This window comes from Aeromonas sp. D3 (assembly GCF_027705025.1).
Classification (GTDB): Bacteria; Pseudomonadota; Gammaproteobacteria; order Enterobacterales; family Aeromonadaceae; genus Aeromonas; species Aeromonas salmonicida.
The window spans coordinates 1-56,083 of sequence record NZ_JAPDBE010000004.1 but is presented as its reverse complement, the minus strand read 5'-3'; the positions used below and the strand labels follow the sequence as shown (position 1 = coordinate 56,083).

Annotated in this window: 52 protein-coding genes and 1 pseudogene (1 of these 53 cut by a window edge); 28 read left to right on the top strand and 25 right to left on the bottom strand. The window is 61.3% G+C overall.

The genetic code is table 11. The features are described from left to right. Positions 1-255 carry the 5' portion of a uroporphyrinogen-III synthase gene (locus OKC28_RS04110; protein ID WP_270687625.1) on the bottom strand. Its footprint begins 480 nt before the window's first position, so 255 of the gene's 735 nt are visible here — the first part of the coding sequence; the start codon lies at positions 253-255; its stop codon lies off the left edge, out of view. Beyond that, the gene (gene hemC, locus OKC28_RS04105) at positions 252-1,181 is read right to left on the bottom strand and encodes a hydroxymethylbilane synthase (RefSeq protein ID WP_219599007.1); all 930 of its coding nucleotides are present in this window, start codon (positions 1,179-1,181) and stop codon (positions 252-254) included. Before hemC ends, OKC28_RS04110 begins: the two co-directional genes overlap by 4 nt. Positions 1,182-1,504: 323 nt before the next feature. On the opposite strand from hemC, the gene OKC28_RS04100 reads away from it, so the two are divergent. Continuing rightward, a complete protein-coding gene (locus OKC28_RS04100; RefSeq protein WP_058394812.1) occupies positions 1,505-4,036 on the top strand; it encodes a class I adenylate cyclase in 2,532 nt (843 codons plus the stop codon). A 118-nt stretch (positions 4,037-4,154) separates the two neighbouring features. On the opposite strand, the gene OKC28_RS04095 is transcribed toward OKC28_RS04100, so the two are convergent. Then, positions 4,155-4,808 carry an alpha/beta hydrolase gene (locus OKC28_RS04095; RefSeq protein ID WP_270687622.1) on the bottom strand — a complete coding sequence of 218 codons (654 nt, stop codon included), beginning with the start codon at positions 4,806-4,808 and terminating at the stop codon, positions 4,155-4,157. Next, positions 4,805-5,119 carry an iron donor protein CyaY gene (gene cyaY, locus OKC28_RS04090; RefSeq protein WP_005316166.1) on the bottom strand — a complete coding sequence of 105 codons (315 nt, stop codon included), beginning with the start codon at positions 5,117-5,119 and terminating at the stop codon, positions 4,805-4,807. Before cyaY ends, OKC28_RS04095 begins: the two co-directional genes overlap by 4 nt. Before the next feature lie 73 nt (positions 5,120-5,192). Here cyaY and lptM point away from each other — a divergent pair, with 73 nt between their 5' ends. The 6 genes from lptM to OKC28_RS04060 all read left to right on the top strand — a co-directional run bounded on the left by lptM (position 5,193) and on the right by OKC28_RS04060 (position 10,204). Beyond that, on the top strand, positions 5,193-5,369 hold the full coding sequence (gene lptM / locus OKC28_RS04085; protein WP_073531790.1) for an LPS translocon maturation chaperone LptM: 177 nt from the start codon (positions 5,193-5,195) through the stop codon (positions 5,367-5,369). Positions 5,370-5,389: 20 nt separating this feature from the next. After that, positions 5,390-6,640: a diaminopimelate decarboxylase gene (gene lysA, locus OKC28_RS04080; protein ID WP_005316164.1), complete on the top strand. Its 1,251-nt coding sequence runs from the start codon at positions 5,390-5,392 to the stop codon at positions 6,638-6,640. A gap of 182 nt (positions 6,641-6,822) precedes the next feature. Continuing rightward, on the top strand, positions 6,823-7,653 hold the full coding sequence (dapF, locus tag OKC28_RS04075; RefSeq protein WP_011899114.1) for a diaminopimelate epimerase: 831 nt from the start codon (positions 6,823-6,825) through the stop codon (positions 7,651-7,653). An 82-nt stretch (positions 7,654-7,735) separates the two neighbouring features. Then, positions 7,736-8,416: a DUF484 family protein gene (locus tag OKC28_RS04070; protein ID WP_005316158.1), complete on the top strand. Its 681-nt coding sequence runs from the start codon at positions 7,736-7,738 to the stop codon at positions 8,414-8,416. Beyond that, positions 8,409-9,377: a tyrosine recombinase XerC gene (xerC, locus tag OKC28_RS04065; RefSeq protein WP_265451545.1), complete on the top strand. Its 969-nt coding sequence runs from the start codon at positions 8,409-8,411 to the stop codon at positions 9,375-9,377. The genes OKC28_RS04070 and xerC overlap by 8 nt, the downstream gene beginning before the upstream one ends. A gap of 116 nt (positions 9,378-9,493) precedes the next feature. Further along, entirely contained in the window at positions 9,494-10,204 is a 711-nt protein-coding gene (locus OKC28_RS04060) for an HAD-IA family hydrolase (RefSeq protein WP_270687616.1), read from the top strand. Positions 10,205-10,233: 29 nt separating this feature from the next. Here OKC28_RS04060 and OKC28_RS04055 read toward each other — a convergent pair whose 3' ends face one another. Together OKC28_RS04055 and OKC28_RS04050 are read right to left on the bottom strand one after the other, a co-directional pair. Further along, on the bottom strand, positions 10,234-10,632 hold the full coding sequence (locus tag OKC28_RS04055; protein WP_270687615.1) for an STY0301 family protein: 399 nt from the start codon (positions 10,630-10,632) through the stop codon (positions 10,234-10,236). A 41-nt stretch (positions 10,633-10,673) separates the two neighbouring features. Continuing rightward, a pseudogene (locus OKC28_RS04050) lies at positions 10,674-12,201 on the bottom strand (mechanosensitive ion channel domain-containing protein). A gap of 115 nt (positions 12,202-12,316) precedes the next feature. Between OKC28_RS04050 and OKC28_RS04045 the strand changes: the two are divergent. After that, a complete protein-coding gene (locus tag OKC28_RS04045) occupies positions 12,317-12,730 on the top strand; it encodes a hypothetical protein (protein WP_192873393.1) in 414 nt (137 codons plus the stop codon). On the opposite strand, the gene OKC28_RS04040 is transcribed toward OKC28_RS04045, so the two are convergent. The 3 genes from OKC28_RS04040 to OKC28_RS04030 all read right to left on the bottom strand — a co-directional run bounded on the left by OKC28_RS04040 (position 12,727) and on the right by OKC28_RS04030 (position 16,519). Beyond that, positions 12,727-13,506 (bottom strand): gamma-glutamyl-gamma-aminobutyrate hydrolase family protein, encoded by a 780-nt coding sequence (locus OKC28_RS04040; protein WP_212540526.1) that lies wholly within the window; start codon positions 13,504-13,506, stop codon positions 12,727-12,729. The genes OKC28_RS04045 and OKC28_RS04040 overlap by 4 nt on opposite strands. Before the next feature lie 366 nt (positions 13,507-13,872). Then, positions 13,873-14,682 (bottom strand): sugar-phosphatase, encoded by an 810-nt coding sequence (gene yidA / locus OKC28_RS04035; RefSeq protein ID WP_270687612.1) that lies wholly within the window; start codon positions 14,680-14,682, stop codon positions 13,873-13,875. 169 nt (positions 14,683-14,851) lie between these two features. After that, entirely contained in the window at positions 14,852-16,519 is a 1,668-nt protein-coding gene (locus OKC28_RS04030) for a DUF342 domain-containing protein (protein ID WP_333562726.1), read from the bottom strand. Positions 16,520-16,807: 288 nt separating this feature from the next. Between OKC28_RS04030 and OKC28_RS04025 the strand changes: the two genes are divergently transcribed. The 3 genes from OKC28_RS04025 (at position 16,808) to OKC28_RS04015 (ending at position 19,908) form a co-directional block, all read left to right on the top strand. Beyond that, positions 16,808-17,782 (top strand): HlyD family secretion protein, encoded by a 975-nt coding sequence (locus OKC28_RS04025; RefSeq protein ID WP_270687610.1) that lies wholly within the window; start codon positions 16,808-16,810, stop codon positions 17,780-17,782. Next, entirely contained in the window at positions 17,775-18,704 is a 930-nt protein-coding gene (locus OKC28_RS04020) for an ABC transporter ATP-binding protein (protein ID WP_021138954.1), read from the top strand. Before OKC28_RS04025 ends, OKC28_RS04020 begins: the two co-directional genes overlap by 8 nt. Before the next feature lie 109 nt (positions 18,705-18,813). Then, positions 18,814-19,908 (top strand): ABC transporter permease, encoded by a 1,095-nt coding sequence (locus OKC28_RS04015; RefSeq protein WP_058394822.1) that lies wholly within the window; start codon positions 18,814-18,816, stop codon positions 19,906-19,908. A gap of 44 nt (positions 19,909-19,952) precedes the next feature. Here OKC28_RS04015 and OKC28_RS04010 read toward each other — a convergent pair whose 3' ends face one another. Next, complete coding sequence (locus OKC28_RS04010; RefSeq protein WP_270687607.1) at positions 19,953-21,116, bottom strand: CinA family nicotinamide mononucleotide deamidase-related protein; 1,164 nt, start codon at positions 21,114-21,116, stop codon at positions 19,953-19,955. A 58-nt stretch (positions 21,117-21,174) separates the two neighbouring features. Continuing rightward, positions 21,175-22,413: an HD-GYP domain-containing protein gene (locus OKC28_RS04005; RefSeq protein ID WP_021138957.1), complete on the bottom strand. Its 1,239-nt coding sequence runs from the start codon at positions 22,411-22,413 to the stop codon at positions 21,175-21,177. Positions 22,414-22,558: 145 nt separating this feature from the next. On the opposite strand from OKC28_RS04005, the gene metA reads away from it, so the two are divergent. After that, positions 22,559-23,503: a homoserine O-acetyltransferase MetA gene (gene metA, locus OKC28_RS04000; protein ID WP_270687605.1), complete on the top strand. Its 945-nt coding sequence runs from the start codon at positions 22,559-22,561 to the stop codon at positions 23,501-23,503. A 15-nt stretch (positions 23,504-23,518) separates the two neighbouring features. Here metA and OKC28_RS03995 read toward each other — a convergent pair whose 3' ends face one another. After that, positions 23,519-24,037, bottom strand: a complete 519-nt coding sequence (locus OKC28_RS03995; protein ID WP_212540520.1) for a cyclin-dependent kinase inhibitor 3 family protein — start codon at positions 24,035-24,037, stop codon at positions 23,519-23,521. A 158-nt stretch (positions 24,038-24,195) separates the two neighbouring features. Here OKC28_RS03995 and OKC28_RS03990 point away from each other — a divergent pair, with 158 nt between their 5' ends. Beyond that, positions 24,196-24,666, top strand: a complete 471-nt coding sequence (locus tag OKC28_RS03990; RefSeq protein ID WP_021138960.1) for an Lrp/AsnC family transcriptional regulator — start codon at positions 24,196-24,198, stop codon at positions 24,664-24,666. Between the two features lie 64 nt (positions 24,667-24,730). On the opposite strand, the gene OKC28_RS03985 is transcribed toward OKC28_RS03990, so the two are convergent. Further along, positions 24,731-26,695 (bottom strand): LTA synthase family protein, encoded by a 1,965-nt coding sequence (locus OKC28_RS03985; RefSeq protein WP_270687601.1) that lies wholly within the window; start codon positions 26,693-26,695, stop codon positions 24,731-24,733. Between the two features lie 259 nt (positions 26,696-26,954). Here OKC28_RS03985 and OKC28_RS03980 point away from each other — a divergent pair, with 259 nt between their 5' ends. From OKC28_RS03980 to OKC28_RS03970, 3 genes are all read left to right on the top strand, one after another. Then, positions 26,955-27,212, top strand: coding sequence for a DUF2442 domain-containing protein (locus tag OKC28_RS03980; RefSeq protein WP_021138962.1), 258 nt, complete (start codon positions 26,955-26,957; stop codon positions 27,210-27,212). Between the two features lie 243 nt (positions 27,213-27,455). Next, complete coding sequence (locus OKC28_RS03975) at positions 27,456-29,423, top strand: TonB-dependent copper receptor (RefSeq protein ID WP_270687587.1); 1,968 nt, start codon at positions 27,456-27,458, stop codon at positions 29,421-29,423. 148 nt (positions 29,424-29,571) lie between these two features. Next, on the top strand, positions 29,572-31,188 hold the full coding sequence (locus OKC28_RS03970; RefSeq protein WP_270687585.1) for an alpha-amylase family protein: 1,617 nt from the start codon (positions 29,572-29,574) through the stop codon (positions 31,186-31,188). A gap of 55 nt (positions 31,189-31,243) precedes the next feature. Here the strand turns inward: OKC28_RS03970 and OKC28_RS03965 are convergent, their stop codons facing one another. Further along, the gene (locus OKC28_RS03965; RefSeq protein WP_005316094.1) at positions 31,244-31,780 is read right to left on the bottom strand and encodes an MgtC/SapB family protein; all 537 of its coding nucleotides are present in this window, start codon (positions 31,778-31,780) and stop codon (positions 31,244-31,246) included. Between the two features lie 24 nt (positions 31,781-31,804). Continuing rightward, positions 31,805-33,247 (bottom strand): RimK family protein, encoded by a 1,443-nt coding sequence (locus tag OKC28_RS03960; protein WP_270687582.1) that lies wholly within the window; start codon positions 33,245-33,247, stop codon positions 31,805-31,807. Positions 33,248-33,435: 188 nt separating this feature from the next. Here OKC28_RS03960 and OKC28_RS03955 point away from each other — a divergent pair, with 188 nt between their 5' ends. The 3 genes from OKC28_RS03955 to OKC28_RS03945 are packed head-to-tail and all read left to right on the top strand — an operon-like array spanning position 33,436 to position 35,026. After that, on the top strand, positions 33,436-33,981 hold the full coding sequence (locus tag OKC28_RS03955; RefSeq protein WP_011899119.1) for a GNAT family N-acetyltransferase: 546 nt from the start codon (positions 33,436-33,438) through the stop codon (positions 33,979-33,981). Further along, the gene (locus tag OKC28_RS03950) at positions 33,978-34,223 is read left to right on the top strand and encodes a DUF3624 domain-containing protein (RefSeq protein ID WP_099991521.1); all 246 of its coding nucleotides are present in this window, start codon (positions 33,978-33,980) and stop codon (positions 34,221-34,223) included. Before OKC28_RS03955 ends, OKC28_RS03950 begins: the two co-directional genes overlap by 4 nt. A gap of 56 nt (positions 34,224-34,279) precedes the next feature. Beyond that, a complete protein-coding gene (locus OKC28_RS03945; protein WP_270687579.1) occupies positions 34,280-35,026 on the top strand; it encodes an SDR family oxidoreductase in 747 nt (248 codons plus the stop codon). A 61-nt stretch (positions 35,027-35,087) separates the two neighbouring features. Here the strand turns inward: OKC28_RS03945 and OKC28_RS03940 are convergent, their stop codons facing one another. Next, positions 35,088-36,560: a C69 family dipeptidase gene (locus OKC28_RS03940; RefSeq protein WP_270687577.1), complete on the bottom strand. Its 1,473-nt coding sequence runs from the start codon at positions 36,558-36,560 to the stop codon at positions 35,088-35,090. A gap of 473 nt (positions 36,561-37,033) precedes the next feature. On the opposite strand from OKC28_RS03940, the gene OKC28_RS03935 reads away from it, so the two are divergent. Continuing rightward, entirely contained in the window at positions 37,034-37,486 is a 453-nt protein-coding gene (locus tag OKC28_RS03935; protein WP_270687575.1) for a hypothetical protein, read from the top strand. A 223-nt stretch (positions 37,487-37,709) separates the two neighbouring features. Here OKC28_RS03935 and OKC28_RS03930 read toward each other — a convergent pair whose 3' ends face one another. Continuing rightward, entirely contained in the window at positions 37,710-38,291 is a 582-nt protein-coding gene (locus tag OKC28_RS03930) for a hypothetical protein (protein ID WP_059111607.1), read from the bottom strand. A gap of 196 nt (positions 38,292-38,487) precedes the next feature. Between OKC28_RS03930 and OKC28_RS03925 the strand changes: the two genes are divergently transcribed. Next, a complete protein-coding gene (locus OKC28_RS03925; protein ID WP_270687572.1) occupies positions 38,488-39,663 on the top strand; it encodes an iron-containing alcohol dehydrogenase in 1,176 nt (391 codons plus the stop codon). 83 nt (positions 39,664-39,746) lie between these two features. Here the strand turns inward: OKC28_RS03925 and OKC28_RS03920 are convergent, their stop codons facing one another. The 3 genes from OKC28_RS03920 to OKC28_RS03910 all read right to left on the bottom strand — a co-directional run bounded on the left by OKC28_RS03920 (position 39,747) and on the right by OKC28_RS03910 (position 42,093). After that, positions 39,747-40,373 carry a glutathione S-transferase family protein gene (locus OKC28_RS03920; protein ID WP_270687570.1) on the bottom strand — a complete coding sequence of 209 codons (627 nt, stop codon included), beginning with the start codon at positions 40,371-40,373 and terminating at the stop codon, positions 39,747-39,749. Positions 40,374-40,483: 110 nt separating this feature from the next. Further along, positions 40,484-41,752: an O-acetylhomoserine aminocarboxypropyltransferase/cysteine synthase family protein gene (locus OKC28_RS03915; protein WP_219593069.1), complete on the bottom strand. Its 1,269-nt coding sequence runs from the start codon at positions 41,750-41,752 to the stop codon at positions 40,484-40,486. A gap of 164 nt (positions 41,753-41,916) precedes the next feature. Next, positions 41,917-42,093: a hypothetical protein gene (locus tag OKC28_RS03910; protein ID WP_005316058.1), complete on the bottom strand. Its 177-nt coding sequence runs from the start codon at positions 42,091-42,093 to the stop codon at positions 41,917-41,919. Positions 42,094-42,193: 100 nt separating this feature from the next. Between OKC28_RS03910 and sgrR the strand changes: the two genes are divergently transcribed. The 4 genes from sgrR (at position 42,194) to OKC28_RS03890 (ending at position 47,572) form a co-directional block, all read left to right on the top strand. Beyond that, positions 42,194-43,870 carry an HTH-type transcriptional regulator SgrR gene (gene sgrR, locus OKC28_RS03905; RefSeq protein ID WP_270687566.1) on the top strand — a complete coding sequence of 559 codons (1,677 nt, stop codon included), beginning with the start codon at positions 42,194-42,196 and terminating at the stop codon, positions 43,868-43,870. Between the two features lie 192 nt (positions 43,871-44,062). Continuing rightward, the gene (katG, locus tag OKC28_RS03900; RefSeq protein WP_270687564.1) at positions 44,063-46,240 is read left to right on the top strand and encodes a catalase/peroxidase HPI; all 2,178 of its coding nucleotides are present in this window, start codon (positions 44,063-44,065) and stop codon (positions 46,238-46,240) included. A gap of 188 nt (positions 46,241-46,428) precedes the next feature. Next, entirely contained in the window at positions 46,429-46,824 is a 396-nt protein-coding gene (locus tag OKC28_RS03895) for an acyl-CoA thioesterase (RefSeq protein WP_005316053.1), read from the top strand. Positions 46,825-46,870: 46 nt separating this feature from the next. After that, positions 46,871-47,572: a hypothetical protein gene (locus tag OKC28_RS03890; RefSeq protein ID WP_270687801.1), complete on the top strand. Its 702-nt coding sequence runs from the start codon at positions 46,871-46,873 to the stop codon at positions 47,570-47,572. 263 nt (positions 47,573-47,835) lie between these two features. On the opposite strand, the gene OKC28_RS03885 is transcribed toward OKC28_RS03890, so the two are convergent. Both OKC28_RS03885 and OKC28_RS03880 read right to left on the bottom strand, forming a co-directional pair. Continuing rightward, complete coding sequence (locus OKC28_RS03885; protein WP_270687562.1) at positions 47,836-48,588, bottom strand: lipase secretion chaperone; 753 nt, start codon at positions 48,586-48,588, stop codon at positions 47,836-47,838. After that, positions 48,585-49,496: a lipase family alpha/beta hydrolase gene (locus tag OKC28_RS03880; RefSeq protein WP_270687560.1), complete on the bottom strand. Its 912-nt coding sequence runs from the start codon at positions 49,494-49,496 to the stop codon at positions 48,585-48,587. The genes OKC28_RS03885 and OKC28_RS03880 overlap by 4 nt, the downstream gene beginning before the upstream one ends. Before the next feature lie 299 nt (positions 49,497-49,795). On the opposite strand from OKC28_RS03880, the gene OKC28_RS03875 reads away from it, so the two are divergent. Next, entirely contained in the window at positions 49,796-50,221 is a 426-nt protein-coding gene (locus OKC28_RS03875; RefSeq protein ID WP_270687798.1) for a hypothetical protein, read from the top strand. A 21-nt stretch (positions 50,222-50,242) separates the two neighbouring features. After that, positions 50,243-50,857 (top strand): superoxide dismutase, encoded by a 615-nt coding sequence (locus OKC28_RS03870; RefSeq protein ID WP_270687558.1) that lies wholly within the window; start codon positions 50,243-50,245, stop codon positions 50,855-50,857. A gap of 65 nt (positions 50,858-50,922) precedes the next feature. On the opposite strand, the gene OKC28_RS03865 is transcribed toward OKC28_RS03870, so the two are convergent. The 3 genes from OKC28_RS03865 to OKC28_RS03855 form a co-directional block, all read right to left on the bottom strand. Beyond that, entirely contained in the window at positions 50,923-51,840 is a 918-nt protein-coding gene (locus OKC28_RS03865; protein WP_442865739.1) for a SanA/YdcF family protein, read from the bottom strand. A gap of 216 nt (positions 51,841-52,056) precedes the next feature. After that, entirely contained in the window at positions 52,057-54,804 is a 2,748-nt protein-coding gene (locus OKC28_RS03860) for a collagenase (RefSeq protein WP_270687541.1), read from the bottom strand. 508 nt (positions 54,805-55,312) lie between these two features. Then, on the bottom strand, positions 55,313-55,645 hold the full coding sequence (locus OKC28_RS03855; RefSeq protein WP_005316030.1) for a hypothetical protein: 333 nt from the start codon (positions 55,643-55,645) through the stop codon (positions 55,313-55,315). 178 nt (positions 55,646-55,823) lie between these two features. Here OKC28_RS03855 and OKC28_RS03850 point away from each other — a divergent pair. Further along, positions 55,824-56,083: transposase (locus OKC28_RS03850; RefSeq protein WP_216823201.1), on the top strand; the 260-nt coding region annotated here is incomplete at its 3' end.

Sequence of the window (56,083 nt, the reverse complement as noted above, 5' to 3'; positions counted from 1 at the left end):
CTGGCCGACCGCAAAGTAGTCAATACTTGGCCAGGTCTGACCAGTTTGCAACAGAAAATGATGAGTGAAATGAACTGCATGCACGCTGACTGCGATGACGATGTCGGCCAGGGGAAGCAGTTCGGGCAGGCGGGGGAGTTCGCTGCCCGCTGCCGTTTCAAGCAGTGGACAGCAGAGCGGTGCGTGGCCGTGCTGACGCAGCAGTTGCACCAGCTCGGCGGCCTGAGCGGCCGGGCGCACCACCAGGGGTATCATGCCCGGTAGACCTCGGCCAGGATAACGTCGGCACCGGCCGCCAGCAGACGCTGGGCCAGGGTGTGGCCGAGGGCCTCACCGTCAGCCAGCGGACCGCGGATCTCGTCGTGGATCACCTGACTGCCATCCGGGCTGCCCACCAGACCGCGTAACCAGACCTCATCCCCCTGCACCAGGGCGTAGGCACCGATAGGCACCTGGCAGCCCCCTTGCAGGGCGCGGTTCATGGCTCGCTCGGTCAGCACCCGGATTCGGGTCTCGGCGTGTTCCAGCGGTGCCAGCAGGGCGTGCAGCTCGTGATCGTCGAGGCGGCATTCGATGCCGACCGCACCCTGACCGTTGGCAGGCAGGCTCTGCTCCGGCTCGATGAAGGCGGTGATGCGATGTGCCATCTCCAGACGCTTCAGGCCGGCGGCGGCGAGAATGATGGCGTCATATTCACCGGCATCCAGCTTGGCGAGACGGGTATTGACGTTGCCACGCAGGTCGCGGATCACCAGATCCGGGCGGGCGGCCCGCAGCTGACACTGACGGCGCAGGCTGGAGGTGCCGACCACAGCGCCCTGCGGCAGTGCTTCTATCTGGCTGAAACGGTTGGAAACGAAGGCATCGCGCGGATCTTCGCGCTCACAGATGGTGTGCAGGCCAAGCCCTTCCGGGAACTCCACCGGCACATCCTTCATGGAGTGGACGGCGATGTCGGCTCGGCCCTCCAGCATGGCGGTTTCCAGCTCCTTGACGAACAGCCCCTTGCCACCCACTTTGGCGAGAGGGGTATCCAGGATCTTGTCACCCTGAGTGCTCATGGGCACCAGCTCGACCTGCAACTCGGGGTACAGGGCTTCCAGCCGGTCTTTGACGAAGTTGGCCTGCCACAGGGCCAATGGGCTCTTGCGAGTGGCAATTTTCAGGGTTCGGGCTGCCATATCAATCAGTTGTTTCATCTTTAGAAGGAAAACGATCTTACCACCCTTTGCAGGGGCTTTCATGGCGCAGCCAGCAAAAGCGGGGCCAAGCTCAAAAAGGGCTGCTGAAAATGATTTTCATTAAGGTGAATTAATTTATTAACTACATGAAATTATTAATTTTTATTGCTTTCCATTGATACTGTTTAGTGGCTTGTCAGAAATAATCCGGTGATTCAGTGCGGGCTTGTTTACCACCGCTGTTTGCATTGTTAACATGATCACACTTTTTTGACGTCTCCCCGTTTTGGTGCGTCATTTCTTACCTTGGTATAGGCAGGGCATTGCTGGTAAAACTCGATACGCTGGTGGCGCGCTACGACGAACTCAATCGTCTCAAGACGCAACGGGCGTTAGGTCTCATGAGTCGCTATGGGCAGCAGGTCTTCCAACTGCTGCCTGTCATGCTGCACTTCAATCATCCCCTGTTGCCCGGTTATGTGGCAGGTGATGTGCCCCACGGCATCTGGAGTTTTACCGCCAACGAGGCCCAGCAGGCCTTCATCCAGGATCTGTGCCAGAACGCCAACTGCCAGAACGGCCTCACTACCCATGACAAGTCGATCCAGGGGCTCTATTCCATGGGCAGCACTTCGTCCATCGGTCAGTGCTGCCACTCGGATCTCGACATCTGGGTCTGCCACGTGGCCGGTTTGTCGCAGGCGCGGCTCGAGTTGCTGGATCTCAAGTGTCAGCAACTTTCCAAGTGGGCCGAGCAGCGGGGGGTGGATCTCAACTTCTTCCTGATCCCCGAAGACAAGTTCCGCCAGTGCAACGACGCCCAGATGCAGGGAGAGAGCTGTGGCAGCGCCCAGCACCTGCTGCTGCTCGACGAGTTCTACCGCAGTGCCATGTTGATCGCGGGCAAGCGCCTGCTCTGGTATCTGGTGCCTGCCGAGTATGACGATCACTACGACGAGTATGTGGACAGCCTGTTTGCGGATGGCAAGCTGAGCCAGGATGACTGGCTCGATCTGGGTGGGTTCAACCGGATTCCGGCCGAGGAGTACTTCGGTTCCGCCTTGTGGCAGCTCTATAAGGGCATCGACTCCCCTTACAAAGCCGTGCTCAAGTCGGTGCTGATGGAGGCTTACTCTCACGAGTATCCCAACACCCGTCTGTTGTCGGTCACCAGTCGCGACTGGTTCCAGCACAACGATGGCATGCACTACCGGCTCGACAACTACTGTCTGATGCTGGACAAGGTGACCAACTACCTCAAGTCCATTGGTGACATGCAGCGCCTCGATCTGGTGCGCCGCTGCTTCTATCTGAAAGTGTGTGACGGCCTCAGCCATCCGAAGGAGGAGCACTCCCCGGCCTGGCGCCGCGAGCAGATGACCCAGCTGGTCTCCTACTGGGGCTGGAGCCCGGAGCGGCTCCACCATCTGGATCACCGCCAGGAGTGGAAGGTCGAAGACGTCAAGGTGGCCCACGCCGAGTTGCTGGAAGCCCTGATGCAGAGCTATCGCAACCTGATCCAGTTTGCCCGGCGCAACAACATCAGCGAGTCCATCAACCCGGAAGACATAGGCATACTGTCACGCAAGCTCTACGCCGCGTTCGAGAGCCTGCCGGGCAAGGTGCAGCGCATCAATCTGACCATAGCGCCGGATCTGAGCGAGCCGGATCTCAGCCTGGTGCAGGTGCCCCATGGTCGCCTCAACCGCGCCGGCTGGTATCTCTACAAGCATTCACTGGATCCGGTAGACATCATTGGCCGTGCGCCGCTCGAATATAACGGCTACATCAGCAAGCTGGTCTCCTGGGCATACTTCAACGGCCTGCTGACGCCCCAGTCCCGGGTGCACCTGTTCAATCAGGGGTCGGATCTGCACATCGACAATCTGCACCAGTTCTGCCGCGATCTGTCCGGTACCTTCCCGGTCAAGTATCCCCGCGCCACCAACCTGGCCCTCAGCCGTCCGTGCGAGATCCGTCAGCTCTCCATTTTCCTCAACCTGGAGACGGACCCGACCAGCCACTGGATGGGTCAGGTGATCGAGTTCGACGCCAATGCTGCCGATGTGTTCTCGTTCGGTCGCAATCAGGAGTGTCTGGTGGGCTCGGTGGATCTGGTCTATCGCAACTCCTGGAGCGAGATCCGCACCCTGCACTTCCAGGGCGACGAAGCCGTGGTGGATGCTCTCACCACCATTCTCGGCAAGATGCATCAGGATGCGGCGGCTCCCGAGATGATCGAAGTGTTCTGTTACAGCCAGCACTTCCGCTCTCTTATTCGGACCCGCTTCCAGCAACTGGTGGCCGAGTGCATCGAGTTGCGTCTCGCGCGCGACAAGCTGCAACTGGTCAAGACGCTGGCGCTGGGCCGCGAGAAGTACGGCATCTTCTTCGAACGGCGCGGCGTGTCGGTCAAGAAGCTGGAAAACGCCATCGACTTCTACCGCCATATTTCCCACAACAAGCTGGATCACCTGCCGCTGCGGCTCGACAAGACCCACAGCCAGCATCTGCCCGACATAGTCGATGCCTACGCCAGTGAAGGGCTGGTGCAGTTCTTCTTCGATACCCGGGATGCGGGCACCAACATCTATATTCTGGATGAGGCGAACCGGGTGGAGATCTACCAGCATTTTGCCGGCAACAAGGATGAGCTGGTGCAGGGGGTGAACCGTTTCTATGCCTCCAGTCACGAGCGTTTCAGCGATGCGGGCCAGTTCAGCAACTTCAACTTGCCCCAGTACTACGAGATAGTGCAGATCAACGGCGAGCTGGAGGTGATCCCCTACCGCAGTCAGGGGCAGATGCGTGACAACGCCAGTCCGGCCCGCGAGCTGGGGTCTGCCACTGGCTAGCTCATGGGGCCCGGCGAAGGGTCGCAAGGGAGGCAAGCAGCCTCACGAACATCCTCAACAAATCGAATAGAAAGCGGCCTGCAGAAGCAGGCCGTTGTTTTATCCGTCGTGAACCCGATCAGGCGCTGAGGCGTGCCAGCAGCCAGCTGCGGATGTCGTCAAGCTGGGGGCGGCAGATCTCGTGGCGCATCGGGTATTCGTGCCACTCTAGGGTGAGCCCCGCCGCTTCCAGCCGGTTCTTGGCATCCCAGCCCATGGAGAGATTCACCACGTCGTCATAGATGCCGTGCATGTAGCAGATGGGCAGGCTGCGGGCGGCCTCGTTCATCTCGGCCAGCAGGGCATCTGGCGCCGCCAGATAGGTGGACATGCAGAGCAGGCCAGCCAGCCGAACCGGATGGCGCAGAGCCGTGAAGGAGGCGATCACTCCGCCCTGGGAGAAACCGGCCAGCAGGATGCGCTCTGGGGCAAACCCTTCGGCCACCAGCTGGTCCAGCAGGGCAGCAATACGAGCGGCGGATTCACGCACATGTGACTCAACGGCGCGGTCCGCCGGATCGTCGAAGCTCTTGATGTCGTACCAGCCGCGCATCTTGTAGCCCATGTTGATGGTGATGGGCCGCTCGGGCGCGTCGGGCAGCAGATGACGAACCGGCAGGTTGGCAGGCAAGTCCAGCGCGTCAACCAGCGGGGCCAGCCCGGCCCCGGAATCCCCCAGCCCGTGCAGCCAGATCACGGCGTGGCGGGCGTCCTGTGGATGAATGTCAATCATGGGAATACCACTGACTCACCTGCCTGGGTGGTACAGGCCTTGGTCAGCAGCGCCTTGAGCTCATGGCCGAAGCGGTTGTCGATCCAGGTTTCCCCTTGCAGCTCGAAGTGGAAACCGTTCTCGCGGGTGGCGACCCAGATCTGGTGCAGGGGCTCCTGCTTGTTGATGATGACCTTGGTCTTGTTCTCGAACGACAGGGTCAAGACCCCACCGGCACGTTCACAGTCAATATCCGGATATCCTGCGTCGACAGTGTCTTCCACATATTGGAAAAAGGCGTCGGTCAGGGCGTGATACTCGTGATCCTTCATCGGTTTATCCTGTTGCTTTTAACAATGTGAGTGCGATTATAGAGGGCCAAAAATTTTTTCGCAGCGAACCATTATGATTACCCAGCTTACCAAGTGTCTGCTCGCCACTCTTCTGTCTCTTGGTTTGGCCGCGTGTGGCCTGACGGGACCGCTTTACATGCCGCCTCCCGAGCAGCCCCAGACCGAGAGTACACCGCAAGCACAGACGCCTGCGACCGTCGAAGCTGCCCCAGAGGCCGCGCCGCAATAATTTAGGAAGGAACCGCCCCCTTGGATCACTTTAACTACGATGCCGACGGCCAGCTTCAGGCCGAGCAAACCTCGCTGCAACACCTTGCCGAGCAGTACGGCACCCCGCTGTACGTATACTCCCGTGCGACCCTGGAACGCCACTGGCATGCCTTCGATCAGGCAGCGGGCGATATTCCCCATCTGATCTGCTATGCGGTCAAGGCCAACTCCAATCTGGCGCTGCTCAACCTGCTGGCCCGTCTGGGCTCGGGTTTTGACATCGTCTCCGGCGGCGAGTTGTCGCGGGTGCTGGCGGCGGGCGGTGATCCGGCCAAGGTGGTTTTCTCCGGCGTGGCCAAGAGCGAAGCCGAGATGCGGCTGGCGCTGGATAAAGAGATCCTCTGTTTCAACCTGGAGTCGGAAGCCGAACTGGAGCGTCTGAACCGGGTGGCGGGCAGCATGGGCAAGAAGGCCCGGGTCTCGGTGCGGGTCAATCCGGATATCGATGCCGGCACTCACCCTTATATCTCCACCGGCCTCAAGCAGAACAAATTTGGCATCCCCATCGAGCAGGCGCCTGCCATCTATCGCAAGGCGGCGGCCATGGCCAACATAGAGATCAAGGGGGTGGATTGCCATATCGGTTCCCAGCTGACCGAACTCAACCCCTTCATGGAAGCGGCCGACAAGCTGCTGCGCCTGATCGACACCCTGGCGGCGGAAGGTATTCACATCCATCACCTGGACGTGGGCGGCGGCCTCGGGGTCAACTATGGTGCCGAGCAGCCACCTCATCCCACCGAGTATGCCGAGGCGCTCAAGCAGAAGCTGGCGGGTAGGGATCTGACCCTGCTGTTCGAACCGGGCCGCGCCATCGTCGCCAACGCCGGTGTGCTGCTGACCCGGGTGGAGTACCTGAAGCCGGGTGAAACCCGCAACTTCGCCCTGATCGATGCCGGCATGAACGACCTGCTGCGTCCCTCTCTCTACGGCGCCTGGATGAACATCATAGAGGTGGACAGCCGCACGGCTCATGAGAAGGCGCTGTATGACGTGGTCGGCCCAGTGTGCGAGACGGGTGACTTCCTCGGCAAGGAGCGCACCCTGGCCATCGCCGAGGGCTCCCTGCTGGCGGTACGCTCCGCCGGTGCCTATGGCTTTACCATGTCATCCAACTACAACACCCGTCCGCGTGCGGCCGAGGTGCTGGTGGATGGCACCCAATCCTTCCTCATCAGAGAGCGCGAGCAGTTGGCCGATCTCTGGCGTGGTGAGCATCTATTGCCCTGAACACAGGAAGGCACCACGGCGACTGGATTTTCCAGACGCGTCTCTGTGTGCGTTGAACGCGCGAGCAGTTGACCGATTGCCGGTGTTGCGAGCATTGACGGCCCTGATAGCAGGGGAACGCACGATTGAGCGGATCGCTGGTGCGCCGAGCATTTACTGCCTAAAGGGTACAGGAACGCACTATGTTGATAGATTTTTCCAAGATGCATGGGCTGGGTAACGACTTCATGGTGGTGGATGGTGTCACCCAGAAGGTGTTTTTCAGCAATGACGTCATCAAGAAGCTGGCGGATCGCCACTTCGGGATCGGTTTTGACCAGCTGTTGCTGGTGGAGCCGCCCTATGACCCTGAACTCGACTTCCACTATCGCATCTTCAACGCCGATGGCAGCGAGGTGGAGCAGTGCGGCAATGGTGCCCGCTGTTTCGCCCGTTTCGTGCGCCTCAAGGGGCTGATCAACCGGGATCGCATCGCGGTCAGCACGGCCCGTGGCCGCATTAGCCTGCAGCTGGAAGGGGAGAATCAGGTCACGGTCAACATGGGGGTTCCCCAGTTTGAGCCGGGCAAGATCCCGTTTCGGGCTCAGAAGGCGGAAAAAACCTATCTGTTGCGGGCACAAGAGCATACTGTGATGTGTGGTGTGGTCTCGATGGGCAACCCCCACTGCGTCATTGAAGTTCCGTCGGTGGCCGATGCGCCGGTGGAGACTCTGGGTGCCATCATGGAGCGGCACGAGCGTTTCCCCGAACGGGTCAACGTCGGCTTCATGGAGATGGTCAACGCCACCGAGATCCGTTTGCGGGTATTCGAGCGCGGTGTAGGTGAGACCCTGGCCTGCGGCACCGGAGCCTGTGCGGCGGCGGTGATTGGCATCAGTCAGGGCAAGCTCAAGGAGCGGGTCACCGTCAGTCTGCCGGGTGGCAAGCTGACCATCGCCTGGAAGGGGCCGGGTCAGCCGGTCTATATGACGGGCCCGGCCGAGCATGTATTCGACGGCCAGATAGAGTTATAGGCATGACGAGGGCGCAAGCCCTCTCTGCTGCGCGATAATGTCAGGGCCCAGTGCCCTTTTTCTGTAATGGACCAACCAATTTATGAGCGAACTCAAACGGCAGGAGCCACTGGTGGATGAAGCCACAGTGCTGGAGTACCTGGCCCGTTATCCCGAGTTTTTCCAGCGCCACGCGGCCATGCTGGACCGGATCCGCATTCCCCATGAACGCAAAGGCTCGGTCTCTCTGGTTGAACGCCAGATGGACAGGCAGCGGGAGCGCATCGAGCAGCTGGAGCAGGAGATCACCGAGTTGATGGGGATTGCCAGCGAGAACGAGCGGATCTTCCGGGTCTATGCCGATCTCTACGGCGAGCTCTATGGTTGCCAGTCTCTGTTCGAGGTGAGCGCCGTGATGGGCAAGGCGTTCGTGCAGCGGCTGCGGCTGACCGGCCTGCGGCTCTGGCTCAGTCCGAAGAAATTCCAGTTGAGCGGCCCCGAGCTGCGCTTCATGGCGGATGGCAAGCAACTCGAGCAACTGCTGGGTCAACGGCTACCGGGGCAGGATTACTATTTTGGCCGCCTCAACCAGAGTGAGAAGCAGGCCTTGTTTGGCCACGATGTGCTGGTCAACTCCGTGGCCCTGATGCGGCTCGGCGATCTCGGCGTGCTGGCCTTTGCCAGTTCGGATCCCAGCCACTTCAGCCCCCATAACGACACCCTGCTGCTGGGTCAGCTGGGTCGCTTGTTGCAGTTGCGTCTGCCTGAACTGACCCATGGCTAGGGAACCGGCCAAAGCGTCTGCCCCTGCCACCGAGCCTCTGCCAGCCTCTCTGGCCGATGAGCTGGCGGCCTTTATCGAATACCTGAGGGTCGAGCGCCAGCTCAGCCCTCACACTCGCAGCAACTATGAATCCCATCTGCAGGCCATGGCCGCCGAGCTGGTCAGGCTGGGTGTAAGCGACTGGGCCCGGCTCGAGGCGAGCCAGGTGCGCAGTCTGGTGACCCGGATGCACAAGGCCGGGCTCGCTCCCCGCTCCCTTTCTACCAAGATCTCCGCCTTGCGCAGTTTCTGCGACTGGCAGGTGCGCCAGGGACGGCTCACCGCCAACCCGGCCCGCGGCATAGTGACCCCCAAGCAGGGGCGACCGCTGCCGAAAAATCTGGATGTGGACGAGATGTACCAGTTGCTCAACATCACAGACGAGCAGGATCCCCTGGCGGTACGGGATCGGGCCATCATGGAGCTGATGTACTCTTCCGGCCTGCGGCTGGCCGAGCTGGTGGGGCTCAATCTGGGTGACATCAAGCTCGATGACCGTCAGCTCAAGGTGACCGGCAAGGGCTCGCGGGAGCGGGTGCTGCCCATGGGAAGAATGGCGGTGGAGTGGCTGCACAAGTGGCTCAAGGTACGCCCTCTGCTGGCGGGGGACGAGGCCGACGCCTTGTTCGTCTCCAAGCGCAAACAGCGGCTGTCGGCCCGTTCCGTACAGGAGCGGCTCGATGGTTGGGGCAACAAGCAGGCGCTCAATGCCCACGTCCATCCCCACAAGCTGCGCCACAGCTTCGCCACTCACATGCTGGAGTCCTCCGGCGATCTGCGTGCCGTGCAGGAGCTGCTGGGTCATGCGGATCTCTCCACTACCCAGATCTATACCCATCTCGACTTTCAGCATCTGGCCAAGGTCTATGACAATGCCCACCCAAGAGCAAAGCGGGATCCTGCCACGCCGGAAGATGAGTGACCTTTACCTCTGTGAAGGAGTGTCTGGGGTTATCTGAGCATCCAAACCGCCAGGGTAGCCAGATATGCCGGAAGATGAACAAGGGGGCCTGATTACCCCGCCGTGAAGGAGCATGAATGCATTTTTATCGCCGTTGGCAGCCGGTTGCTGCCATCTCGTTCGACCTCGATGACACCCTCTACGACAACGGCCCGGCCATTGAACGGGCCGAGCAGTGGATGCTTGAGCATCTGCGCAGCGAATACCTGGCGACCGCCATGCTGGACAAGCCGCGCTGGCTGGATCTCAAACGCACCATGCTGATCGCCCAGCCCGAGCTGCGCCAGGATGTCAGTCTGGCGCGCCAGCGCACCATTCATGAGGCCATGGTGCAGGGCGGCATGGCGGCAGCCATCGCCAGTCGCGAGGCAGAGCAGGTGTTCGCCGGCTTTCTCGCCGAACGCTCAAAGATTGAAGTGAGTGACGCGACCCATGAGTTGCTGGCACGACTCGCCGAGCGCTATCCGCTGGTGGTGATCACCAATGGCAATCTGGACCTGGCCCAGGCCGGGCTGAATGATTACTTCACCCTGGTCTGCAAGGCGGGGGCGGGTGCCAGGATGAAACCGGCGCCGGACATGTTTGTCCAGGCGCAGGCCGCCCTCAAGCTGGCACCAGACCGGATACTGCACGTGGGGGATCATCCAGTGACGGACGTGCTGGGCGCCCGCCTGTACGGCTTTCGCGCCGCCTGGCTCAATGACCGCCAGCGCTCCTGGCGGCAGTTGCCATTGTTGCCGGATGTGGAACTGAACGGACTGGGAGAGCTGGCAGACCTGCTGCTCTGATCGTTTTCTCCGGCTGCTGTTTGCGGCCCTTATTGACGGCAAATCAGTCCGCGCGGCTGGTCATGGTCGGTCTGGTTGACGCGGCAGTAGTTGATGCCCGGGGGGAGCGCCTGCTGCAAGGTGATGGCTGTGCCCCCATAGTGGCAGATCAGATAAAATGGTTGCGGATTGCGGCTGTCCAGACTCCAGTAGTGAGTCTCGTAGTTGTCACCATTGTCCGGTTTGAGCTGGGCAAGCTCGCCCGGATCGCCATCGAACAGGGCCAGGTTATCCAGCCTGTGGCTCAGGGGCTGGCCCGCTTCTCCCTGGTTGTTCCGGGCCACGGCTTGCCAGCCCCGAGGCTGGCTCAACAGCTGCTGGCGGGTGTCTATGGCTGGCGGGCAGTCAAATTGCAAATTGGCGCTCAAAGCCAGTACGGTCAGTAACATTGTATGGGGTCTCCCGGCATTATGTGGTGCCCCATGCTACGTCATCCTCCACTGAACAGCTTCATCAGTTTATTGAGCAGATCACGCGGCTGCGGCGGTTGCTTCATGGACTCCGCCTCCCTTGCCAACAGTGTCTGCTGCTCCTGCTCGCGACTACTCAGCACCCGATAGAGCGGCTCGACCAGGGACTCCCTGTGCATCACCAGCTCCTGGAACATGGCCTGATTGATGCGGTAGGTTTCAACGGTGCCGAGTGCCCGCACCGTGAAGGGACTGGGGTCGCCGGTGAGCAGGCTCAGCTCGCCGAAGAAGTCGCCAGTGTTGAGGGTGCCGAGCGGCAATTCACGCCCCTCCACCTTGACCAGCATTTCAGCTTCCCCTTTGACCAGCACGAACAGCCAGCTGGAAACCTCCCCCTGCTCCAGCATGATGTCGCCACTGACGAAGGGGGCGAATTTGACCTGATCGGCGAGCTGGATCAGCTCATCCTCCTGCAACATGGCAAACAGCGGCAACTTGCGCAGGGTGGCGGTGCGCTCGACTGTGTGGCGCTTGTGGCGGGCATCCTGATGCTGTTTCTCCTTGGCCATGAAGACATTGAAAATGGGGGGGGGTGAGACGCCGGTCGTTACGGCGCAGGGCGGCATCGATCAGGCTGCGCACCATGGAATCGGTCGGGTCGTCCCGCGCCAGGTCGGTCAGCCAGTAGCGAACGGCATAACGGGCAATTCCCCCTTCCACATTCATCAACAGACAGTCGGGTTGAGGATATTTGGCCACACAGGGCAGGTTGGTTTCCCGCAAAGACTTCTCGATCAGGGCGATGATCTGGGTCGGCAATGTATCCAGGGTCAGATCGAACCAGACCCAGCGCCGCCATTGGAGGGGGGCATTTTGTCGCCGTCCCAGCACGGTGAAACGCTGCTTGAGCAAGTGGCTGTTGGGGATCACCACGGTTTCCCAGTTGCGGGTCTCCATGGTGGTGGCGCGCCAGTTGATCTCCACCACCCTGCCCTGGATGGCTTCCACCTGCAGCCAGTCACCGATGGCGATGGAGTTGTCCAGCTGGATGGAGACTCCGGCTAGCAGGTTACCCAGTGTGTCCTGCATGGAGAAGGCGATGATGGCGGTGATGACGGCCGAGGTGGTGACTATCTCTCCAAGGGCCATGCCGGAAGCGTATAGCCGGAACAGGCACCAGCTGATGTAGCCGATGGTGATGACGATATCGGCGATGATGCGCGGTATGCGGATCTGGCACAGGGGCAGCAGAAACTGGAACAGCAGTATGCCCCAGATCTTCACCAGCACCAGACCGGCCAGCAGACTGGAGATTTCCACTAGCCAGCGGTGAGGAAGAGGCAGGCGGAACCAGCCTCCCTCGAACTGGATCAGCAGGATCACGACCATGCTCATCATGACGAAGCCGAGCTCGGAAATCAGCTCGCGCCGCCGCCCCGGGCTGCGCAAAAAATGGGTGATGAGCAAGAACAGGGTAAGCAGGGTCCAGAACGGGTGTTCGCCAATCCATTGCAAGGTAGGTAGGGCAACGAAATTATCGCTAAACATAACAGCCCCTTATCGTTGGATATTTCCAGCATAGCTGGTTAGACAAGGGTAAAGGGTGCGCTGGCGACACGATTTATTTATGCTGTTGTCAGTCTCGACAGGAGAGTGTGACTTGGTGCAATTAACAAAGAAAATCATCTGCTTGGTGGCATTGTTGCCACTGGCTGGATGCGATCTGTTCACTGACAGATACAGGGTCGAGTTCAGGGATGGATCCTGGCGCGAGATTGCCATTACCCCTTTCTCCGACGAAGCCCGCTGGCTTGAGGGGTGTGCCACCGGCGAGGTGCTGACCGACATGACGCTGCCGCTGAAACGGGGCAAGGTGGTGGATGGTCGTGAACAGATGCTCATTGGTGGCGAGCTGTTCGAGCTCGACGATGACAACCTTTATCGCAGCAACGGCATGGTGTTTGGCCACACGCCGGATCATATCCAGCGCGGGCTCAAGGGCATGGATGTGTGCAGCACTATGCGTCCCGAGCGCGGTGGCTTGCCCAAGCTCAAGCCGCGTGGGTTCGGTGACTAGCTGTCGGGAGTGGCATCACGGCGTTGGCGGCAGGCGTCACCAAAGGCCTGGAAGATCTTGATGGAGTGGGGATTTTCGGTCGCCTTCCACTCAGGATGCCACTGTACCGCCAGCAGGAAGGGGGAGAGGGTGGGGGCATGAATGGCCTCGACCAGCCCGTCTTCGGCATGGGCCAGCGGCTCAAGCCCCTTTGCCAGCGTCTTGATCCCCTGTCCATGCAGCGAGTTGACGGGGATAGCAGGTTGCCCCATCAGATCTGCAAACCAGCTGCCGGGCACCAGTTCAATCTGGTGACTCTCCCCGTACTGTTCATCGACCGGATCGTCTGAATCTTCCCTGTGGTCGTCAAAGCCGGGTTCGCTGTAGACCTTCTGGTGTATGTCGCCCCCGAGGGCCACGTTGATCTCCTGCATGCCGCGACAGATCCCGAGGATTGGCAGACCGCGATCGAGAGCGGCACGTACCAGCGGAATGTCGAACAGATCCCTGTCTCTGTCCTGCTGCTTCTCCGGGGTAAGGTTCTCCTGGCCATAGAGGGCTGGATCTATGTTGGATCCGGCGCCGCTCAGATAGACGCCATCGGCCAGATCCAGGTACTGCGCCAGGTCTTCTGTTCCGCAGCAGGTGGGGACCAGTAGTGGCACACAGCCACTGATGTCCACCAGGGGGGTTATGTATTTGTGGGTCATCACCTGATAGGCATGACCGTTGCGGGGCTGGGCGCCCATTGTCATCAGTACGACGGGTTTACGCGGGGTGTGGGGGATGCGAGTCATGATTCACCTTGGCTATCCTTTGCGGTCCTGCGCCTTGGGAAGGCCCTTGCTGCCAGCGAGAAGGCAAGGGCATGCCTCAAGGCATGGTCGTGGGATCAGGGTCGTGCCGCAGTACCAGAATCGTCGGTCAGCCTGGGCAATGACGGCCTGGATCCTGATCTCAGTCTGCCAAGGCCGTTCAATATGTCAAACGAAATGATGCTGAAATGTTAATCGCCATGAGCAGCACACAGGCTTGAGTCCCTTTTATAGAGGCTTTGACGGGATGCAGTGGGTATGAAGGGGATACTTGTGGTGGATATATTAAACATCTGATCAGGTTGGCCGGATAGCAGAAGGGGCCCTGGTGGAGGCCCCTTGTTTGGCTCAGGCGTTCAGGATGAACCGCTCGATCACCTGGGCGACACCATCCTCGTCGTTGCGGCCCGTGATGTGTTGGGCCAGCGCCTTGATTTCATCGGTGGCGTTGCCCATGGCCACCCCCAGTCCTGCGTATTCAATCATGTGATGGTCGTTGCCTGCATCCCCCACTGCGATGACCTGGGAGGCGTCAAGGCCCAGATGTTCGGCCAGTGCGGCGACCCCTGTGCCCTTGTTGCTCTGCTTGTTCATGAATTCGAGGAAGAAGGGGGCGCTCTGCACCACAGTGTAGCGTTGGTACAGCTCGGCTGGCAGGCGCTCGATGGCGCGGGAGAGCCGGGGTGGCTCGTCGATCATCATCACCTTCATGATCTGTTCGTCGGCCGCCAGAGTGGCAAAATCGATCAGATTGATGGGCATGCCGATGAGGCGGGATTCGTGCTCTGTATAGGTGCTGACTTTGGGACTGATGAGGCCCTGACTGACCGAGAAGCCGTGTACGTTCACCTCCAGCTCGTCTGCCAGTCTGGCGATGGCGCTGGCGTCGCTTCCGGTGAGCAGTTGGCTGCGAATGATGCGCTGGTCGGCAACCTGCTGCACCAGAGCGCCGTTGTAACAGATGACGTAGTCATCCTGACCCGTGAGGCCGAGCTCTGCCAGATAGCGGCTCATCCCTTCCAGGGGGCGGCCCGAGGCAAGCACCACTGTCACTCCCTTGGCGCGGGCGGCGGCAATGGCGGCGTGGGTGCGGGGTGAAATCTGGCCCTGGGGGTTCAGCAGGGTGCCATCCATATCCAATGCGATCAGCTTGTACATCTCTCACTACCTGAAGTCTGGCTGGCCCGCCCTATGGGGCCAATGGGAGGCCGAGTGTAGCGAAAATCGCCGTCTGGATCACGGATTGACGGGATGGATTCCGAGTATTGGGCGCCCGCTCGCAAGGTGGAAGGGCGATGAGGAGAGGGCCGGTTGTCTCCGGCCTGGGTCATTTTTGCGGTACGTAAGGGGTCAGCTGCACCTGATCTTCGCGAATGGCAAAGTGGATGGGGCCATGCTCGATATCGACCCGACAGTGATAGTGGGCCATCTCCACCTCGACCCCGGAGAAGACCCGTTGGGTGGCGATGATATCCATCTCCGCCATCAGCTTTTGCAGCTCCTCCTGAGCTGCCTCCAGCTGCTCATCCAGCAGCTTGCTCTCCTCGAGATGCTTGGTACGGATCAGCTTTATCTTCTGCAGGGTCTCGGGGTTGCGTTTGTCGCTGGGCAACTGCAACAACTTGAGCAGCAGATCCTGCAGCTTGTCCAGCTGGGCCCGGCACTCCTGCTTGCGCTGGCGCAGGGCCAGCTCCTGCTCCTTGTGGGTGAAGTAGCCGCCAAGGATCTGCAACTTGGTGTGGTTGGCCGCTGAGGCGCCCAGAATGGGGGCCATGATGAGGCGATTGGCAATGCTGGTGCCGCCGAGCAGATGCCCTTTGCGCATATTGGTGTCGCCCACTTTGATGTCTTGCCCGCTGCAACTGTAACAGTGGTTGAGCTGGCTCTGGATCTGGATGTCGCCCCCTGCTTCCAGCTTGGCGTACTGGGCATAACTGGCGTGGATCTCGCCCTGGGCACTGAGGCGGCACAGGTATTCCCCCTGCTCGTTGCGCCGACCTATGATGCCATGGCGTACCGTTATGCTGCCGCCAGCTTCGATCTCGGCCCCTTCGATAAAACCACCGATGACGATGTCGCCACTGACCTTGACCTTCATGCCGGGCTGGACGTCGGCATTGACGATGAGCCCCCCTTCAAAGGTGATATGGCCGTGGCGAGCATCCACCTGCTTGACGCTCAAGACCTCATCTACCTTCATGCCCGCTTTTTCCTTGCAGGGGAGGCCGGCCCGGCTGGCAAGCAGCAAATCCGGATCGTCAGGGGAGAGACAAGTGCCATCGCCTGCGCTCATGGTGCTGTCTTTGCCATCTTTGGCGGGCAGATCCTGGCCCGTGACGGTAAAACCGGGCACCCCCTTGGTCGCAGGGTGGCGCCGCATCAACTGGGCACCGGCTTTGACCGTGACTATGGTGCCCAGATCCCGCATGTCGACACGGCCATTATCTTGTTCCTGGGGCTTGAGGATCCGCTCGGTGGGTGTCTCCACCAGCAGCTCCAGATGGGTGTCCTTGCCATTGACCGCTGCCTGGCCCAGCGCCACCGGCAACTTGAGCAAGGAGCCCGGTGCCGCCTCCCTGGCGGTCTGTATGGCTGCGGCAATGAGCGCATCCTGAATTCCCTGGTTGGCCTCGCTGGCCTGGATTGCCAGCTCCAGCTGTTCTGTGGTGAGACACTTGCCACCCCAATCGGCGGTTATCTGGGCGACAGCGCTCATCCGGTCCTTCTCAACGATCAGCGTGACACGGGCATCGTGGCGCTGGGCGATGGGCACAGGGTTGCGGGGCAGCGGGGCGGCCGGGTTGCTCAACAGGGTATTGAGCAAGCTGATGGCCTGCTTGATCCCCTCCGGCAGCGGCTGGTAGCGGCGACAGTTGGAGGCCTGCAACAACGCCAGGATGTTGCTCTCCGAAACGGGTTTGGTCAGCCCGGGCACGATGCGCAGACAGGCGTATTCCATATCGGCTGATAACAGTAACCACTCTTTGCTTAACACCCGGCTCCCTTACTCTCGTCATGATCCCCAGTGAGATCGCTTCTTGCTTCCATTTAATCGGCTTTTTATTAAAAACGCGAGTCATCAACATCACGCCGGTCTGCAGTATTCGGGTATTTCTCTTTTTGGGTCAACGCGCTAAGTACAAATGGGTGAGCTGGGACGAGGAAATCAGGGATGACAGCGGGTATGCTGACCACTCAATGAACCGGCTTGTCAGTGAGAGACGTGCCGGCCCAGCGCCCCGGAATGCCTTGTATCGGGACGAGATTGCAGGTCACGAGAGGAGTGTCGATCTTGCGTCATTGTCTGTTGCCTTTAGGCCTGTTTAGCCTGCTGACTGCCTGCCAGCCGCAGGTCTCTACCACGGCGCTCGGTACGCTGGAGCGGGATCGGGTGCTGCTGACCGCCACCGCCAGCGAGATTATCCGGGCCTTGCCGGTGGCCCAGGGGAGCATGGTGGAGGAGGGGACACTGCTGGCAAGACTGGACGATCGCCGCCAGCAGGCGGTGCTGGCCCGTGCCCGTGCCGGGGAGGCGCAAGCTCGTGCGGCCCTCGCCCGCATGACCAATGGCGAACGACCGGAGGACATTGCCGCCGCCCGTGCCAATCTCGACAAGGCCGAGGCCAATGTCAGGGAGAGCGAGCGCAACTTCGTACGCATCGACCGACTGGTGCGTCAGAAGCTGGTCAGCCCGGCGGATCTCGACAAGGCCCGCGCCCTGCGCGACGGCGCGCTGGCAGAGCAGGATGGGGCCCGCCAGCAGCTCGACAAGTTGGCCCGTGGCGTACGCAGCGAAGACATTGACGAGGCCGATGCGGCCCTGCAGGCAGCCAGTTCCGAGGTAGCGCTGGCCGAACGGGAGCTGGCGGATCTCTCCATCGTTGCCACTCGCAGTGGTCGGCTCGACAGCCTGCCCTATCATATCGGCGAAAGGGTGTCGGTCGGTGCTGTGCTGGCCGCCATTCAAGCGGATCAGGCACCCTACGCCCGGGTCTATGTGCCTGAGCCCTCCCTCGCCAGTTACCGCATCGGCCAGCCGGTGCGGGTGGTGGTGGATGGGGTGACCGAGCCGCTCACCGGCCGGTTGCGCTGGATCTCGAAAGAGCCGGCTTTCACTCCCTACTACGCCCTCAACGAACAGGACAGGGCCCGACTCGTCTATCTGGCCGAGATAGACCTGCCCGACGGGGCGCAGGATCTGCCGAGCGGCTTGCCGCTGCAGGCCGATCCCGGCGATGAGGGGCCTGCTCATGAGTGAGCTGGCGATCCGTGCCAAGGGGGTCAGCCGGCGCTTTGGCGATTTTCTGGCGGTGAACGGGCTGGATCTCTGCGTGCCCAGAGGGCAGATACACGGTTTTCTCGGCCCCAACGGCTGCGGCAAATCCACCACACTGCGCATGCTGACCGGCCTGCTCACGCCCTCGGCGGGAGAAGTGGAGGTGTTGGGTCTGAGCATTCCGAAACAAGCCGAAGCGCTCAGGCGCCGGATCGGCTACATGACCCAGAAGTTCTCCCTCTATGACGAGCTGACGACTTGGGAAAATCTGGAGTTTATGGGGCGCATTCACGGTATGGCTGGCCAGTCGCTGACGGCGCGCCTGCACGCGTTGCTGGAGACCTATGAACTGACGTCGCTGACGCGGCAGCGGGCCGGTGCCATGAGCGGCGGCCAGAAGCAGCGGCTGGCGCTGGCGGCGGCAGTGATCCACCATCCGGACCTGTTGCTGCTCGACGAACCCACCTCGGCGGTGGATCCGCAGAACCGGCGCGATTTCTGGGAGAAACTGTTCGATCTCAGCGAAGGGGGCACCACCATACTGGTGACCACCCACTACATGGACGAGGCGGAGCGCTGCCATGCGCTGGCCATCATGGAGGCGGGGCAGGTGCGGGCCCAGGGGTCGCCACAGGCGCTGATGGATGCCATGAGCACCCGGGTGGTGGAAGTGCAGACCAGGGACTTGCGGTTGCTCAAGCAGCAGTTGCTGCAGCTGACACAGGTGCGATCCGCCGCCCAGCTTGGCCAGCGGTTGCGGGTGCTGGTGGACAAGGAGCTGGCTGAACCGGTTGCCTGGTTGCAGCAGGCCTGCCCAGCGTTGGCCGGTGCCGCCATGGCGCTGGTCAGGCCCAGTCTGGAGGATGTGTTTGTCAGCTGTACCGGTCAGGAGCCAGGGGCATGAACAGTCTGCGACGGCTCTGGGCCATTACCCAGAAAGAACTCAGGCAGCTGGCGCGGGACAGACTGATCTTTGGCACTGTGGCTGTGATGAGCCCTGAAGGAGCGAGTCGATGAACAGTCTGCGACGGCTCTGGGCCATTACCCAGAAAGAGCTCAGGCAGCTGGCGCGGGACAGACTGACGTTTGGCATGGTGGTGATGATACCCCTGATCCAGCTGCTGCTGTTCGGCTACGCCATCAACACGGATGTGCGCCACATACCGGTGGGGCTGGTGGAGATGAGCCAGAGCGTGCCGGGACGGCTGCTGGTGGAGGCGGTGAAGGCGAGCCAGGTGGTGCGCATAGAACACCATTATGTGGGGGTACAGGAGGCGGAGGCCGCCCTGACCCGGGGCGAGGTGCGGGCCGTGCTGGTGCTGCCCCCTGACTTGAGCCGCCGCCTCAGCGCCGGTGAGACGGCGGGTCAGTGGCTGGTGGATGGCTCGGATACCATGATAGCCGGGGCCCTGCTCGGCCTTCGCAACATGCCGCTCTCGGATCTGAAACCGGGCCTTGAATCTGCCCCACCCACTTTCGAGACAGTGCTCTACTTCAATCCGGCTAGGCGATCTGCGGTCAACATAGTGCCCGGTCTGCTCGGGGTGATCCTCACCATGACCATGATCATGTTCACCTCGGCGGCCATAGTGCGCGAACGGGAGCGCGGCAATCTGGAACTGCTCATCACTACCCCGGTCAGCTCCATGGAGCTGATGCTTGGCAAGATACTGCCCTATATCGGCGTGGGGCTGGTTCAGGTGGCCATCATACTCGGGCTCGGCCACTTCATCTTTGACGTACCGATCAACGGGGCACTCAGTCAGGTGCTGCTGGCGACCCTGTTGTTTATCGCCGCCAGTCTGACCCTGGGGCTGCTCATTTCCACCCTGGCCCAGACCCAGTTGCAGGCGATGCAGATGACGGTGTTCATACTGCTGCCATCCATATTGCTGTCGGGCTTCATGTTTCCCTACGAGGGGATGCCGGTGGCGGCCCAGTGGATTGCAGAGGTGCTGCCTGCCACCCACTTCATGAGGCTGATCAGGGGCATAGTGCTGCGGGGAGGGGAGCTGTCGGAGTTGCTGCCGGATGTGTTCTGGCTGGCGGGGTTCACCCTGCTGGTGCTGACCCTGGCTGCCCACAGGTTCAAGAAGAGTCTGGATTGAAGCGTACGCCGATGCCAGCTTGCGCGGGTAGCGGCGTTTGATGCCTAGCTGCTGCGCTGCGTCGTTCTGGCCAGGGTGAGGTAGTCGCCGAGCACGGGCAAGCCTTGCAGGTGGCGGCGCAGCATGTCGAGGGCGGCGAAGGCGAGGATCTTGCGTCGGCTCTCGGGGTCCGGATGGTTGACTCTCACCGTCTGGCCGGTCTGCTGCCCATGGGCGCAGAGCAGCAGCGGCACGCCGTCAGCCCCCTCTTGTCCTATGGTCAGATGCAAGCCCACTGTGGTGCCGGGCAGCAATGCCAGATCGCTGGCAAGATGGGGGCTGTAGTGAGCCTCCAGCCGGGGATGGTCGTGGCAGAGTGCAAGCAGGGCACCCCGGCTCTCCCCCTCCAGCAGCGTCAGCGGTTTGTCTCCCAGCAGGGTCAGGATCTGCTGCGCGGGTTCGTCATTCCCGCGTCCCACCAGCCAGGGCTGGATGGCTGCGAGCAGCCGCGCCTCGGCGGCCTCCATGTCTGCCCTGGTCGCACCGTGGCCGATGAGTTTCAGCTCGATCAACGGCATGGCGGAGCGATAACCCAGCTCTATGCCTGCCGGCCAGGGCGTCGCATCCAGCATGTCCGAGAGGGCCGATTCCGAGATGCCGAAGCTGTAGAAACGGCGCAGCTCGGTATCGGTCTGCGCGCCAGCCAGCTGTTTGAGGCGCGGCAAGATCTGCTCGCGTACCATCTGCTTGAACTCGAACGGTACGCCCGGGGTGAAGAAGAGCTGACACGGGCCATGGCCGTTCATCTGACTGACCACGAAACCGCAGGCGGTGCCGACCGGATTGTCCAGGATCTCGCACCCCTGTGGCAGCCAGGCCTGCTTGGCGTTGCTTTGCGCCATGGGGCGCCCCCGACTGGCGTAGCGCGTCGCTATGGTGGCCAGCCATTTAGGGAACAGCGTTAGCGATTGCCCGAACGCTTCGGCTGCCGCCTGCGCAGTGAGGTCATCGGCGGTGGGGCCCAGGCCGCCGCACACCAGCACCACGTCGGCGCGGCTGGCGCTCTCCTGCAGCACGGTTTTCAGGTCGGCGAGGTTGTCCCCCACTGTGGCGCGGCGGCGCACCTGCCAGCCCTGATCCAGCAGCAGGGCGCTGAGCCAGGCGGCATTGGTATCCACCACCAGCCCAGTCACTATTTCGTCTCCGGTACTGATGATCTCGATACGCATGGGTGCTCCTTGGGCTGGGGAAGTGAACCGGGACGGCCATGCACCATGGCCGGGGCAATCAGGGTTTGGCTTGTTCGAAGTAGTAGCTGATCCGGGTGCGTGGATTGAGGTATTCAAACACGGCTGGCGGCAGTCGCTTGGGGTGGATTACCTTGGCGATGGACAGCTCGGCCTGCTGCAAATCTATGATGACAGCCTCCTGGCGAGGAATGCGAGGATCGTACACCAGCACAGAGGGGTAGAGCAGGCGGGAGGCATTGACCGACATCACCAGTCCCACCTGACCGTTGGAGAGCTGCACCACGCTGCCTGGCGGGTATATGCCCATCAACCGGATCAGCATGCTGAGGTATTCAGGGTTGAACTGGGCCTTGCGCTGCTTGTAGAGGCCGCTCAGGGCCGAGTAGGGCACCTTGGCCTGCAGGTGGCAGAGGTTGTCGTACTCGTTGATCAGCGACACCATCTGGGTAAGCGGGTCGAGTTGCCCACCCTTGAGCCCCTCGGGCCCGCTGCCATCCAGATATTCGTGGTGATGCAGCACGATGCCTTTCGCCTCGGCGGGGAAATCCTTGGCCAGATTGAGCAGATCCAGGCCGTAGCGTGAATGCTGGGCCATCAGGTTCTGCTCCGGCTTGGTGAGTGGTTCTGTCTTGCGCAGTATCTGGCTCGGGATCTTCAGCTTGCCGATGTCGTGGAACAGGGCGCCCATGCCGACCTGACGGATCTGGTCGGCCGACATGTTGCACTCCTTGGCCAGCAGCATGCTGAGTACGCTGACGTTGAGGGAGTGGAAGTAGAGGTTGTTGCTATCTTCGCTGTCGGAGACCAGGTGCAGCACCATCTCATCCACCGCCAGCAGTTGCTCCGTCATGGCGTTGATCAGCTCCTGGGCCTCGCCGATGGCGTTGAGGGGACGGGACTGGATCTTGCTCATGACGCTGCGTACCTGCGCCAGGGATTGCTGGAACTGCTTCTCGCACTGCTGCAAATCACGACGATACTGTTGCAACTGCTCGATGCGCTGCTCTTTATCCCGCTGCATCTCGGCCTGGCGCAGCGAAGTGTCCGGCACCTCGGCAGGCTGTGCCTGGATCTGGCTCAGTGGCTTGGGCGGCGCATCGCTCTTGTCCGGAATGATGGTGACCATCTTGAGCCCGAGCCGACGGATCAACTCTATCTCTTCTTCATTCTTGAGCTTGAAGCTGGAAAACAGGAAGGGGTGTTCGCGCCAACCCAGTGGCAGAGAGACGAAATTGCCGACTTGCAGTCGGTCCACGGAAATTTTGATACCTGTCATTGTCTTGGCTGCGAGAGACACACTGAGCCGTATGCTAGTCAAAGGTGGGGGTGAATACAAAAGGTATCTGATGACAGGCTGGGTGGCTTTGTTATAGGCTTCTGGATGTCCAGACATATTTACCGATGCAGTACAGGGAGTAAGCATGCCGATCAAGATCCCGGATCAGTTACCTGCCGCCGAAGTGCTGGGGCAGGAGAACATCTTCGTGATGACGGAATCCAGGGCCGTCACCCAGAACATCCGCCCATTGCGGGTGTTGATCCTCAACCTGATGCCCAAGAAGATTGAAACCGAGATCCAGCTGATGCGGATGCTCTCCAACTCGCCGCTGCAGGTAGACGTGGATCTGCTGCGCATCGACGATCGGGAGTCGAAGAACACGCCTCAGGCCCATCTCGAGAACTTCTATCACGATTTCGAGCAGGTTCGCGGCAACAACTATGACGGCATGATCATCACGGGGGCACCACTCGGGCTGGTGGAGTTCGAGGAGGTGGTCTATTGGCCGCGGATCGTCGAGATCATAGAGTGGTCCCATCAACACGTGACCTCGACCCTGTTCCTCTGCTGGGCCGTACAGGCGGCGCTCAAGGCCCTGTATGGCATGGAAAAGCAGACCCATGGCGAGAAACTGTCCGGTGTCTATCGCCACCATCGCCTCGATGAGAACGAGCCGCTGCTGCGTGGTTTCGACGACGAGTTCGTGGCGCCCCACTCTCGCTATGCGGCCTTCGACGGGGATCTCATCCGTGCCCACACCGACCTGCAGATCTTTGCCGAGTCCGAGGAGGCGGGGGTCTACCTGGCGGCCACCAATGATTGTCGTCAGGTATTTGTCACCGGCCACCCTGAATACGATGTGCTGACCCTGGATGGAGAGTATCAGCGGGATCTGGCGGCCGGGCTCGACCCCGTCATTCCGGTCAACTACTACCCGAACAATGATCCGGCCCAGCCGCCGCGCGCCAGCTGGCGCAGCCACGGCCATCTGTTGTTTTCCAACTGGCTCAACTATTACGTCTACCAGCTCACCAGCTATCGAGTGGAAGATATCGGCAAGGTATTTACCTACCAGCAACCCAAGTAGGGCGAGCGGTCAGGGTCAGTCGGCCTGATCCAGCCTCGTGGCCAGGGCATCCAGCCATTGGCGATGCGCCGGCAGGGTGAAGGCCTTGGGCCTGTGGGCCTTGATGGCGGCCATGGCCTCCTGTTGTGGCTGGCCGAGGGAGATCAGCAGGGCGGCCGCGACCAGACCTGTGCGGCCGCTGCCCCCCTGACAGTGGATGACCAGATGCTTGCCATCGTGCAGCAGCGCGCTCAGTTGTGGCAACGCCAGCTGCCAGGCGTGTTCGAAGGTGGCATCGGGGGCCTGATCGTCTTCGATGGGCAGGTGGAACCAGCGCATGCCTTCCTGCTCGACCTGACGACCGAGGTGCGCCAGATCCAGCTCTGCCAGCTCGGTGGCGGTCATGAGCGTCACTACCCCGTGGGCACCGGCAAACCTCAGCTGATCCAGTGCCAGTGGCAGCGGTACCTGCTGGGTGCCGGGGCAGGGGGTCAGCAGCAACTGGCCATCGACGCGGGGCACTTCCTGGCTCCAGAAGGGATGAGACGAGTACATAAAGGTCCTTATGAGGCCTGCAAGGGGGAGGGGGCCTGATATGGCCCGGCTCCTGAGTGCGCCAAAGCATAGGGGGTGCTGCCTCTATGTCAATCTGCGTTGTGTTCGGCCCGGTTTACGGGCAGAGTCTAAAAAATTGATCGGTTCAAGGAGTTAAGATGAGAAACCTGGATCAACTGGATTTGGATATCCTGGCCCATCTGTTTCGCGATGCGGGCATGACCAACAAGGATCTGGCTGCCCTGGTCGGGGTGGCTCCGTCCACTTGCCTGGAGCGGGTGCGCAAGCTGCAGCAGGACGGGGTGCTCAAGGGGGCACATTGCGAAGTGGATCATCAGGCGCTGGGTGGCCATATCCAGGCCATGGTTTCGCTGCAACTGGCGCGCCACAGCCGCCAGATCATCGATGCCTTCCGCGATGCCATACTGGCGTTGCCCGAGGTGATCAGCCTGTTTCACATGGGTGGCAAGGATGATTTTCTGGTGCACCTCTGCGTCGCCGATACCGAGCACCTGCGCAACTTCGTGTTCGATCACTTCACTTCACGGGAAGAGGTGGTGCACCTCGAAACCTCGCTGGTGTTCGAGCACAGATTCAGCCGTTCCCTGCCCTGTTTCCTCAATATCTGATGGCGTGTCTCGCCCAATATAAAACCCGCCAACTGGCGGGTTTTATATTGTTGCGTTGGCGGGATCAGTTCAGCACTGTCCGGGTATCCGGCGCCGTCTGGTAGAGCCCTTTCTGGTAGGCCAGACTCCCCCACAGCGCCAGCCCGAGGGCGGCATCCTTCATGGCATCCGGTTGCGGTGCAGGTGTGAGGGTTTCGCTGGCATCCTCATAGATGAAGCCTTGCGCCGGACGCTCCGGTTGCAGGATCACCACATCCTTGCCCCGCATCAGGGCGAAGTTCTTGTCGTACTGCATGATGGCGCGCCCCGGCCAGTCGGCTGGCATGCGGGTCAGATCCTTGCCCAGCATGGGATAGTCGGCGCTTATCCCCATCAGGGAGAGCAGGGTCGGTGCCATGTCGATCTGGCTGACGATGCGCGGGTCCTGCTTCGGGGTTATGCCGTCACCGATGATGACGCCGGGAATGTGGAAGCGGGGAATGGGGACCAGACTGTCACCACCAACCCGACTGTCGTGGTCGGCGATGACCAGAAACAGGGTGTCTTTCCAGTAGTCGGACTGCTTCGCCTTCTTGAAGAACTCCCCGATGGCGTAGTCCGCGTACTTGGCGGCGTTGTTGCGGGTCTGCTTGGGTTGTTCGTAGAGCGCGATGCGATCGTCCGGGAATTCAAAAGGATCGTGGTTGCTGGAGCTGAACACCAGGCTGAAGAAGGGCTTGCCCTCCTTGTGCAGCGCCTTGAAGGTCTCGTCTGCCTTGGTCATCAGGTCCTCGTCGGAGGCGCCCCAAGAGCCCTCGAATACCGGGTTCTTGAAGTCTTTCTGTTCGACTATGGTGGTAAAGCCGTTGCCGAGGAAGAAGCTGCGCATGTTGTCGAAATGGCTCTCGCCACCATAGATGAAGCTGGTGTCGTAGCCGCGTTGCTTGAGCAGATCCGCGATGGTAAAGAAGTTGGTCTGGCTCTTGCCTAGCTTGACCACGGCCTGGGCCGGGGTCGGCGTGAAACCGGTCAGCACAGCTTCTATGCCGCGCACCGAACGGGTGCCAGTGGCGTAGAGCTGCTCGAATGCCCAACCCTGTTGCGAGAGAGCATCCAGATTGGGGGTGAGCGGCAGGCCGCCGAGGGAGCCGACGAACTGGGCTCCCAGGCTCTCTTGCAACAGGATCACCAGATTCTTGGGTTGGCCGATATAGCTGGCTTCGTTGAAGGTCTGGCTGGGCAGGGCCGTCGAGCTGAAGTCATGGGGCTCGCGGCCGCTCTCCTGGCGAATGAGGTCAAGGATCTGTTGCCGAGGCAACTGGCCATAGAACTGGCTGGCATCCTCTTCGCCCCCCATCTGCTTGATGGCGAAAAACACCGAGTAGGCGGAGTTGACGGTAAGGGCATTGATCAGAGGGTCGCTGGCAAAGGCGACCATGGCCGGATTCAGAGGGCGATGACCCAGACTGGAGCGGGCGCCGAGGAAGCCGATGGTGAGAATGAGCAGGGCGAAGGCCGGGCGCAGATACCAGCGGGGGAAGCTGAGTCCGCGCAGCAGACGACCGCTCAGCCACCAACCTCCTCCCAGGGTCAGCAGGCTGAACAACATGGCGATCAGCAGTTCACCCTTGCGGCCGGCCCACAGCATGGAGAGCACTTCTTTCGGATAGATGAGGTACTCCACATAGAGGCGGTTGGGCCTCACGCCGTACTCGGTCACGAAAGAGGGAGTGGAGATCTCGAGGAAGAGCATCAGCCAGAGTCCCAGCGTCAGCCAGACCCTGATGAGCTGCAACCAGGCCCGGCCAATGGCGTGGGGCCCGGCCAGCAGCATGGTCAGCATGGCGGGGACACCCCACAGCCAGCAGAGGGTCGCGATATCGACCCGCAGCCCTTGCAGCAGCATCTCTGGCCAACCTGCGACGGCATTGACCCGTTCCAGTTGCCAAACGCCGAGGCCGACTCGGCTGGCGGAGAGAGAGACAAGCGCGATAAATGAAAAAACGGCGATGGGCCAAAACGGTCCCAGCCATTGTCTGATAGTGGTCATTGTTGTTCCTACAAGCCTGTTTGCACCCGTCCTCAGGCACATTGTTTTTATATTGCAGGCTTATGACACTGAGCTTTGAGAAAGGTTGCGTGTAGTTGCCGATAAAAGGGATGTTTTGGCACGATTTATGCCCTTTATGTGACAAGACGCAGGGATTGAAGACAGCATAAATGGCTGGAAAAAGTGTGATCCGTCCTGCAAAGCGGCGCTGGGGGCTTGTTTATAATGGCGCCGAATTTTCTCAATCGGAGCCGAAGGGATGCCGGTTTTTATCGATGTGGAATATTTGCAGGGATGGCGGCTGTTTGTGGTGCTCTCCGACGGTACCACGGGAGCGCTGGATCTGGCCCCCTGGCGCACACAGCCCCTGTTTGCGGCGCTGGATTCGGAGCGGCGCTGTGCCAGGGTCTTCATCAACCGCCGTCATCAGCTGGAATGGCCCGCTGGCTGCACCCTCTCGGCCCACGAGGTGTATCACCTGATCAAACCCATCAATGAGCGGGAAGCCTTCAACTAACCCTCTTTTTGTGAGCCATCCCCAGATTCCTGTAACTGGAATGTTTGTCCGTTTGCCTTCTCTACCCAATTTGGGTAAAACCTGCGCAACATTTTGCCAACCCTCTCTTGCCGTCGCCTGACAAGGCTTGCCACATCTTGGTCGCAGGCCTTTTTTGCGGCCAGATGGCAAACCTTTCCCCAGCAGAAAGGTTTTTTGGTAGAGATTAAAAAAACAAGATAAATAGATAGATAAGGAAAATTCATGGCTCATTTTATGCGCACCCCTCTCGCCTTGCTGGTGGGTGGCCTCGCCTGCCACGGCGCAGCCGGTCAGGAGCAGGTGCAACGGCTGGAGCCCATGGTGGTGGTCGCCAGCCGCCCGACCAGCACTCTGGAAGTGACCCTGGATCCCAAGAAGCCGGGCTCCCCCATGCCTGCCGCCGATGGCGCCGGTTATCTGAAGAACGTCACCGGCATGAGCATGGTGCGCAAGGGGGGGCTGGGGGGCGATCCCGTGCTGCGGGGGATGGGCATGTCCCGCCTCAACGTGCAGATGGATGGCGGCATGCTGGCCGGTGGCTGTGGCGGTCGCATGGACCCGCCCACCGCCTATGTATTTCCCCAATCTTTCGACCGGATACGGGTGTTGAAGGGGCCGCAATCCCTGGAGCAGGGTGCCACCCTGGCGGGAACCGTGCTGTTTGAGCGAGACAGACCCGAGTTCAGTGCTCCCGGTGTCAAGGCCGAAGCCTCGGCGCTGTATGGCAGTTCCGGTCGTGACGACCAGATGCTGGATGCCACCGTCGGCGCCCCCGAGGGCTATCTGCGCGGCCAGTTCACCCACTCCGACAGCGATGACTACCGCGATGGTCATGGCGACAAGGTGCGCTCCTTCTATCGTCGGGAAAACGGCACGGCCCAGCTGGGCTGGACGCCGGGCGACAATACCCTGCTCGAGCTGACCGCCGAGCGCAGCAACGCCCGCGCCGCCTACGCGGATCGCATGATGGATGGCCCCATGTTCGACCGGGAGTCTTTCGGTCTCAAGTTCAAGCAGGAGGCGATCAGCCAGCAGTGGCGCCGCAGTGAGCTGACGCTGTGGGACAACGACATAGACCACATCATGGACAACTTCAGCCTGCGGCCAAACAGCGGCATCAAGATGCTTTCCAACCCGGATCGTCGCAATACCGGCGGCCGCTGGGCCAACGATATCGCCCTGCCGGCCGACTGGTTGCTGACCGCCGGACTCGATGCCAACCGGGATCAGCACAGGGCCCGCAGTGGTGTGGATTACGCCAGCCAGCCTCGCCAGCGTACTTTGCGATTCGAACAGCAAGGCTGGTTCAGCGAGCTGGGTCGCCAACAGGGGGCCCACAGCTACAAGGGGGGTTATCGTCAGGATCGGGTGGAGACCACCAAATATGGCGCCGGCGATCAGACCCTCTATAGCGACAAGCTGGTGCTCGACAGCGGCTTTGGCCGCTACGAATACCAGTGGTCGCCAGCCTGGTCGAGCTATCTGGCCTGGGGCCAGGCCGAGCGGGCACCGGATTACTGGGAGCGCAGCAAGGACAGGGTCCCCTTCACTCTCAACCCCGAGCGCAGCCGCCAGTGGGATGCCGGGCTGGCCCTGCGCAGCCGCGATCTGGATCTGACCCTCTCCCTGTTCAGTGCCGACATCAAGGACTACCTGCTCTATCACAGCAAGTCGAACCAGGTGCGCAACATAGAGGCCCAGACCCGGGGCGGCGAGCTGGAAGGGCGCTGGCAGTTTGCCGAACAGTGGCGCCTCGATGGTGGTCTGGCAGTGGTCTACGGCGAAAACCGGAGCGACAGCAAGCCGCTGGCCCAGATGCCACCACTCGATGGCAAGCTGGCCCTGGGCTGGCAGCCGGATGAGGACTGGAGCTTTACGCTGCTGGGGCGCGCCGTCGCGGCGCAGAAGAGGGTAGATGTGGGATCGGGCACTGTGGCCGGTCAGGATCAGGGGGAGACACCTGGTTTCTTCACCATGAACCTGAGCGGTGCCTGGCAGGTGAGCGAAGGGTGGCAGTTGTCCGCCGGTATCGACAACCTGTTCGATACCTTCTACTACGAGCACCTCTCCAAGTCGGTACACGCCAGCCAGGCTGGGCTGGGGTATGAGCAGATTGGTCGTATTCCCGAGCCGGGCCGCGCCTTCTGGCTGTCAGTCAACTATCGCTTCGCCTCTGCCGGCGTGCTTTGAACCGGGTGTGTGCCAACTGCCAGCCAGGGGGCTCTAACCGACTGAAGCGGGTAACGTTTTCAGTCACAGACCCGCAGTGGTGAGCTGGGTATCATGGCTTCAAGGGTGGCGCGCTCTGCGCCAGCACCACCACAGCGGGAAGATAACAATGAAACAAGGACGTTTGCGCTATGGCGGCCTGCTCGGGGCCGCATTGTTCCTGACGGCGTGCGGCAGCGGGGGCGGTGGCTCCAGCAGCGAGGCTCAGCCACCTCTGGTCAATCCACCGGTGACCTCGGCCAGCCGCGCCTGTTACGGCAATGACCAGGCCGCCTGCAACCTGAGAACCTATCAGGTGATGGTGGAGTCTTTCGTCGATGGCGACAGCGCCGCCAACTACGGCGTCGGTTATGGCCCCTCCGGGCACAACGGCGATCTGCAAGGGATCATCGACAGCCTGGATCACATCAAGAGCCTCAACGTCAACGCCATCTGGCTCACCCCTGTATTTGACTCCTGCGCGGGTCAGGGGGGGGATGACAAGCTGGATGCTACCGGCTACTTCGCCTGTGATTTTTTCACCGTGGATCCCAACTTTGGCAGCAATGCCCAGCTCAAACAGCTGGTGGATGCGGCGCACCAGCGCGGCCTTTACGTCTTCCTCGATGGCGTGTTCGGTCACGTCAACAAGGTGGGAGTGAGCAAGCCGTCGCCAGAGGGGCGCCAGCCTGCGCTCAAGAGCGGGGGGGCCGGTTATCCGGGCCAGCTGGTGGATTACAGCCAACCCGAGAGCCTCGCCTACTTCAAGGAGGTGGCGCGTTACTGGGTCGAACAGTACGGCATCGATGGCTGGCGACTGGATCAGGCCTATCAGCTGGGGCTGGACGAATGGCGTGCCATTCGCGGCGAGGTCGAACAGGCCAGTGCGGCACGCAAGGCAGCGGGCCAACAGTGGGGCACCCTGGGCTACATGGTGGGTGAGGTATGGAAGAGTGCTGACGAGATCCGGGCCCAGGCTTATGGCCCGAGCGACAAGCCGGCGCTCTCCTCGGCATTCGACTTCCCGCTGCGCTACGGCATAGTACAGGCGCTGGCGGTGGAGGAGTCCGGCAAGGGCGGGCAGGGGGCCAGCGTGCTGGATGCCAGCTGGAACAAGGTGGAGAACTACCCCAGCCACGCCATGCCAAATCTGATGCTGGGCAACCACGATTTGGTACGCTTCGGTGACCTGCTGGAGCGGGGAAATTTCAATCCGGCGGACTACTGGCAGCGCCACAAGGCGGCCTTCAGCTTCCTCGCGGCTCGCTCAGGCCCCATCACCTTCTATTACGGCGAGGAGTTTGGCGACGAGGTACCGGGCTTTGCCAAGCAGGTGAGCGGCGACTGCGCGGCGCAGGGACTCTGTGACGATCACGTGGCCCGCAGCGATGGCAAGGTGCCCGGTGTCACCGGTTTCGTGCCGAGCAGCGATCAGGCCGAGCTCAAGCAGTGGCTCAGCCAGTTGCTGGCGATGCGCGCCACGCATCCCGCCCTCTATCAGGGGGAGCGAGTCAAGCTGGTGGCCGATGGCAGTGTTTATGGCGACATCAAACAGACGGCGGCAGAGCAGATTGTCTACCTGCTCAACGTCTCCACCACGCCTCAAAGCTATGCCCTGCCGGTCGGCAAACTGCGTAGTGGCAGTGCCCTGGTGGATCTGCAAAGCGGCGAGAGTCTGGCGCTGGGTGGCAGCAGTGTGACGGTGGACTTGCCACCGCTGAGCGGTCGCTTCCTGCTGTTGCAATAAGGCTGGCGAGTAACAACAAGGGCTCCAGTCTGGAGCCCTTGTTCATTGTGGTGGGTTACTTCTCGATACCGCTGCCAAGCTCGTCCTGATGGGTATTGGCGGCAGGCGCATGGCTATTGCCGTGGCGCCAGCTCTCCAGCCGGTTGTGCACCCCGCGGCGCAGACTCTTGAAGCTGGTCTCGAGATAATCCACCCCCACCAGAATGGCCAGGGTGACGCCGGTGAGCAACACGGCCTGGTGCAGCATCTCCATGCCGATGAGGGCGCCGAGTGCCGCCAGCATCCAGACGGTCGCAGCCGAGGTGACGCCCAGTACCTGACCATCCCGGGTCATCATGACGCCGGCGCCGAGAAAGCCGATCCCCGTGATGAGTTGACCCAGCACCCGTGCCTGATCGGCTCCCTGGGGGCTGACGGCGGCACCGATGGCGAGAAAGCAGTAAGTGCCGAGAATGATGAGCGAAGAGGTGCGGATCCCGACCGGCTTGCCGCGCAGTTGCCGCTCCAGCCCCACCAGGGTGCCGCATACCAGGCAGGCCAGGATGTTCTCCCAGCCAAGGGGCGCTATGTCCCACCAATCCGCTGTCATCATAATCACCTCTGCTGTCGATGCTTGTTATCCTGCCGCGCTTTGCCCCCGGTTTTCCAGCCGTTGCCGGAAGGCCCTGGCCAGGCGCTCGTAGAGGTCCTTTGCCTCTCTGTCCTCAATATCGCCACGTATCCAGGGATTGTCGATGATTTCCAGCAGCACGCAGTCGCGCCCCTGCTGGCGCAGGTCGACCCCGAACAGGCCGTTGCCGAGCTGATGCACGGCGCGGCGGGCCGTTTGCAGCACTCGTTCCGGTACCTCGGTGAGCGGCAGTGCCTCTATCCGGCTCATGTCGAGGGGGTGTTTGCGGCGGCGGATGCGGTTGCCGGGTTCGGGGCGGTAGCGGCGACAGGCGAACAGCGGCGAGCCGTCGAGAAAGCCGATACGCCAGTCAAATTCGGCAGGGATCCGGCTTTGCACCAGCAGCAGGGCGGAGCGACCCAGTCCTTCGTCCAACAGGCGGGCAAGCTGCTGTTCATCGCTGGCCATGGCGAGATCCCGCCCCTGGGCACCGTCGGGCACTTTTACCATCAACGGCAGGTCGAGCCGCTGCACCAGCTCGTCCACCTGGTGGCGACCACGGCGGGTGACCACCATGGTGGGCGGCATGGGCACGCCGCTGCGCACCATCAGCTCGTAGAGATAGAGCTTGTTGCTGCAGGCGAGGATGGCGCGGGAGCTGTCGATCACCGGCATCTTGAGCTGCTCGGCGCGGCGGGCAAATTCGAAGGTGTAGTGGCCGACGGCGGTTTCTGCCCGCAGCCAGAGGGTGTCGAACTCCGGCAGCCGCTCTATGGCGGAGGGGGCAAGTATCTCGGCCTGGATCCCCTGTGCAGCGGCCGCCTTGATGAAGCGGTCGAGGGCCAGGGCATCGCTGCTGGCGCGGCCATCATCGGGATCCACCAGGATAGCGAGCTGGTAGAGCGGCGCCGCATGCTCCCCATCCCCGGCGCCGACCAGCGCCTGGGCATGGTGCAGCATCAGTGCCTTCTCGCTCTGGCTCAGATCCAGTGGAGACAGGCTTTGTTGCTGGCGCACCGACCAGCCGTGCCGACCGCGTTTGAGGGTCAGCTCCTGCAGCGGCAACTGGCTCAGGCCGTAGTAGTAGCGGGCCAGTCCCGCCAGCTCGCTCTGTTCGCTCTGACCGAAGATGGCGCGAACCCGAATGCGATCCTCGCTCTGCTGGGCCAGCCAGCCCTGCACCTTGCGCCACAGCTTGGCTGGCGGCTGCTGGGGTTGCAACACGCTGATGGCTTGCAATCCCGGCAGGCAGTGATGACCCCGGGCCTGCGCCAGCAGGGAGCAGTAGTAGCCCGCGCTCAGGTGCTCCAGATCGCGGCAGAGGTTGATGATGCGGGGTCTGCCGCCCGTGGTCGGCACGCCGTGTTGCAGGTAGGTGCGGGCGGTCAGCAGATAATCGGCATGGCAAGGCCAGTCGCCCAGCTCTTCGACGATGACATAGGTACTCATAGTTCTTCGGCTCCACAGAAAGGACTGCCTTGAATGGCAGTATCCCCAGTGGGCTTCGATGCACCGACAAGCACGACAATGGCGCGAGGGGAAACAAGAGGTTACAGTGCCTAATATTCTGCTTTGGTAACTTGTGATACAAGTCGCATTTCTGGTGCTGAAGATAAATAACCGAACAAGGACTCCCTGTGTTGACCGTGCGCGCGGCCCGAACCGATGATTTGGGCGCCATCGTTAAGCTGGAACGCTACTGCTTTCCCCCCGAAGTCGCCTTTGGCCGCAGCCGCTGGCACTATCTGCTCACCCACGCCAAGGGGCGCACCCTGCTGCTGCTGGATGAGACGTCACAGCTGATGGGATATCTCAGCCTGCTGGAGCACAGAGGGTGGGATCGGCTGGTGATCCAGACCCTCGCCATCCGCTGGACCATTCGTCGTCAGGGCTGGGCCCGCCGTCTGCTGGAGCAGGTGATCCGGGAGGGGCGCGAAGCTGGCTGGGGGGCAGTGCGCCTCGAGGTGGGCGATGCCAATGAAGAGGCGCTTGCCCTCTATCAGGCGCTGGGATTCAAGGCACAGCAGAGGTTGCCGGATTACTATGGCCGCGACCAGCATGCTCACCGGCTGGTGTTGTCACTCATTGGTGACGAGGAGCGTCAGCTGCGCGGTCTGGCCCGCAAGCACCGCATAGGCGGTAAAGCAGCCTTGCAACACGGCAAGGCGGGCTGCTCAGGATGAGTTGTGAAGACTGCCTTGCCACCGCCATCAAGGCCAAGCTGGGGCGCTGCCCTGTCTGCGCCATCCAGACGTTTGTCATCGGCCTGATCGGCTGGCTGGTGTGGTGGTGGTTTGGTGCCGACACCTCGGTCAATGCCCTCACTGGTCTGCTGTTCGCGCTGGGAGGCTCAGGCCTGTTCCTGCTCCATCTGGTGGTATTTGTCTGGCGAAAGGTGACCGGGCGTGAATTGAGCGATGAATGAATCTGAGTGGATTCAAACACATAAATAACAATATCGGTGTAGATATGGAGGTTCAGATGATTGCAATGGTAACGGGTGCTTCGTCCGGCTTTGGGGAGGCCATCAGCCGCCAGCTGGTGAACGCGGGTTACAGGGTGATAGGCACAGGCCGACGTGCTGAACGTCTGGCTGCCTTGGGCGATGAGCTGGGTGACAGCTTCCTGCCGCTGGTATTCGACGTGCAGGACAAGACGGCGACTCAAGCCGCCATCGCTGGCCTGCCGGCTGCCTGGCAAGAAGTGGATCTGCTGGTCAACAACGCCGGTCTGGCCCTGGGGCTGGAACCCGCCCACAAGGCGGATCTCGAAGACTGGGAGCAGATGATAGCCACCAATATCAGCGGCCTGACCCTGCTCACCCGCCTGCTGCTGCCAGGCATGGTGGCGCGCAATCGTGGCCACGTAGTCAACATAGGCTCCATCGCAGGCACCTACCCCTATCCGGGCGGCAACGTCTACGGCGCCACCAAGGCGTTCGTGAAGCAGTTCAGCTTGAACCTGCGCGCCGATCTGGCGGGCACCGCCATCCGCGTCACCAATGTGGAGCCGGGTCTGTGCGGCGGCACCGAGTTCTCCAACGTGCGCTTCCACGGTGACGATGCCAAGGCGGCCACCGTCTATCAGGGGGTGCAGGCCATTCAGCCGGAAGACATCGCCAACACAGTGCTCTGGGTCAGCCAGCAGCCCGCCCACGTCAATATCAACAGTATCGAGATCATGCCGGTGGCGCAGACCTTCGGCCCGCTCCATATCAGCCGTCGCTGACGGCTGTAGCTGACGAAATAAAAGAGGCACCCTTGGGTGCCTCTTTTATTTGCTGAGTCGGTCAGAGGCTCATGATCTTCTTGAACTCCTCCTCTGAATATTTCTTCTCCGTGCTCTTGGTGAGATCCGTCATCAGCTTGTAGCGCAACTCTTTGGCCATCTGGTAGGTCTGCTCCAGCTGGCCGTAGGAGTAGTCGGCGGCCAGTCCGAGCGCGGTGGCCTTGTCGTTGGTGTAGGTCTGCTTGAGGGTCTTGTCGAGCACCGCCACTTCCTTGTAGAGCTTGGCGCTCTCCTTGCTCCAGACGCCCCGCAGCAGCGGCAGATACTTGTCCGGATTGGTGTTGGCCAGCGCTGTCAGGCTGCGGAACTGCCAGTAGGCGGAATCATCGGAGTAGCTGTCGCTGCCGATGCGATAGGGCAGAGGGTAGGATTCCAGTGGGCTGTAGAGCGGCACCATCACGGATTCGGCCAGCACGCCGTAGCTCTGCCAGATGAGCCCCTGCAGCTCCTTGGGCATCTCCTTGCGCAGCTGGATCACGTGGGATTCGAGCTGACGATCGATGCGGATCGGTCGCTCCGCCTTGCCAGCGAGCGGCGTGCCCTCATAGGTGGCGCTCAGCACCCTGGCCACGTCCGGCACGGCGATGGGGGCATCCGGTTTCATGAACAGCGGGTATTGCGCCTGCCGGGTCGCCTGCTGGTGGGAGGCTGTCAGCATTTGTTGGCCGAGCCACTCCCGATCCACGTTATAGGGGTCGGCAATGACCCCGAACGCCTTGGCGAAATTGAAGTCCTTGGGATCGGCGTTATCCAGCAGCTTGTGCTGGTGCACGAACTCCAGAAGCTTGGGCGAGTGCAGCACATCGGCGCTGTCTAGATTGACGCCGTGGATGCGCAGACCGTTGGCCACCATGGCGTAGCTGTCGTCCGGCACCTGCACCGCGATCCAGTGGTGGCCGGAGCCAATCTCCATCAGCCAGGCCTCGTTCACATCCGCCAGGTAGAGGCTGTTGCCCTCACCGGCGCCATATTGCTCCACATAGCGGCCAAGCAGCGCGACGCCTTCTTTGGCGCTCCTGGCCTGCGGCAGGATCAGGGTGGGGATGATGGCTTCAATCACTCCCTTCTCGATCAGCGGATCGGCTTTTTGGGCACTGTCGTTGACCTCGGCACTGGTGGTGGCCGAGAGGGCGACGTTGAACTCGTTGATGCCGCGCTCCTCATAATATTTGCCCGCGGGGTCGCTGGTGGCGGCGTCCCAGTCGCGAATGGCGGAGTAGGCGAGGAAGGCCTTGGGCATGGGCACTTCCAGCCCGTTGCCGAGCTTCCAGACCTTGCCCTCGTTCTGCTGGGCGGGTCGGAAGGCCAAATACTTGTTCCAGTTGTTGACGCCAAAATCCTCGTTTCTGGCGATCATCACGCTGCCGTCGGCACTGGCGCCCTTGCCGACGACAAGGCCGGTGCAGGCGTCGGCACTGGTGCCAAGCAGGGTGAGCAGGGTGGCGGAGAGGAGACTCAAGGTGTGTTTTTTCATGGCATTGCCCGAAGCGTAACTGTGAGTGAAAGTCAGGCGGTGGGATGGGATGCGCGCTGCCGCAGGCCGATGGCGGCATGGAAGTATGCCGGTGGATTGGTCTGCCGATCATTGATGTCGCAAACATTTCATCCATAACACTGCTTGCTGGTTCTATCGTGCGCCAAAATTGTAGGCTTCTGCAGTTGTTTGTTTTGTGAACTGCGCGCTAATCCTTGGCTTTCTCTGGCAGAGGCGCTCGAGTGTAGAGAGATGTGCCGCAATATCATGACGGGGCGGCGCAGGAGTCATGATTCTGACGCCTGGCTTGCTACGAGCAATGGGCGTGGCGCCAGCCTGAGTGCAGGATTTGGCCCCATCTGGAAAGTTGGCCTGTAACTTGCTGGTTTAATTGACAATGGTGGGGCCTGGCGCCCCATGTTATCGAATCAGCCAAAGCGTCATGCCGGATCGGCATACAGATTGGAGTCCCCATGGATATCAAACCCTACAGCCAGCAACTTGCCCAGAGTGCGTCCAACTCCCGCGCCCTCACCACCCTCAGCGGTGCCGACAGTGGTCAGGGTGGCGGCTGGGAGGAGTTGGTCAACCTCTCCTCCCAGCGACTGACCAGCAAGGCGCAGCAGGCGCTCACCTATGAGCATCTGGCCAAGAACAGCAAGCTGCCGCCTGCGCTGGACATGAACTCGGACAAGGGGGGCATGATGCAGCAGCTGGTGGACAAGGCGCTTGGGTTTGATCGCAAGAAGTTCAACGAGATAGAGGTGAAGCTCAAGGCGATCGCCGACAACAAGCAACTCTCTGCCGAAGAGCGCGAGCAGCAGAGCAAGGCCTTGAACGAGCAGAAGGAGACCATGCTGCAAGATGCCGTGGATCGCCTCACCGGCAAGAAGAGCGAGCCAAAGGAAGAGACCAAGACTACCTGAGTGATGGCCTGCACGACTCGAACGGCAATCCGTGGTCATCGGGGGCAAGGTGTTGCCTCGGGTAATGACGCCGCCTTTCCCATGTGGAAGGGATGATGACATCACAATGAGAAAGGGAGGGGTGATGTCCCTCCCTTTTTGACGGGCTCTTGGGGTTGCTGCCTCCCCGGCCCCGTTTCTGCTCCGGCGCTATGTCTTCTCAGGCGCTATTTCTTCTCGGGTACTATTTTTTCTCGGGCACAATGCCGATACCCACCGCCTGGGTCTGGACAGCCTTGATCTGATCCCCTTTGGCGATCAGGGCAAACTGCGCCGGGTTGTGCACCTTGACCACCAGGGTGTGATCCACCCCTTTGACCGTGACCGTCTGCTGCACCTTGTCGACGTCGATGACGTCCCCATACAGTGTGACCTTGACACCCACCCCGGCCCCCGGCTTCTGGCCAGCGGCGGCCTTGTCCGCATCCATCTCGACGACGCGCTGTCTGACGCCAGCCGTGCCCTTGAGCAGTTCCAGATCCAGCATCTGCAGGTATCTCAGTGCCACCGTATCGCCAACCTTGAGGTTTTGCAGGTTGGTGACCTGTTCACCGGCGACTATGTCGAACGCTTCACCGGCGTCATTTTTCAGGCTGACCTTGCGGCTCGCCATGTCGATGGCAGTCACCGTCGCCTGGGCAGTCACGGCTTCAACCAGACTGGCCTTGCCCGGGGCGGTCGCGACTTCGGTGACCACCTCGGCGGCTTGCACCAGGCAGGTCGAGAGGGAGAGCAGACCGGCAATCCATGCATGCTTCAATTTCATGTTTCAGACCTTATGACGGGAAATGAGGATGAAAGGAGGTGGGCATGCAGGCCCGGATGGCACATGGCACCGCCTTCCTGACAGACCATAGCAGAGCCGCGCCTGACCAACCCACTGGACTCGAACGCAATGCGTGTTTTGATAGCCGGCTCCCGTTTTTTGACCTGCCGGAGCCACGGGCGCACAATCCCCTTGCATGCATTCAACCGAGGGCTTTGCCGTGTACAACTTCCAATATGCCAATCCTACCCGGGTCTGTTTTGGTGACGGCCAGATCGCCAGCCTGCCCGACCTGATCCCGGCAGGTAGTCGCCTGCTGGTGCTCTACGGCGGTGGCAGCATCAAGAAAAACGGCGTCTATGACCAGTTGACCCAGGCGTTGGCGGGGAGGGATTGGCAGGAGTTTTCAGGCATAGGGGCCAACCCCCAGTACGATCAGCTGATGGAGGCGGTGGCGCTGGTCAAGCGCGAGCGCATAGACTTCCTGCTGGCGGTCGGCGGCGGATCCGTGGTGGATGGCACCAAGTTCGTGGCCGCCGCGGCCTGCTTCGAGGGGGGGGATCCCTGGGAGATACTGCTGCACAAGGCGCCCGTCAAGGCGGCCCTGCCTCTGGGCTGCGTGCTGACCCTGCCCGCCACTGGCTCGGAGAGCAATCCCGCCGCCGTGGTGAGTCGGGGGGAGGCCAAGCTCTCCTTCATGAATCCGCTGGTGCAACCTGTGTTTGCCGTGCTCGATCCCACCACCACCTACAGCCTGCCCGCCCGCCAGATCGGCAATGGGGTGGTGGATGCCTTCGTCCACATCATAGAGCAGTACCTCACCTTCCCTGTGGGGGGCGAGGTGCAGGACCGGCTGGCGGAAGGCTTGCTGCAGGTGCTGGTGGATAACGGCCCCAAAGCCCTGGTGGATCCCACCCATTATCAGGTGCGCGCCAACCTGATGTGGGCCGCCAGCCTGGCGCTCAATGGTCTCATCGGCCGCGGCGTGCCCCAGGACTGGTCCACTCACGCCATCGGCCACCAGCTCACCGCGCTGCACGGGCTGGATCATGCCCAGAGTCTGGCGGTGGTGCTGCCCTCCCTGCTGCGTGAGCAGGCGGCCCAGAAGCAGGAGAAGCTGGCCCAGTTCGCCGAACGGGTCTGGCATTCGAGCCGGGAGGACAAGGCGCTGCACATCGAGGAGGCGATCATCCGCACCGAGCAGTTCTTCCAGCAGATGGGGGTGGGCACCCGTCTCGCCGACTACGGTCTGAGCGAGAGCTGCATCCCAGGTATCTGCTCCAACCTCAAGCGTTTCGGCCTGACGGCGCTGGGTGAGCAGCAGGACATAGATCCGGACAAGGTCGCCAGGATCCTTTCCCACGCGCTCTGAGCATTTGGCTGACGAGCTGAAAAGAAAACGCCCCGATTGTCGGGGTGTTTTGCATTTCGGGGTGAGGCGCTGAGGGCAGAGGATCAGGTGCCCAGATCCAGCTCACGCTCCAGCACAGCTGCTTTTTGGCGGGCCGGGTGGGTATTGAGGCGTTCCCAGTAGGTTTGCAGGTGCGGGAAGTGTGCCAGCTGGCCGCCCTGGGCCAGCAGATCCACCAGGAAGGAGTTCATGATGTCGGCGCCGGAGAGACGGTCCCCCACCAGATAGTGGCGAGTGCTCAAGACCGCATTTAGATAGCCCAGCACCTTGGCGCACTCCGCTTTGGCGTAGTCCGGCAGGAAGCGCATCGGGCTGCCATCCTTGCGCACGAACATGTCGAGCAGCAGCGGCAGTATGCCGGAGCTCTCGGCAAAGTGGATCCACTGCAGGTATTCGGGGTAGTCGGGGCTATCCTGAGCTGGCGCCAGCCGCTCGGGGGCGTGGCGGGCAATCAGGTACTCTGTGATGGCGCCGGATTCTGCCAGCACGCGTCCTTCCAGCTCGATGACAGGCGACTTGCCGAGGGGGTGGATGGCTTTCAGCTCGGGCGGCGCCAGAAAAGTGGTGGCATCGCGCTGGTAGGCCTTGATCTGGTAGGGCAAGCCCAGCTCTTCGAGCAGCCAGATGATGCGTTGGGAGCGGGATTTGTTCAGGTGGTGCAGGATTATCATTGGAACCTCGATTCGGTGGCAGGAGTCGGTATACGCGTCGGCGAGGTGACTGGTTCACCGGCATGGAGAAATCAAGAGAGCGGGCAGTGCCCGCTCTCTCGTTGGCTGACTCAGGCCTCCAGCGCCTGATCCAGATCCGCCAATATGTCCTCGATCGCTTCTATCCCCACAGACAAGCGGATCATCTCCGGCTTGACCCCGGCCCTGACCTGTTCCTCCTCGCTCAGCTGGCGATGGGTGGTGGAGGCGGGGTGGCAAGCCAGCGACTTGGCGTCACCTATGTTGACCAGCCGCTTGAAGATCTTGAGCGCATCGTAGAAGCGCACCCCCGCCTCATAGCCCTCCTTCAAGCCAAACGAAAGGATGGCCGACGGCCGACCGCCCATGTACTTCTCCGCCAGCAGATAGTGGGGATGTCCCGGCAGACCGGCGTAGCTGACCCAGGCTACCTTGGGATGATGCTTGAGGTGGTGGGCGACCTGAAGGGCGTTGTCCACGTGGCGCTCCATGCGCAGGCTCAGGGTTTCAAGCCCCTGCAGCAGCAGGAAGGCGTTCATGGGTGCCAGCGCCGCGCCGGTATTGCGCAAGGGCACTGTGCGTACCCGACCGATAAAGGCAGCCGGGCCAAAAGCCTCGGTATAGACCACACCGTGGTAGGAGGGCTCGGGCTGGGTGAGCTGGGGGAAGCGTTCGGCGTGATCCGCCCAGGGGAACTTGCCCGAGTCGACCACCACGCCACCCAGCGAGTTGCCGTGGCCGCCGACATATTTGGTCAGGCTGTGTACCACTATATCGGCGCCATGTTCGATGGGTTTGCACAGCACTGGCGTGGCGACCGTGTTGTCGACGATGAGCGGCACGCCACGGGCGTGGGCCACCTTGGCGAAGGCGGCCAGATCGACGATGTTGCCCGCCGGGTTGCCTATGCTCTCGCAGTAGACCGCCTTGGTCTTGTCGTCGATGAGGGCGGCGATGGCTTCGGCGCTGTCATCTTTGGCGAAGCGCACTTCAACCCCGAAGCTCGGCAGCATGTGGGCAAACAGTGTGTAGGTGCCGCCATAGAGCTGGGGTGTGGAGACTATGTTGTCACCGGCGGCGGTCAGCGCCTGGATGGCGTAGGTGATGGCGGCGGAACCCGCGGAGACCACCAGCCCGGCAATACCCCCTTCCAGCGCGGCCATTCGCTGTTCCAGCACATCGTTGGTGGGATTCATGATACGGGTATAGATGTTGCCCGGCACCGCCAGATTGAACAGATCCGCCCCGTGCTGGGCGCTGTCGAACTCGTAGGCCACCGTCTGGTAGATGGGCACGGCGACCGCCTTGGTAGTGGGATCGCTGGAAAAGCCGTGGTGCAGGGCCAGGGTCGCATCTTTCATCACACACTCCTTGTTGGATGTTGCTTGTCGCAGTGACAGCTGGGCAGTTATAGATGGATAGACGTCCAATCTATCAGGCTCAGCGGCGATGTAAACCACCCAATCCGGTAAAGCAATGGCATCCGCTGACGATGGGCCTCGCTCTTGAGCAACTGACGCTGCACTCAGAGGCGGCGACGATACTCCTTGTCATCGATCTGGTGCATGTCCCACTGCATCAGGCGGTTGAGCTGGCTCATGGGATCCTCGATCAGGGTCAGCGGGCGAGGCAGGATCCGCTTGAAGTAACGACGCAGGGTTTGCTGGATCCGGTTCGGTTTGGGGGCGCTTTGCTGGTTCATGATGATGCTCCTGTGCTGTGGCTCTCATGTTCATCAGCAGTATTGAGCTAAAATGCGGAAGTAAAAACTGATGACTTATAGCAACAGGATTTCCTCTTTTATGCCGACCAGTCGCCTCTATCAGCAGTTTCAACGACTCGCCCAGCAGCTTGGCTGCGATGAGCGGGAAGCAAGTCTCGCCGAAGTGGCGGACCTGCTCTGCTGCACCCCACGCAACGCCCGCCTGCTGCTGCGGCGGATGCAGGATCAGGGCTGGCTCAGCTGGTCAGCCGAGGCGGGCAGGGGACGGCGCTCCCGGCTCACCCTGCTCGACAGCCAGGAGAGTCTGACCCGGCGCCGCCTGCGGGATCTGCTGAGTCAGGGCCAGCTCGCCCAGGCGGTGCGGCTGGCGGAAGGTCGGCTGGATCTGCTCACCCCGCTGCTGATCGAGCAGCTCGGCCAGGCTACCCGAGAGGGACGCCAGATCCTGCGGGTGCCCTACTATCGGCCGCTGCCCCAGCTGCTGCCCACGGATCCGCTGCGTCGCTCCGAAATTCACCTGAGCCGACAGATCTTCAACGGTCTCACCCGACGAAATGAGGAAAATGGGGAAATCGAAGGGGATCTGGCCCACCACTGGGAGTGTCTGGGGCCCTGTCACTGGCGCTTCTATCTGCGGCCGGTGGTGCGCTTTCACCACGGCCGTGAGCTGGTGGTAGAAGATGTGATGGAGAGTCTGCTGGCACTACGGGATCGTCCCCTGTTCGCCCATCTGGTTCGGCTGGAGAGCCCCTGGCCGCGCACTCTGGATCTGTATCTCGACAGCCCGGATCCTCTGCTGCCCCATCTGCTGGCCGAACCGGTGGCAACCATATTGCCGCGGGAGCTCAAGGGGGAGGCGGGCTTTGCACTGCAGCCGGTGGGCACGGGCCCCTACAAGGTGACCGCCAACGATCCCCTCCACCTTTGTCTGGAGGCGTTCGACGACTACTTCGGTCTGCGTGCCCTGCTCGACGAGATCGACATCTGGATGCTGCCGGAGCTGGCGGAGCGGCTGGAGACCCACCTGCAGCTGGGACGTGACAGCCCTGAACTCGGCAGCATGCGCGGTGAATCCGAGCTTGAATCCGGCTGCTACTTCCTGCTGCAGGACGACAGATCCGTATCCTTGCAGGATCCCGCCCTGCGTCACTGGCTGGCCCGGCTGCTCAACCCCATCGCCCTGATGGCACGGGTCGCCCCCGAGTTGCAGCGGGGCTGGACCAGTGCGCTGGGTCTGTTGCCCCACTGGCGCGAGGCCCTGCCTGCGTCATTGCCAACGCCGGAGCAACGGCCGGCGCGGCTGGTGCTGGCCTGTTTCAATCAGCACCTGGAGTTCAACGAGTGTGCCGGCGCCATGGCCAGCCTGCTGGCAGAACAGGGGATCCGGCTGGAGGTTCGCACCCTGGATTACGGCCGCTGGGTGAGCGGGGTGGATGAGGATGTGGATCTCTGGCTCGGCACCCTCAATCTGGAGCACGAGCATGCCTTCGCCCCCTACGCCTGGCTGCTGGGCACGCCGCTGCTGCACAAGGTGTGGGCCAGTCAGCATGCTTTATGGCAGGGCCTGACCCGGTGGCGTGCCAGCGGTGAGGAGCCGGGCCCGCGCGCTCTGCTGGCCCGGGTGCAGCAACAGGGCTGGTTCGTGCCCCTGTTCCACCACTGGCTGGAGCTGGAGAGCCGGGTCGGTGTGCACGGGGTGCGCATGACGGCCCTCGGCTGGTTTGATTTTCGCAGTGCCTGGCTTCGCCCCGAGTAAGGACGATGCTTATGAGGCGGGTTGAACCTGTCTCGCCTCACCTTGTACCTGCAAGGTGCTCTTCCGGCAGATCGTCATCCTGTTTTAATTGCCGTTTTTACTATGGGTCGGCGGGGCGTAGTTCATTGGACATTCAATTCCAAAGTGCCATGCTAGTTCAGGTTATGGAAAGCAGAGCAAATGAGGAAAAAGATGAGCAACAATTCAGAACGTTCCCAAGGAAAATGCCCGGTCATGCACGGTGGTACCACCTCCGGCGAGCAAGCCAACATGGCGTGGTGGCCGAAGAGCCTCAACCTCGACATTCTCCATCAGCACGACACCAAGACCAATCCGCTGGGGCCCGGTTTCAATTACCGGGAAGAGCTCAAGAAGCTCGACATGGCCGCCCTCAAGCAGGATGTGACCGCCCTGATGACCGACAGCCAGGATTGGTGGCCGGCAGACTGGGGCCACTACGGCGGCCTGATGATCCGCATGGCCTGGCACTCGGCCGGTACCTACCGTATCGCCGATGGCCGTGGTGGTGGCAGTACCGGCAATCAGCGTTTTGCTCCGCTCAACTCCTGGCCTGACAACGCCAACCTGGACAAGGCCCGGCGTCTGCTGTGGCCCATCAAGAAAAAGTACGGCAACAAGATCAGCTGGGCCGATCTGATCATTCTGGCCGGCACCGTAGCTTATGAGTCCATGGGGCTCAAGACATTCGGCTTCGCCTTCGGCCGTGAGGATATCTGGCACCCCGAGAAAGACATCTATTGGGGCGCGGAGAAGGAGTGGCTGGCACCGAGCAGCAAGCCCGGTGGCCGTTACTCTGGCGAGCGGGATCTGGACAACCCGCTGGCGGCAGTGATGATGGGGCTCATCTACGTCAACCCGGAAGGGGTCGACGGCAATCCGGATCCTCTGAAAACCGCCAAGGACATGCGGGTCACCTTTGCCCGCATGGCGATGGATGACGAAGAGACGGTCGCCCTGACGGCCGGGGGGCACACGGTAGGCAAATGTCACGGCAATGGGGATGCCCGGCTGCTCGGGCCCGAGCCGGAAGGTGCCGCTGTCGAGGATCAGGGGCTGGGCTGGCTCAACAAGACCCAGCGCGGCATTGGCCGCAATGCGGTGACCAGCGGCATTGAAGGGGCCTGGACCACCCACCCCACCCGTTGGGACAACGGCTACTTCTACCTGCTGTTCAACTACGAGTGGGAACTGAAAAAGAGCCCGGCCGGTGCCTGGCAGTGGGAGCCCGTCAATATACGGGAAGAGGACAAGCCGGTGGATGTGGAAGATCCTGCCATTCGCCACAACCCCATCATGACAGACGCCGACATGGCGCTGAAGTTCGACCCTGAGTACCGCAAGATCGCCGAGCGTTTCCGCGCTGATCCGGCGGCCTTCTCCGATGCCTTCGCCCGCGCCTGGTTCAAGCTGACCCACAGGGATCTGGGGCCGAAAACCCGCTATGTGGGGCCTTATGTGCCAGCTGAAGATCTGATCTGGCAGGATCCTGTGCCTGCCGGGCGTACCGATTATGACGTGGCTGCGGTGAAGGCCAGCATTGCCGCCAGTGGCCTCTCCATCAGCGATATGGTCAGTACCGCCTGGGACAGCGCCCGTACTTTCCGGGGCTCGGATCTGCGTGGTGGTGCCAACGGTGCCCGTATCCGGCTGGCCCCGCAGAAGGAGTGGGAAGGCAATGAACCGGCCAGACTGGCGCGGGTACTCAAGGTGCTGGAACCCATCGCCGCCGCCAGCCAGATCAGCGTGGCGGATGTGATAGTGCTGGCGGGTAACCTGGGTGTTGAGCTGGCGGCCAGGGCCGCCGGGGTCGAGGTGACAGTCCCCTTCAGCCCGGGTCGTGGTGATGCCAGTCAGGCCCAGACCGATGTGGCGTCGTTCGAGGTGCTTGAGCCGCTGGCCGACGGTTACCGCAACTGGTTGAAGAAGGACTATGCGGTCACGGCGGAGGAACTGATGCTGGATCGCACCCAGCTGATGGGGCTGACGGCCCATGAGATGACGGTTCTGGTGGGTGGCATGCGGGTGCTCGGCACCAACCATGGCGGTACCCGGCACGGTGTCTTTACCGAGAGGGAAGGGGCCTTGACCAATGACTACTTCGTCAACCTTACCGACATGGCCAACACCTGGCACCCGTCGGGAGATCGTCTGTATGAAGTGCGCGATCGCAAGAGCGGCAAGGTGAAATGGACGGCGACCCGGATCGATCTTGTGTTCGGCTCCAACTCGGTACTGCGTGCCTACGCCGAGGTCTATGCCCAGGATGACAACAAGGAGAAGTTCGTCTGCGATTTCATCAGTGCCTGGAACAAGGTGATGAATGCGGACCGCTTTGATCTGATGAGTTAAGGCTGACCCGACGGCCCCGCACACCCGGGTGTGCGGGGTGTTTTTTTGTCCTGAGCCAGGGGTTGCGACAGAGATTGGCCAGTGCCGGGGAGCAGTGCCGCCCCTGTCCTTTTGGACTGGATATCAGGTAACATCTTGATTCATTGATGATGGCTAGCTGCCAAGCCCCTGCTGACAAGGAGTCACCCATGCTGGAAATGCAGATCCAACCCCGTTTTCAAGAGACAGATGCCCTCGGCCACATCAACAATACGGTGCCGGCGGTCTGGTTCGAGGCGGCGCGGGATCCCCTGTTTCGCATCTTCTCTCCCGAGCTGGATGTGCATAACTGGCACCTGATCATCGCGGGCTATACGGTACAGTTCAAACGCGAGCTGTTTTATGGTCAGCAGGTATCGATCAACACCGGGGTGCGCCGCATCGGATCCAGCTCCTTCACGCTCTGGCAGGAAGCCTGGCAGGGCGGTGAGCTGGCCGTCACCGGCGAAACGACCCTGATCCATTTTGACTATCAGACCCGCCAATCCCTGCCCTTGAGTGACAAGCACAGGGAAGCGCTGCGGGCCTGGCTGATAGAGAGTTAATCTTGGCCTGTTGGCCTACCACAGGAAAACCATGCACAGGAACATAATGCGCAACACAGTGACTGCTCTGACACTGGGACTCTGTTCCCTACCTTCTCTGGCCGCTTCTCTTGCGGAGCAGTTCACCCTGATCGACCGGGGGGCCGAGAGCGCCCTCGACACCCGTCAGTTCAGTCATGACGGTGTGGAGATCAAGGCCTGGATCGATGGCACCCCCGTCATCATAGCCGTGCCCATCATGAACGAGCAGGGCAAGCTGCAAGGGGAGAGCCGTTACTACTTCAAGGGGGGCAAGCTGTTCGGGGTCAGAGAACCTGCCGCCCAGTTTGCCTTCGATGAGCAAGGCAAGCTGACCCACTGGCTTGATAACAAGGGACAGCCCGCCGAGTTCGTCAGCAAAATAAGCATGCAACAGCGTGAAGCCTGGCTCACCAAGCGATCTGCTGACCTGGCCAGGCTGTTTGCCATCAGCCCGGCTGAGGAGAAAGCCAGCAGTGGCAGCGTCAAGCTGAAAGGCACCGAACTCACCCACTGGCTCTGCAACGGCAAGCTGATGGATCTGGCCAGGGGCGACAAGGTGACCTTCGAGCAGAAGACACTCAAGGTGAGTGAATCGGGCATCGAAGGAGAGGTCTCCCTGCGCCAGGACAAGGGCTGGCAGGATCTGAACCTCAAGTGCGATGTGCAAGGCACCCAGGTGACCCGTCTCACCTGGCAGCCACTGCCTGGTGCCAACAAGCCGCAATAAGTGCGGTTGCAGCATGAAACAAGGGGGCCGTCAGGGCCCCCTTGTCGTTATGGTATATTCCCCTGAACCAGGTAGCCACTGCCGAGGGCCAACAAGCGACAATGAGTGCGGTTGCAGCATGAAGCAAGGGGGCCATCAGGGCCCCCTTGTCGTTGTGGTCTGGTCTATTCCCCTGAACCTGGCAGCTACTGCCGAGGGCCAACAAGCGACAATGAGTGCGGTTGCAGCATGAAGCAAGAGGGCCATCGCGGCCCCCTTGTTGTTTATGGCTGTCCTTCTAGCCGCAGCCGGGTCAGCGCCTCAACCCGCCGCCACTGCTCGGCGGGAAACCAGCGCGCCAGTATCTCCTGTTGCTGCTCGGCCCGATCGAGAGCGGGCAAAGGGGTGAGCTCGGCCAGATAGCCTGCCAGCTGCTGCTCGAACCCTTGCTGACTCTGTTCCAGCTGATGCAGTCGATCCACGGCCTCTGGTCCCAGCTGCTCCAGCAGCACGGCTTCCCGCTCGGCAGGAGGTAATTGCTCCAGCGTCTGCAACTCGCCGAGCAGGCGGCTGTTGACCTCTGCTTCTCTGAACCATTGGGGCTGCTCCGTCAGCCAGAGTTCGAGTTCACCGGCCAGCATCTTCTTGTCGGCATCGCTCGCCTGGGCCAGCGCCTTGCGGCGCAGGGTCCACTGCTCCATCAGTCTGTCTTCGGCAAACAGCTGATCCTGCTCGGCCGGGGTGAAGCTCTGCTGGCGCAGTTGTTCACGCTGATCAAACAGCTGCTGCAGGCTGGCGAGGTCCGGATCCGTCGGCACCGTCAGGCGGCCCTCCGCCGCCAGAAAAACCTGGTAGCGGGCCAGCAGTGGGTTCTCTGCGTCAGCCTCGCCCTGTTCCAGGCGTTGGGCCAGCTGATGACGCAGGGCTCCCTGTTCGGGGGCGGCATTCAGACTCGGCGGCGGGTCGGGCCATAACAGGGCGGCCCCCAGCAAGAAGGCTCCGCCCAGAGGCAGGGCGAGAAGGAGGGATCGCTTCATAGCCCCAGACCCTGCAAGCGGTTGGCGTGCTGGCGGTAGAGGGTGACAGGATCGGTATCAAACAGGTGATGGATGCCAAACGACTGATTGACCTCGTCCAGATGGTTCATCCGGTAGCCGGTACCGATCACCTTGCCGAGGTGGCTGCTGCATACCCCGACCAGGCCGTCATTGGGCTCGCTGAAAAAGGTGCTGGTGAGGGCCAGCGCAGGATCCACCGGATCCAGGACATTGGTCATGCTGCCGCGCCCGCTCCAGGAGAAGTAGTAGACGCCGTTGGCGGCGCGCAGCGGCCCTTCGCCACAATACGGGCTGGGTAGCCCCTCTGGGTAGCGCTGGTTGAAGCGCTGGGCTCCCGCACTGGTGAGCGCATCGAGGGAGGCGAGAGGATCCTGTGGCAGCTGGCTGCCGCCGGAGAGCAGCGAGATGACACCAGAGAGTGCCGAGGCGGCCGCGGCCGCCAGTTTCTCGGCTATCGAGCCAGGGGCTACGTTGGCACGCACCAGGTCTGCTATCTCGGAGCCATAGTTGACGCCCCCCACGCTGGTGGCTGAGGCGACCAGTTCCGGGGCGACAGAAGCGACATAGCGTATGGTGGGGCTGCCGTGGGAGTGACCTATGAGGTTGACCTTGTCAGCACCCGTGATGGCGAGCACCTGCTGCACCTGCTTGAGCAACTGCTCACCGCGCAGTTCCGAGCTGTGGGTAGCCGATATCTGCGCTACATAGACGCGGGCACCGTCCCGGGTCAGGGCCTGGGGGATACCGTAGAAGTAATCGACCCCGAGCAGCTTGTCGAAGCCGAATAATCCATGCACCAGCACCATGGGGTAACGGGTCTGGGTATAACCTGCCGCCTGACCCAGCATGGGCAGGGCGCACAGCAGCACCAATAGCCATCTTTTCATCGTCATCATCCTTGTGAAATAGGCTGTCCATCCGACAGCCACCGGCTTCATGCCAGTACCCGCCAGCATGACCAACCCGGCCAGTTGCATCTGTGCAAGTGATCACTAAACAGACAGATTCAAAAAAGCCCTACCCATATGGGCAGGAGGGGAGAGGGCGTCAGGCCAGCGAAGATCAAGTATCCCTTGTATTCGGCCACCACATAAGTTAAATAATAATTATTATCATTTGAGTGGCAGGGATCATGACAGGAACCTGGGTGAAGGGATGGGTCGGGACAACCGACTCGGACAGCAGCATGGTGCATTGGAAGGAGCAGACCCTGAGTGGCAATCGCTATTTCGATGCCGGCGAGTACGCCAAGGCACTCTCCTATTATCAGCAGGCGCTGTGGCTGGCTCGCCAGCAGTTCTCTTTCTGGCACGATGCAGACGAGGCAGTGGCTGCCCTGGTGGTGGCTCATCACAATCTGGCGGATCTGTTGATCGCCATGACGCTGCCGGACCGCGCAGCCGATCTGCTGTGCCATATCCACGATTGCCTGCTTGCTACCAGCCAGTCCCCCGCCTGTCCGAGCCCACTGCGGGCCGCGGCTCTGCGCCATACCCGCAGCACCCATACCGAGCTGATCGCCTTCGTGCGCAAGCACGGCACTCAGGATGCCATTCAGCGTTGCCTCGGTCAGTGCCTGTGTCACGCCGAGCCCGCCCATCAACTGCATTAATCACAATAAAAAGAGGTGATCATGAGCCATACCCTGCCAGACCTTTCTTACGCCTACGATGCGCTGGAACCCCACATAGACGCGCTGACCATGGAGATCCACCACAGTCGTCACCACCAGACCTACATCACCAACCTCAACGTCGCACTGGAAGCGTTCCCCGAGCTGGCCGCCCTGCCAGTGGATGAGCTGCTCGCCCGCTTCGACAGCCTGCCGGTCAAGGTGCAGGGGGCGGTGCGCAATCATGGGGGTGGCCATGCCAACCACAGCCTGTTTTGGCAGGTGATGAGCCCGCAAGGCGGCGGTGAGCCGACTGGCGAGCTGGCGGAGGCGATCCAGCGGGACTTGGGAGGGCTGGATGCTTTCAAGCAGGCTTTCACCCAGGCTGCATTGAGCCGCTTCGGCAGCGGCTGGGCCTGGCTGGTGGTGGACAAGGAGGGCAAATTGCAGGTGGAGAGCAGCGCCAACCAGGACAGCCCCCTGATGCAGGGCCAGGTGCCCATATTGGGGCTGGACGTGTGGGAGCACGCCTATTACCTCAAGTACCAGAACAAGCGTCCCGACTATATAGCTGCGTTTTACAAGGTGATCGACTGGGACGAGGTGGAACGTCGTTACCGACAGGCGCTGGCCTGATCTACTAGCGTCTTGTTCCATTCACAAAAAGAGACCCGCTATCCGGCGGGTCTCTTTTTGTCTGGTCAGGGCGTTGGATTGGCGCCTGCTGAACTGGTTGCCGCCGATGCACTGGTTGCAGGCGACGAACTGGTCGCTGTGGCAGCACTGGTTGCAGGCGATATACCTGTCGTCGCTGCTGCGCTCGTGGTCGATGCGGCACTAGTCGCCGCGGCCGAGCTGGCGGCATTGACGGCGGGAGTGGTCTTGTCGTGCGGCTGCTTGTCCTGCGTCACAGGGGGAATAGGCAGGCAGGGCTGGCTCATACCCAGGGTACTCAATGTCAGACAGGGAACCGGGCCGCCGATGACGATGGGCTCGCCGAGGAATTTTGGTCCCTTGTCCAAAACATAGAGGTCGAGCAGACCCATCAGCCGGGCAAACACCTCGCGCACCCGGGTCTTGATACCCTGATATGCGCTGGGATCCTTGGCGTTGAAGCCGACGGCCTCGATGCCGAAGTGGCGGGCGATAAAGATGGCTCGCTCGTTGTGAAAGGCCTGCGACACCACTGTGAAGTGGGCCTGACCAAACACCTCCTTGGCGCGCACTATGGAGTCCAGGGTACGAAAGCCGGCGTAGTCGCTGTAGATCACCTTGGCCGGAATGCCGGCCTGGATCAGGGCACGCCGCATCTGGCGTGGCTCGTTGTACTGGACGGTCGCGTTGTCACCGGAGACCAGTATGTAGTCCACCTTGCCATTGTTGTAGAGCTCGGCAGCGGCCTTGATCCTGTATTTGAAGTAGTGATTCGAACTGCCGCCAATCAGGTACTTGGAGGTGCCGAGCACCAGTGCGACCCTGTTGTAGGGCACCGCATCGACGTCGTCATAGGTGTAGTGGCGGGTGTCCGAGACGGTCCACTCGCTGTAGCCCAGCAGCATGGCGGCAGCTACCAGCAACAGGCAAAAGCAGGCGAGGAGGATCTTGGCAAACTTCTTCATGCGCGGTGCAGTTCGGGTCTGAAGTAGGAGGTGACAGAGGGTCATTCTATTACAAGTTGCCGCTGCGCGTCAGGCTTGATAACTGCCTATGGCGTCACTCGGGCAGAGGCTGTCGCATCTGGCTGTCTTCTAACCACTTGATCCCTCACCCATATAAAGTATTCATATAAAAACAGAGGGCAGCCGTGGCTGCCCTCTGTCGCTAACGTCTCACCCTCAGTGGGAGGAGTCGTTGGCCTTGCACTCGTCAGACTCCTTGTTGGCCTCCCACCAGGGCAGCAGATCGCGGCTCAGCCAGCTCTGGTAGGCCTCGCTGTCGCTCGCGATCAGCTGATCCAGCTCGGCTTCGAAGGCGCTCATCGCCTGCTGCTGGTCCGGGTTGCGCAGGGCCTGTGCCATGGCAAGCCAGCTGGCACCGCGGCCGGTCTCGTTCAGGAAGCGATGCACCGTATAGGACCAGGAGTAGACCATCTCGCCACCCTTGTCGTAATCCAGGTGCAGTATGTCGGCCAGGCTCGGTCGTTCGGTCGCCGGGCGACCCGCTACATTGTCCATGCCACGGGCGAAGCACTGACCGTGGGCGATGAACTCCGCCAGCCCTTCCGACCACCAGGTGGTGCGATTGAGCGGGTAGTGGCCGAAGCTGCCGTACTGGTTGAAGCGGCCATCCAGATAGTGCACGTACTCGTGGCGCAGGTTCCACACCTGGAAGGCGGGGCGCTTCCACTCAGCCTCATAGGCGAAGAAGCGGGCCTGATTGCCGGGGCGAGCTGGATCTCCTTCGATGTAGATGCCGCCGTTGTCGGTGGAGACACCACCAAACAGGGCGCCGCCGTAGCGTTTCCAGTCGGCGGAGGAGTTGAAGATCACCAGCTCCAGTGCCTCGTTGTTGTCATCCGCCACCGGCTGCCAACCGGTTTCCATCTGCTGATGGAACTGCTGCTCCTCGGCGCCCAGCTCGCGGCAGATGCCGTCGGCCTGATCCTGGCTCAGCTCCTGGGCCCGCAGGCGCAGGGTCGGCGAGCAGGTGTGCTCGAACGGCAGCACATCCTCCAGCCGTATCGGGGTGCAGAGACCGGCAAACTCGCCGCTGATGCAGGCTTCGCTGGTGCGATCCGTGTAGGTCAGATAGTAGGTGGAGAGGGTCAGTGATATGTCTTCCAGCAGATCCTGGCTCTGCTGGCCACCCGGGATCAGGCTGTGATGACGGATGAGGTCGATGACTGAACCATCCAGCAGCTTGCGATAGTTTTCGCTCTCGTCGGGACGGGTATAACGGGCGACCCGATAGAGGCGGGTGTAGGCATCCAGCACGTTGTTGAGCAGGAACAGATCCTTGCCATCCCGTCCTTGCCACAGCGACAGCTCGCTCATGCCGAGGGCGTGCAGCTGTTTGCGCAGCTCACCATCCTGCTGGCGGAAATCGGCGGCGAAGGCATCGCTGTAGTCACTGGCGAAGTCGAGGAAGTTGAGCAGATCGAACAGACCCGTTGCCCAGGCATGCTGACCATTGATCTCGCTGGCGTGGCGGGTGCTGTAAGCCAGCATCTGGTTGAACTGGCCGAGCAGGGTACCGAACCGGCTCTGCACCGCCGGGCTTTTGAACTGGCCATGCAGGGCGATACTCCAGGCACCCATGACGGCTCCCACCTCATCGCTGACCTGCTCCGGATAGAGCAGCGGATGGGCACCGAGCGCAGTCAGGGCTTCAGCCAGCGCCTCGGCGGCAGCCGGGCCATCTTCCTTGTGCTTGCCGTAGTTGTGATAGTTGTGGGCGCGCACATATTCGAGCAGCAGCTTCATGGCCGGATGGGCGGGCTGATTGGCCGCCAGCAGACTCTGCATGCCCCGTGACACGGCCAGCAGCTTGGTGTCATCGTGGCCATAGTTTTCCTGCCAGACGGGAGCGGGCTGACCGCTGGCGTCCTGCACTATCCTGGCGGCGTCGGCATCCAGCAGATCCGTGCCCGGTTGCTCCGGCTCGGAGCAGGCGCGGCCATCGGTGCGACGGCAGTCGAGCTGCTCCTCCTTGCTGGCCAGCACTATGGGGCGATTGAGCACCCGGCTCTCTTGCCACTCGTCGGTTTCTGGCAGTGTCTGCCATTCGCTGCCACCGACCGGGTATTGATAGCCGGTGTCTTTCAGTACTACCTGCACCTCGCTGCCGGCGGGCAGGGTCTGGCGGCAAACCCGATAGCTGATGGTCTTGTCCCCTTCCTGGCGGGTCTGGGGTTCATCGCACTCTTGCTGGGCTCTGGTTTCATCCAGCTGCCAGCTGTACTTGCGCCATACGTGGATCTCGCTCACCTGGCTGGCGGCCTGACTGCCTGGCACGGGTTGCAGGCGGAAGAAGATCTGCTCGAGGCGGCCATCCCGCTCGTTGGGGGCCTCTTCCAGCACGCTGAGTTGCTGCCAGTTTTGCGGCTGATATTGCCAAACCTGCTCGGCGCAGCGGCCCTGGGCGTTGAGCTCGCAGCGATCCAGCTCCTGCTCGCTGTGACCCAGTATGATGCGCTCGGCCAGTGGCATACGATCCTGGCGCGGTGCGGTCGGGGTGCCGGTCAATGGCTCCCAGCGGCCCTGCTCCAGGCCGTAACCATAGTCATAGCTGTTGGCCGGGATGGCCTTGCCTGCCGGTACCACCTGCTCGCAGCTGAGGTAACGGATCTGCCAGCCCTGCTCAATCCTGAGCTGCGGCTCGCCGCAGGCTTGCTCCGCCAGTGCACTGAGGTCGCTATCGTTCCAGTCGAAGCGGCGATAGACGCGCAGTTGCTGATAGGGGGCATCGTCATTGCGGGCGCTGAGCTCGTAGGTGACTTCGGTGACGCGATCGCTCAGCTGGCGGCTCGATTCACCGTTCAGCCGGTATGCTTGCCAGTCGGTGGGGGAGTAATTGGCCAGCGCCGAGGTGGCGAGCAGGCCCGGTGCTGCCAGAAGCAGCAACCTTGTACCCAGATTGTTCATTTTTATCCCTTTGGATGAGAGTCTGCGTGGTTATCGCGGGCAATGTACTCAGTTCCAAAAGGGTATCAACTCACCAACCAGGCCATATAAATCATTTATTTAGCATCTATCAAAATAAATTGAGTCCCATTGGGGGCTGCAGTGATAGCAAGGACTCATCTGCCATCTGGGGGGGATCTAAGCCTCCACGCTGTGAATGTGATCCAGCTCTCGTTTGAGGTTTGCTGTGCCGTGGGCAGGTGTGCCTCATGTCCGAATGGTATGGAGGCTCTTTACTGGCGGTCGCCAGGCGTTTATGTGGCCATGACGCTGTGACCCAGGAAAGGGTGAATAGGGAAGGGAACAGATCGAGAGGACGCGGAGCAGAGGTGCAACCGAGACTGACAAGAGGGACGCGACACAAAGGCAACAGAGGTTGCTTTGCCAGTGGCCAAGGCAGGCTGCCGACAAACCAATCGGTATGCCGGCCCTGATCTTCAAGCAATCCTGAGCCAGGCTCAGGAGGAAACTAGAGGTAACTGACGGTCACTATGGCCATGCTATTGCTGCCTTCTGACAGCTTGTAATTCAGGGTGCCATTGATTGCGTTGAGGCTGCCAGTTTGTCGCAGGCTGGCCAAATCCAGGGTTTGGCGCTGTGCGCCGGAATAGCAGGTCACGCTGTTGTCAGAAAAGTCACAGGGTGATTCATAAATGGTACCAGTCAGGGTCACAGTGCCATCGTAAGCCGACGCGGTAGCGGGCAACAGTGCAGCACCAAGCAGCAAGGCGGTGGCGGCTGAGGAGGCGCAACGGATAATGCTTTTGCGGACAGAACCGGTGGAGGGGATGCAAGTGTTCATTTTATGTCCTTTTCGTCACATGTCGTTGTACGAAAAGGGCAACGCAATCAAAGAGAATGGCATACAGCTTATGACATCACTCTTCTCAGATGGCAGCTCCGCTGTCTTAGGGAAGGTGCGAACAAGTCCCTGATATGAGATCATGTTTGTCATCTGGAGCCATGGAACAGGGTTCATCATGAGTCATCAACTTACCTTCGCCGACAGTGAATTCAGCAGTAAGCGCCGTCAGACCAGAAAAGAGATTTTCTTGTCCCGCATGGAGCAGATTCTGCCATGGCAAAACATGGTGGAAGTCATCGAGCCGTTTTACCCCAAGGCTGGTAGTGGCCGGCGACCTTATCCGCTGGAAACCATGCTACGCATTCACTGCATGCAGCATTGGTACAACCTGAGCGATGGCGCGATGGAAGATGCTCTGTACGAAATCGCCTCCAT

Coding starts and splice junctions, on each gene's coding strand:
- hemC (WP_219599007.1), bottom strand. CDS start 1,181: ATGGCAGCCCGAACCCTGAAAATTGCCACTCGCAAGAGCCCATTGGCC.
- OKC28_RS04095 (WP_270687622.1), bottom strand. CDS start 4,808: ATGATTGACATTCATCCACAGGACGCCCGCCACGCCGTGATCTGGCTG.
- cyaY (WP_005316166.1), bottom strand. CDS start 5,119: ATGAAGGATCACGAGTATCACGCCCTGACCGACGCCTTTTTCCAATAT.
- lptM (WP_073531790.1), top strand. CDS start 5,193: ATGATTACCCAGCTTACCAAGTGTCTGCTCGCCACTCTTCTGTCTCTT.
- dapF (WP_011899114.1), top strand. CDS start 6,823: ATGTTGATAGATTTTTCCAAGATGCATGGGCTGGGTAACGACTTCATG.
- OKC28_RS04070 (WP_005316158.1), top strand. CDS start 7,736: ATGAGCGAACTCAAACGGCAGGAGCCACTGGTGGATGAAGCCACAGTG.
- xerC (WP_265451545.1), top strand. CDS start 8,409: ATGGCTAGGGAACCGGCCAAAGCGTCTGCCCCTGCCACCGAGCCTCTG.
- OKC28_RS04060 (WP_270687616.1), top strand. CDS start 9,494: ATGCATTTTTATCGCCGTTGGCAGCCGGTTGCTGCCATCTCGTTCGAC.
- OKC28_RS04055 (WP_270687615.1), bottom strand. CDS start 10,632: ATGTTACTGACCGTACTGGCTTTGAGCGCCAATTTGCAATTTGACTGC.
- OKC28_RS04040 (WP_212540526.1), bottom strand. CDS start 13,506: ATGACTCGCATCCCCCACACCCCGCGTAAACCCGTCGTACTGATGACA.
- yidA (WP_270687612.1), bottom strand. CDS start 14,682: ATGTACAAGCTGATCGCATTGGATATGGATGGCACCCTGCTGAACCCC.
- OKC28_RS04020 (WP_021138954.1), top strand. CDS start 17,775: ATGAGTGAGCTGGCGATCCGTGCCAAGGGGGTCAGCCGGCGCTTTGGC.
- OKC28_RS04015 (WP_058394822.1), top strand. CDS start 18,814: ATGAACAGTCTGCGACGGCTCTGGGCCATTACCCAGAAAGAGCTCAGG.
- OKC28_RS04010 (WP_270687607.1), bottom strand. CDS start 21,116: ATGCGTATCGAGATCATCAGTACCGGAGACGAAATAGTGACTGGGCTG.
- OKC28_RS04005 (WP_021138957.1), bottom strand. CDS start 22,413: ATGACAGGTATCAAAATTTCCGTGGACCGACTGCAAGTCGGCAATTTC.
- metA (WP_270687605.1), top strand. CDS start 22,559: ATGCCGATCAAGATCCCGGATCAGTTACCTGCCGCCGAAGTGCTGGGG.
- OKC28_RS03995 (WP_212540520.1), bottom strand. CDS start 24,037: ATGTACTCGTCTCATCCCTTCTGGAGCCAGGAAGTGCCCCGCGTCGAT.
- OKC28_RS03990 (WP_021138960.1), top strand. CDS start 24,196: ATGAGAAACCTGGATCAACTGGATTTGGATATCCTGGCCCATCTGTTT.
- OKC28_RS03985 (WP_270687601.1), bottom strand. CDS start 26,695: ATGACCACTATCAGACAATGGCTGGGACCGTTTTGGCCCATCGCCGTT.
- OKC28_RS03980 (WP_021138962.1), top strand. CDS start 26,955: ATGCCGGTTTTTATCGATGTGGAATATTTGCAGGGATGGCGGCTGTTT.
- OKC28_RS03975 (WP_270687587.1), top strand. CDS start 27,456: ATGGCTCATTTTATGCGCACCCCTCTCGCCTTGCTGGTGGGTGGCCTC.
- OKC28_RS03970 (WP_270687585.1), top strand. CDS start 29,572: ATGAAACAAGGACGTTTGCGCTATGGCGGCCTGCTCGGGGCCGCATTG.
- OKC28_RS03965 (WP_005316094.1), bottom strand. CDS start 31,780: ATGATGACAGCGGATTGGTGGGACATAGCGCCCCTTGGCTGGGAGAAC.
- OKC28_RS03960 (WP_270687582.1), bottom strand. CDS start 33,247: ATGAGTACCTATGTCATCGTCGAAGAGCTGGGCGACTGGCCTTGCCAT.
- OKC28_RS03950 (WP_099991521.1), top strand. CDS start 33,978: ATGAGTTGTGAAGACTGCCTTGCCACCGCCATCAAGGCCAAGCTGGGG.
- OKC28_RS03945 (WP_270687579.1), top strand. CDS start 34,280: ATGATTGCAATGGTAACGGGTGCTTCGTCCGGCTTTGGGGAGGCCATC.
- OKC28_RS03940 (WP_270687577.1), bottom strand. CDS start 36,560: ATGAAAAAACACACCTTGAGTCTCCTCTCCGCCACCCTGCTCACCCTG.
- OKC28_RS03935 (WP_270687575.1), top strand. CDS start 37,034: ATGGATATCAAACCCTACAGCCAGCAACTTGCCCAGAGTGCGTCCAAC.
- OKC28_RS03930 (WP_059111607.1), bottom strand. CDS start 38,291: ATGAAATTGAAGCATGCATGGATTGCCGGTCTGCTCTCCCTCTCGACC.
- OKC28_RS03925 (WP_270687572.1), top strand. CDS start 38,488: ATGCATTCAACCGAGGGCTTTGCCGTGTACAACTTCCAATATGCCAAT.
- OKC28_RS03920 (WP_270687570.1), bottom strand. CDS start 40,373: ATGATAATCCTGCACCACCTGAACAAATCCCGCTCCCAACGCATCATC.
- OKC28_RS03915 (WP_219593069.1), bottom strand. CDS start 41,752: ATGAAAGATGCGACCCTGGCCCTGCACCACGGCTTTTCCAGCGATCCC.
- OKC28_RS03910 (WP_005316058.1), bottom strand. CDS start 42,093: ATGAACCAGCAAAGCGCCCCCAAACCGAACCGGATCCAGCAAACCCTG.
- sgrR (WP_270687566.1), top strand. CDS start 42,194: ATGCCGACCAGTCGCCTCTATCAGCAGTTTCAACGACTCGCCCAGCAG.
- katG (WP_270687564.1), top strand. CDS start 44,063: ATGAGCAACAATTCAGAACGTTCCCAAGGAAAATGCCCGGTCATGCAC.
- OKC28_RS03895 (WP_005316053.1), top strand. CDS start 46,429: ATGCTGGAAATGCAGATCCAACCCCGTTTTCAAGAGACAGATGCCCTC.
- OKC28_RS03890 (WP_270687801.1), top strand. CDS start 46,871: ATGCGCAACACAGTGACTGCTCTGACACTGGGACTCTGTTCCCTACCT.
- OKC28_RS03885 (WP_270687562.1), bottom strand. CDS start 48,588: ATGAAGCGATCCCTCCTTCTCGCCCTGCCTCTGGGCGGAGCCTTCTTG.
- OKC28_RS03880 (WP_270687560.1), bottom strand. CDS start 49,496: ATGAAAAGATGGCTATTGGTGCTGCTGTGCGCCCTGCCCATGCTGGGT.
- OKC28_RS03875 (WP_270687798.1), top strand. CDS start 49,796: ATGGTGCATTGGAAGGAGCAGACCCTGAGTGGCAATCGCTATTTCGAT.
- OKC28_RS03870 (WP_270687558.1), top strand. CDS start 50,243: ATGAGCCATACCCTGCCAGACCTTTCTTACGCCTACGATGCGCTGGAA.
- OKC28_RS03865 (WP_442865739.1), bottom strand. CDS start 51,840: ATGAAGAAGTTTGCCAAGATCCTCCTCGCCTGCTTTTGCCTGTTGCTG.
- OKC28_RS03860 (WP_270687541.1), bottom strand. CDS start 54,804: ATGAACAATCTGGGTACAAGGTTGCTGCTTCTGGCAGCACCGGGCCTG.
- OKC28_RS03855 (WP_005316030.1), bottom strand. CDS start 55,645: ATGAACACTTGCATCCCCTCCACCGGTTCTGTCCGCAAAAGCATTATC.